Origin of the sequence: Trueperella sp. HMSC08H06, from assembly GCF_001808465.1 — a bacterium.
Taxonomy (GTDB): domain Bacteria; phylum Actinomycetota; class Actinomycetes; order Actinomycetales; family Actinomycetaceae; genus Trueperella; species Trueperella bernardiae.
The window spans coordinates 113006-170313 of the sequence record NZ_KV793341.1 but is presented as its reverse complement, the minus strand read 5'-3'; the positions used below and the strand labels follow the sequence as shown (position 1 = coordinate 170313).

General features: G+C 67.1%; 50 protein-coding genes and 1 riboswitch (2 of these 51 running past the window's edge). Of the genes, 44 read left to right on the top strand and 6 right to left on the bottom strand.

Annotated elements, in window-relative coordinates; genetic code table 11:
• The 4 genes in view from secD to HMPREF3174_RS01375 are tightly spaced (at most 56 nt apart) and all read left to right on the top strand, a layout consistent with a single transcriptional unit that may run on beyond the window.
• On the top strand, window positions 1–1548 hold the 3' portion of the coding sequence (gene secD / locus HMPREF3174_RS01390; protein ID WP_068538328.1) for a protein translocase subunit SecD. It extends 285 nt beyond the left edge of the window; only the last 1548 of its 1833 coding nucleotides appear in the window; the start codon falls outside the window, past its left edge; the stop codon is at window positions 1546–1548.
• Window positions 1548–2636, top strand: coding sequence for a protein translocase subunit SecF (gene secF / locus HMPREF3174_RS01385; protein ID WP_062612394.1), 1089 nt, complete (start codon window positions 1548–1550; stop codon window positions 2634–2636). Before secD ends, secF begins: the two co-directional genes overlap by 1 nt.
• A complete protein-coding gene (locus tag HMPREF3174_RS01380) occupies window positions 2633–3187 on the top strand; it encodes an adenine phosphoribosyltransferase (RefSeq protein ID WP_062612397.1) in 555 nt (184 codons plus the stop codon). Before secF ends, HMPREF3174_RS01380 begins: the two co-directional genes overlap by 4 nt.
• Window positions 3188–3243: 56 nt before the next feature.
• Entirely contained in the window at window positions 3244–5541 is a 2298-nt protein-coding gene (locus HMPREF3174_RS01375) for a RelA/SpoT family protein (RefSeq protein ID WP_068538327.1), read from the top strand.
• Here HMPREF3174_RS01375 and HMPREF3174_RS01370 read toward each other — a convergent pair.
• Complete coding sequence (locus HMPREF3174_RS01370) at window positions 5492–6001, bottom strand: hypothetical protein (RefSeq protein ID WP_062612401.1); 510 nt, start codon at window positions 5999–6001, stop codon at window positions 5492–5494. The genes HMPREF3174_RS01375 and HMPREF3174_RS01370 overlap by 50 nt on opposite strands.
• Before the next feature lie 106 nt (window positions 6002–6107).
• Window positions 6108–7469, bottom strand: coding sequence for a DUF349 domain-containing protein (locus HMPREF3174_RS01365; protein ID WP_244899204.1), 1362 nt, complete (start codon window positions 7467–7469; stop codon window positions 6108–6110).
• A 141-nt stretch (window positions 7470–7610) separates the two neighbouring features.
• Here HMPREF3174_RS01365 and HMPREF3174_RS01360 point away from each other — a divergent pair, with 141 nt between their 5' ends.
• The 4 genes from HMPREF3174_RS01360 (at window position 7611) to HMPREF3174_RS01345 (ending at window position 13005) form a co-directional block, all read left to right on the top strand.
• Window positions 7611–8330, top strand: coding sequence for an MBL fold metallo-hydrolase (locus HMPREF3174_RS01360; protein WP_062612403.1), 720 nt, complete (start codon window positions 7611–7613; stop codon window positions 8328–8330).
• A gap of 70 nt (window positions 8331–8400) precedes the next feature.
• Window positions 8401–9720, top strand: a complete 1320-nt coding sequence (gene hisS, locus HMPREF3174_RS01355; RefSeq protein WP_070447478.1) for a histidine--tRNA ligase — start codon at window positions 8401–8403, stop codon at window positions 9718–9720.
• The gene (locus tag HMPREF3174_RS01350) at window positions 9713–11449 is read left to right on the top strand and encodes a dynamin family protein (RefSeq protein WP_068538324.1); all 1737 of its coding nucleotides are present in this window, start codon (window positions 9713–9715) and stop codon (window positions 11447–11449) included. Before hisS ends, HMPREF3174_RS01350 begins: the two co-directional genes overlap by 8 nt.
• Entirely contained in the window at window positions 11446–13005 is a 1560-nt protein-coding gene (locus HMPREF3174_RS01345; protein ID WP_070447475.1) for a dynamin family protein, read from the top strand. The genes HMPREF3174_RS01350 and HMPREF3174_RS01345 overlap by 4 nt, the downstream gene beginning before the upstream one ends.
• On the opposite strand, the gene HMPREF3174_RS01340 is transcribed toward HMPREF3174_RS01345, so the two are convergent.
• Complete coding sequence (locus tag HMPREF3174_RS01340) at window positions 13002–14732, bottom strand: DEAD/DEAH box helicase (protein WP_083297639.1); 1731 nt, start codon at window positions 14730–14732, stop codon at window positions 13002–13004. The genes HMPREF3174_RS01345 and HMPREF3174_RS01340 overlap by 4 nt on opposite strands.
• 70 nt (window positions 14733–14802) lie before the next feature.
• Entirely contained in the window at window positions 14803–16203 is a 1401-nt protein-coding gene (locus HMPREF3174_RS01335) for an MFS transporter (RefSeq protein ID WP_070447472.1), read from the bottom strand.
• 157 nt (window positions 16204–16360) lie between these two features.
• On the opposite strand from HMPREF3174_RS01335, the gene aspS reads away from it, so the two are divergent.
• Genes aspS through HMPREF3174_RS01320 form a run of 3 tightly spaced genes read left to right on the top strand, consistent with a single transcriptional unit; the run spans window position 16361 to window position 20046 of the window.
• Window positions 16361–18175, top strand: a complete 1815-nt coding sequence (gene aspS, locus HMPREF3174_RS01330) for an aspartate--tRNA ligase (protein ID WP_062612412.1) — start codon at window positions 16361–16363, stop codon at window positions 18173–18175.
• A complete protein-coding gene (locus tag HMPREF3174_RS01325; protein ID WP_070445135.1) occupies window positions 18176–18919 on the top strand; it encodes a GNAT family N-acetyltransferase in 744 nt (247 codons plus the stop codon).
• Window positions 18916–20046 (top strand): hypothetical protein, encoded by a 1131-nt coding sequence (locus tag HMPREF3174_RS01320; RefSeq protein WP_143601926.1) that lies wholly within the window; start codon window positions 18916–18918, stop codon window positions 20044–20046. Before HMPREF3174_RS01325 ends, HMPREF3174_RS01320 begins: the two co-directional genes overlap by 4 nt.
• Here HMPREF3174_RS01320 and HMPREF3174_RS01315 read toward each other — a convergent pair.
• On the bottom strand, window positions 20030–22519 hold the full coding sequence (locus HMPREF3174_RS01315; protein ID WP_070447468.1) for an MMPL family transporter: 2490 nt from the start codon (window positions 22517–22519) through the stop codon (window positions 20030–20032). The genes HMPREF3174_RS01320 and HMPREF3174_RS01315 overlap by 17 nt on opposite strands.
• Before the next feature lie 118 nt (window positions 22520–22637).
• Between HMPREF3174_RS01315 and HMPREF3174_RS01310 the strand changes: the two genes are divergently transcribed.
• From HMPREF3174_RS01310 to hisG, 29 genes are all read left to right on the top strand, one after another.
• A complete protein-coding gene (locus HMPREF3174_RS01310) occupies window positions 22638–23972 on the top strand; it encodes a replication-associated recombination protein A (protein WP_062612419.1) in 1335 nt (444 codons plus the stop codon).
• Window positions 23973–24094: 122 nt separating this feature from the next.
• Window positions 24095–24715 (top strand): 30S ribosomal protein S4, encoded by a 621-nt coding sequence (gene rpsD, locus HMPREF3174_RS01305; protein WP_062612421.1) that lies wholly within the window; start codon window positions 24095–24097, stop codon window positions 24713–24715.
• Window positions 24716–24778: 63 nt separating this feature from the next.
• Window positions 24779–25138 (top strand): DUF948 domain-containing protein, encoded by a 360-nt coding sequence (locus HMPREF3174_RS01300; RefSeq protein WP_062612422.1) that lies wholly within the window; start codon window positions 24779–24781, stop codon window positions 25136–25138.
• 57 nt (window positions 25139–25195) lie between these two features.
• On the top strand, window positions 25196–27862 hold the full coding sequence (gene alaS / locus HMPREF3174_RS01295; protein WP_070447465.1) for an alanine--tRNA ligase: 2667 nt from the start codon (window positions 25196–25198) through the stop codon (window positions 27860–27862).
• Window positions 27863–27865: 3 nt separating this feature from the next.
• Window positions 27866–28324 carry a Holliday junction resolvase RuvX gene (ruvX, locus tag HMPREF3174_RS01290; protein ID WP_062612426.1) on the top strand — a complete coding sequence of 153 codons (459 nt, stop codon included), beginning with the start codon at window positions 27866–27868 and terminating at the stop codon, window positions 28322–28324.
• Between the two features lies 1 nt (window position 28325).
• Window positions 28326–29477: an endolytic transglycosylase MltG gene (gene mltG / locus HMPREF3174_RS01285; protein ID WP_148132139.1), complete on the top strand. Its 1152-nt coding sequence runs from the start codon at window positions 28326–28328 to the stop codon at window positions 29475–29477.
• Entirely contained in the window at window positions 29474–30142 is a 669-nt protein-coding gene (locus tag HMPREF3174_RS01280) for a hypothetical protein (RefSeq protein ID WP_068538317.1), read from the top strand. The genes mltG and HMPREF3174_RS01280 overlap by 4 nt, the downstream gene beginning before the upstream one ends.
• A 77-nt stretch (window positions 30143–30219) precedes the next feature.
• The gene (locus HMPREF3174_RS01275; RefSeq protein WP_062612430.1) at window positions 30220–30774 is read left to right on the top strand and encodes a prepilin peptidase; all 555 of its coding nucleotides are present in this window, start codon (window positions 30220–30222) and stop codon (window positions 30772–30774) included.
• 43 nt (window positions 30775–30817) lie between these two features.
• Complete coding sequence (gene aroC / locus HMPREF3174_RS01270; protein ID WP_068538315.1) at window positions 30818–32029, top strand: chorismate synthase; 1212 nt, start codon at window positions 30818–30820, stop codon at window positions 32027–32029.
• Window positions 32029–33579, top strand: coding sequence for a 3-dehydroquinate synthase (gene aroB, locus HMPREF3174_RS01265; protein ID WP_070447462.1), 1551 nt, complete (start codon window positions 32029–32031; stop codon window positions 33577–33579). The genes aroC and aroB overlap by 1 nt, the downstream gene beginning before the upstream one ends.
• Window positions 33576–34106, top strand: coding sequence for a hypothetical protein (locus HMPREF3174_RS01260; RefSeq protein ID WP_068538313.1), 531 nt, complete (start codon window positions 33576–33578; stop codon window positions 34104–34106). The genes aroB and HMPREF3174_RS01260 overlap by 4 nt, the downstream gene beginning before the upstream one ends.
• An 81-nt stretch (window positions 34107–34187) precedes the next feature.
• Window positions 34188–36080 (top strand): heavy metal translocating P-type ATPase, encoded by a 1893-nt coding sequence (locus HMPREF3174_RS01255; RefSeq protein WP_068538312.1) that lies wholly within the window; start codon window positions 34188–34190, stop codon window positions 36078–36080.
• 89 nt (window positions 36081–36169) lie between these two features.
• Window positions 36170–36727, top strand: coding sequence for an elongation factor P (gene efp / locus HMPREF3174_RS01250; protein WP_062612438.1), 558 nt, complete (start codon window positions 36170–36172; stop codon window positions 36725–36727).
• A 56-nt stretch (window positions 36728–36783) separates the two neighbouring features.
• Window positions 36784–37224, top strand: coding sequence for a transcription antitermination protein NusB (locus HMPREF3174_RS01245; protein WP_062612440.1), 441 nt, complete (start codon window positions 36784–36786; stop codon window positions 37222–37224).
• A gap of 55 nt (window positions 37225–37279) precedes the next feature.
• Entirely contained in the window at window positions 37280–37669 is a 390-nt protein-coding gene (locus HMPREF3174_RS01240; RefSeq protein WP_062612442.1) for a carbamoyl-phosphate synthase domain-containing protein, read from the top strand.
• Window positions 37669–40935 (top strand): carbamoyl-phosphate synthase large subunit, encoded by a 3267-nt coding sequence (carB, locus tag HMPREF3174_RS01235; protein ID WP_070447459.1) that lies wholly within the window; start codon window positions 37669–37671, stop codon window positions 40933–40935. The genes HMPREF3174_RS01240 and carB overlap by 1 nt, the downstream gene beginning before the upstream one ends.
• A gap of 173 nt (window positions 40936–41108) precedes the next feature.
• A complete protein-coding gene (mihF, locus tag HMPREF3174_RS01230; protein ID WP_062612445.1) occupies window positions 41109–41420 on the top strand; it encodes an integration host factor, actinobacterial type in 312 nt (103 codons plus the stop codon).
• Between the two features lie 62 nt (window positions 41421–41482).
• A complete protein-coding gene (gmk, locus tag HMPREF3174_RS01225; protein ID WP_062612447.1) occupies window positions 41483–42034 on the top strand; it encodes a guanylate kinase in 552 nt (183 codons plus the stop codon).
• 51 nt (window positions 42035–42085) lie between these two features.
• Window positions 42086–42352, top strand: a complete 267-nt coding sequence (gene rpoZ, locus HMPREF3174_RS01220) for a DNA-directed RNA polymerase subunit omega (RefSeq protein WP_062612449.1) — start codon at window positions 42086–42088, stop codon at window positions 42350–42352.
• Complete coding sequence (gene coaBC, locus HMPREF3174_RS01215; RefSeq protein WP_246783045.1) at window positions 42342–43607, top strand: bifunctional phosphopantothenoylcysteine decarboxylase/phosphopantothenate--cysteine ligase CoaBC; 1266 nt, start codon at window positions 42342–42344, stop codon at window positions 43605–43607. Before rpoZ ends, coaBC begins: the two co-directional genes overlap by 11 nt.
• On the top strand, window positions 43604–44788 hold the full coding sequence (gene metK / locus HMPREF3174_RS01210) for a methionine adenosyltransferase (protein ID WP_062612451.1): 1185 nt from the start codon (window positions 43604–43606) through the stop codon (window positions 44786–44788). Before coaBC ends, metK begins: the two co-directional genes overlap by 4 nt.
• Before the next feature lie 30 nt (window positions 44789–44818).
• Window positions 44819–46909, top strand: a complete 2091-nt coding sequence (locus HMPREF3174_RS01205) for a primosomal protein N' family DNA-binding protein (RefSeq protein WP_070447453.1) — start codon at window positions 44819–44821, stop codon at window positions 46907–46909.
• A 143-nt stretch (window positions 46910–47052) separates the two neighbouring features.
• Entirely contained in the window at window positions 47053–47964 is a 912-nt protein-coding gene (fmt, locus tag HMPREF3174_RS01200) for a methionyl-tRNA formyltransferase (RefSeq protein ID WP_062612455.1), read from the top strand.
• A complete protein-coding gene (locus HMPREF3174_RS01195; RefSeq protein WP_062612457.1) occupies window positions 47961–49370 on the top strand; it encodes a transcription antitermination factor NusB in 1410 nt (469 codons plus the stop codon). The genes fmt and HMPREF3174_RS01195 overlap by 4 nt, the downstream gene beginning before the upstream one ends.
• 20 nt (window positions 49371–49390) lie before the next feature.
• Window positions 49391–50053, top strand: coding sequence for a ribulose-phosphate 3-epimerase (rpe, locus tag HMPREF3174_RS01190; protein ID WP_062612460.1), 663 nt, complete (start codon window positions 49391–49393; stop codon window positions 50051–50053).
• Between the two features lie 21 nt (window positions 50054–50074).
• A riboswitch (FMN riboswitch) is annotated at window positions 50075–50199 on the top strand.
• 67 nt (window positions 50200–50266) lie between these two features.
• Window positions 50267–51037, top strand: coding sequence for an ABC transporter permease (locus tag HMPREF3174_RS01185; RefSeq protein WP_062612461.1), 771 nt, complete (start codon window positions 50267–50269; stop codon window positions 51035–51037).
• Window positions 51034–52047, top strand: a complete 1014-nt coding sequence (locus HMPREF3174_RS01180) for an ABC transporter substrate-binding protein (protein WP_062612463.1) — start codon at window positions 51034–51036, stop codon at window positions 52045–52047. The genes HMPREF3174_RS01185 and HMPREF3174_RS01180 overlap by 4 nt, the downstream gene beginning before the upstream one ends.
• 33 nt (window positions 52048–52080) lie before the next feature.
• Window positions 52081–52344: a phosphoribosyl-ATP diphosphatase gene (locus HMPREF3174_RS01175; protein ID WP_062612465.1), complete on the top strand. Its 264-nt coding sequence runs from the start codon at window positions 52081–52083 to the stop codon at window positions 52342–52344.
• Between the two features lie 7 nt (window positions 52345–52351).
• Window positions 52352–53197 carry an ATP phosphoribosyltransferase gene (hisG, locus tag HMPREF3174_RS01170; protein WP_068538305.1) on the top strand — a complete coding sequence of 282 codons (846 nt, stop codon included), beginning with the start codon at window positions 52352–52354 and terminating at the stop codon, window positions 53195–53197.
• A 17-nt stretch (window positions 53198–53214) separates the two neighbouring features.
• Here the strand turns inward: hisG and HMPREF3174_RS01165 are convergent, their stop codons facing one another.
• Complete coding sequence (locus HMPREF3174_RS01165) at window positions 53215–54312, bottom strand: DUF3866 family protein (protein ID WP_070447450.1); 1098 nt, start codon at window positions 54310–54312, stop codon at window positions 53215–53217.
• Window positions 54313–54344: 32 nt separating this feature from the next.
• Between HMPREF3174_RS01165 and HMPREF3174_RS01160 the strand changes: the two genes are divergently transcribed.
• The 4 genes in view from HMPREF3174_RS01160 to HMPREF3174_RS01145 are tightly spaced (each overlapping or abutting the next) and all read left to right on the top strand, a layout consistent with a single transcriptional unit that may run on beyond the window.
• Window positions 54345–55253 (top strand): helix-turn-helix transcriptional regulator, encoded by a 909-nt coding sequence (locus HMPREF3174_RS01160; protein WP_068538304.1) that lies wholly within the window; start codon window positions 54345–54347, stop codon window positions 55251–55253.
• Window positions 55246–56205: a helix-turn-helix transcriptional regulator gene (locus HMPREF3174_RS01155; RefSeq protein ID WP_062612472.1), complete on the top strand. Its 960-nt coding sequence runs from the start codon at window positions 55246–55248 to the stop codon at window positions 56203–56205. The genes HMPREF3174_RS01160 and HMPREF3174_RS01155 overlap by 8 nt, the downstream gene beginning before the upstream one ends.
• A complete protein-coding gene (locus tag HMPREF3174_RS01150; protein WP_062612474.1) occupies window positions 56184–56549 on the top strand; it encodes a hypothetical protein in 366 nt (121 codons plus the stop codon). Before HMPREF3174_RS01155 ends, HMPREF3174_RS01150 begins: the two co-directional genes overlap by 22 nt.
• On the top strand, window positions 56546–57308 hold the 5' portion of the coding sequence (locus HMPREF3174_RS01145) for a diacylglycerol/lipid kinase family protein (RefSeq protein WP_070445155.1). 137 nt of this gene lie beyond the right edge of the window; the window shows 763 of its 900 coding nt (coding positions 1–763); its start codon is at window positions 56546–56548; its stop codon lies beyond the right edge, outside the window. Before HMPREF3174_RS01150 ends, HMPREF3174_RS01145 begins: the two co-directional genes overlap by 4 nt.

The following is a 57308-nucleotide window of genomic DNA, read 5'->3' as shown; positions in this document are numbered from 1 at the left end:
ACGGCCCAGGGCGGTTCGAACATCATCGTCGCTCTGCCGGGCACGCCGTCGAAGGAGACGCTCGACCTGGTGCGCACGTCGGCCGTGCTGCGCATGCGCCCGGTGCTGTCGATCCTGAACCCCGCGCCGATGGATGCCCAGTCGGTCGTCGCCGCGCTGGGGGAGAATGCGGGCGATCTTGACCCGGCCACGATGGACGCGGCCGCGGTCGATGAGGCGATCCGAAAGCTCGCCGACGTCGACGGCGATGGGGAGCTGTCGGCCGAGCCGGCGCAGACGCCGGAAAACGCCTCGGATACGAACTGGATCACCGAGCAGGTGATGTACGACGCGTACACGCTCGATTGCACGGTTCCCGATTCGCGCCCGGCGGAAAAGACGGATAGCCCGGACACCGCGATCGTTGCCTGCGAGCCGGATACGACCACCAAGTACATCCTTGGCCCCTCGGAGCTGGACGGCACGCAGCTTGACAGCGCGTCGTCGTCGCCGGCCACGAACCAGCAGGGCCAGCCCACGGGCGGCTGGGCAGTCAACATGTCCTTCAATTCCGAGGGCGGGAAGATCTTTGGCGATGTCACCACGCGCCTGTCTGAGCTCAAGGAGCCGCGCAATTCGTTCGCGTCCGTACTCGATGGCCGCGTCATTTCCTCGGCCCGCGTGTCCTACCCGATCACGGGCGGCCAGGCGCAGATTACCGGCCGCTTCACGGCGGACGAGGCCGGGGCACTGGCGAACCAGCTGAAGTTCGGCTCGCTGCCGTTGCAGTTCAACGTCCAGTCCGAGGAACAGATCTCCGCGACCCTTGGCGCCGAGCAGCTGAGCTCGGGCCTCATCGCCGGCCTGGTGGGCCTGGTCCTCATCGTCATCTACATGATCTGGCAGTACCATGCCCTGGGCGTGGTGGCGATTGGCTCGATCCTCACCTCCACGGGCCTGTCCTACCTCATCATCAGCCTGCTGTCGTGGACGATGGGTTATCGCCTGTCGATGGCGGGAGTGCTCGGTATCATCATTTCGATCGGCGTGACGGCGGATTCGTTCATCGTCTATTTCGAGCGCATCCGTGACGAGATCCGTGACGGCCGATCCGTGGCCAGCGCGGTTCAGCACGGCTGGAACCGTGCCCAGCGTACGATCATCATCTCTGACCTGGTCAACCTCACCGCTTCGGTGGTGCTCTTCCTTCTCACGGTTGGTTCGGTGCGCGGCTTCGCCTTCACACTCGGCGTGACCACGGTGCTTGACCTCGTGGTGGTCATGATGTTCACCTACCCGATCATGACCCTGATTTCGCGCACCGCGTTCTTCGGGAAAGGCAAGCGCGGCTCGGGCATGGACACGAAGAAGCTTGAGTCAACTCCGCGCTACCGTGGGCGCACGGTGCCCGAGCGCAAGCAGAACAAGCCCAAGGATGCGATGGTGGCCGCCGACGGCGCCGTCATCCACGACTACGAGATGCCCGACGCCCGTTTCACCGGCGAATCGCTTGCCCAGCAGCGTGCTCGCCAGAGGCGAGAGGCGCGCCGGAAGGAAGGAGACCAGTAATGTCGATGTACTCCTTTGGTAACGGCCTGTACACGGGCAAGCGTTCCTACAACATCGTGGGGCAGCGCAAGCTGTGGTTTAGCATCGCGATCGTCGCCGTCCTTCTCTCGCTGGCGTCGTTTGCGATCCGCGAGCCGAACCTCGGTATCGAGTTCCGCGGGGGCTCCCAGTTCACGGTCTCGGGCACGGCCACCCTCGATCACCAGCCGGCGTACGACGTCGTCGGCAAGGTGTCGACGTCGGTGCCGCGCGTGTCCGATGTTGGCCAGGAGGCCATCCGTGTCCAGACTGAGTCGCTGGACGACACGAAAACCCAGGAGGTGCGCGCCGGCCTGGCCGAAGCCTACGACGTGCCGGAAGCGGACGTGACGTCTACGTACATCGGCCCTTCGTGGGGCCAGGACATCCTGGCCCAGGCGATCCGAGCCATGGTGATCTTCATGGTGCTGATCTCGGTGGTCCTCATCATCTACTTCAAGTCTTGGACCATCGCGGTCGGCGCGATCGGCGCGCTCTTGCACGACTTCGTAGTCACGCTCGGGATCTACTGGATCTTAGGCTTCGAAATCGCGCCCGCCACGATCATCGGCTTGCTGACGATCATGGGCTACTCGCTCTACGATACCGTGGTGGTGTTCGACAAGGTGCGTGAGAACACGGCCGAGCTCGAGCACCAGACGCAGATGACGTACGCGGAGGAAGCGAATCTGGCGATCAACCAGACCCTCATCCGTTCGCTCAACACCTCGGTCACCGGCTGGCTGCCTGTCATCTCGGTGCTGATCGTCGGTGTGTGGTGGCTGGGCGCGGAGACGCTGCGCGACCTGGCGCTGGTCATGTTCGTGGGCATGGTGCTCTCGGCCCTGTCCTCGGTGTTCCTGGCGGCTCCGCTGGCGGTGTGGCTGGCTGAGCGTGATCCGAAGATCAAGGCACACACCGCCCGCGTCACTGCGCGGCGCGAGGAGATTGGCGTCGAGAGAACTGACAATGAGAAGGAAAGTGCGGGTACCGTGGTAACCGAGCGTGTTTCCGGCGGCCATAAGGGCCAGCGGTCCCAGCCGAAGCGAAAGAAAAGGAATAAGCGATGAGCACTGAGGCTATCTTCCCTCAAGACTCCGTAGCACTTGTCAAGTCCCACGTGCGCGAGGTGGAGGACTTCCCGGCGCGTGGTGTCCTCTTCCGTGACATCACGCCCCTGATTGCCGACGGCGAAGCGTTCGCCTCCCTCATCAAGATCCTGGCCGATCGTTACCGCGGCAAGTGCGACGCGGTGGCGGGCCTCGAATCGCGTGGCTTCATCCTCGGCGCCCCGCTCGCTCACGAGCTCGGGATCGGCATGCTGACCGTGCGTAAGGCCGGGCGTCTGCCGGGCCCCGTCGTCGGCGTGAATTACGACCTGGAGTATGGGTCGGCTCGCATGGAACTGCAGCCCTTCACGGTGAAGGACGGCATGCGCGTGCTCGTTATCGACGACGTGCTCGCCACCGGTGGCACGGCGGGCGCGGCCTTCCACCTCATCGAGAAGGCGGGCGGCAAGCCTGCTGGCCTGTGCGTGCTGCTCGAGCTGGCTGACCTCGGCGGGCGTGAGTACCTGGCCGAGCGCTACGACTACCCGGTGGAGTCGGTCATCAGCTACTAGGCCTGCGCCCATGTGGGGCTTCGTCATTGCTGATCACGGTGACGTATAATCCCCACATGGATGCAAAGGTCAACGAAGAGGAACCGCGGGTACGCTCGCGGCTTTCCTGGCTCGGGCGCAAGAGCGATACGCCCACCCTGCTCGAGCCACTCATGCGCGCTATCGGCAACCGCAAGCTGGATAAGGCGCGCATTATTCGTGCCTTTGAAACCGCCGAGCGCGCTCACGCTGGCCAGATGCGAAAGTCGGGTGAACCTTACATCACCCACCCGGTGGCAGTGTCCACGATCTTGGCCGAGCTAGGGATGGATGAGGACACGCTGGTGGCCGCGCTCCTGCATGACACGGTGGAGGACACGAGCTACTCGCTCAAGCAGCTCACGCGCGACTTCGGCTGCACGGTGGCGTTGCTGGTGGACGGGGTCACGAAACTCGACAAGGTCGAATACGGCGAAGCCGCCCAGGCGGAGACCGTGCGCAAGATGGTCATCGCGATGGCGAAGGACATCCGCGTGCTGCTTATCAAGCTGGGCGATCGGCTCCACAACGCGCGCACGTGGAAGTATGTGAGCCCGGGCTCGGCGCAGAAGAAGGCGCGTGAGACCTTGGAGATCTACGCCCCGCTTGCCCACCGTCTGGGTATGAACTCGATCAAGTGGGAGCTGGAGGACCGCTCGTTTAAGGAGCTCTACCCGGCTGTCTACTCCGAGATCGAGCGAATGGTCCAGGACCGGGCGCCGGAGCGCGAACGCTACATCTCGCAAATGAAGGCCGAGTTGGAGCGGGAGCTGGGCAAGGCCAAGCTCCGCTGCACGATCTCGGGCCGGCCCAAGCACTACTACTCGATCTATCAGAAGATGATCCTGCGCGGGCGCGATTTCGAGGACATCTACGACCTCATCGGCGTGCGCGTGCTGGTGGAGGAGATCCAGGACTGCTACACGGCCCTCGGCATCGCCAACTCGCTCTACGTCCCCGTCCAGGGGCGCATCAAGGACTACATCGCTTCCCCGAAGTTCAACCTCTACCAGTCGATCCACACCACCGTGATCGGGCCGGGCGGCAAGACGGTGGAGATCCAGATCCGCACGTATGAGATGCACAAGCGCGCCGAGTTCGGTGTCGCCGCTCATTGGCGTTACAAGGAGAACCCGAACGCGGAGAAGGCGGATACGAGCGCGCAGGCGGACACGCAGCTGGAGTGGCTGCGCCAGCTGGTGGATTGGCAGCGCGAGACGGCGGACCCGAAGGAGTTCCTCGACTCGCTGCGCTTCGAGATGTCGGGCAGCCAGGTCTACGTCTTCACCCCGATGGGCGAGGTCATGGAGTTGCCCACGGGTTCGACTCCGGTAGACTTTGCCTACGCCGTCCACACCGAGGTCGGTCACCGCACGGTGGGGGCGAAGGTTAATGACAAGCTGGTCACCCTCGATCACCGGCTCGAATCTGGCGACACGGTAGAGATCATTACCTCTCGCTCAGAGGACTACGGGCCGTCCCAGGACTGGCAGGAGTTCGTGGCCACCCCGCGGGCGCGGTCGAAGATCAAGGCGTGGTTTACGAAGTCGCGCCGCGAGGAGACCGTGGAGCAGGGCAAGGACAAGCTGGCCCGCGCGATCCGCCGCAAGAACGAGCCGGTCCAGCGCCTCATGTCACACGAGACGCTCAAGGCCGTGGCGCAGGACCTGTCCAAGCGAGACGTCACCGAGCTGTATGCCAGCATCGGGGAGGGCACGATCTCTCCGGAGACCGTGGTGCGTCGCCTCATTTCTTCCCAGGGTGGCACCGCCGGCGTGGAGGAGACGATGGCCGAGGCGGTCACTCCCACGCGCATCCAGCACCAGCAGATTGGGTCGGCGTCGTCGGCGGTCATCGTCTCAGATATCGAGGACACGGACGTGCTGGTCAAGCTCGCCAAGTGTTGTATGCCGGTACCGCCGGACGAGATCGTCGGCTTCATCACGCGCGGCAGTGGCATCTCGGTGCATCGCAAGGACTGCACGAACATGCGTTCGCTCAAGCGTGAGCCGGAGCGTTTCATTGACATCGCGTGGGCCGACGACGCCGACTCGAACGTCTTCCTCGTCCAGGTCCAGATCGAGGCGCTCGACCGCAAGGGCCTGCTGGCGGACGTCACGCGTGCGCTATCAGAGCACGACATCAACATGCTCACCGGCTCGATGAACACCTCCAACGAGCGAGTGGCCCGGCTCAACTTCACCTTCGAGATGGCGGACCCGCGCCACCTGCAGCAGGTGCTGACCGAGCTACGCAAGATCGAGGGCGTGCACGCCGCCTACCGGCTTACGGGCTCGGCGAGAGAGGCTGTCCGAGCTCACGGGGGAGCTGAGTAAGGATCTCGCGCACGCGCGTGATGCCGTGAGTGGAGAGCTGGTAGGCCCGCTGTTCGATGGCCGCCACACTGGTGCCGGCGCGCACGAGCAGGCACAGGAGTTCGACGGAGTCTTCGCGGTTGGCCATGAGGTCGATCGCGGTGCGCTCGAGTGTGGTGACGAACTTGCCGCCCACTTCGGTCAGGTCCGTGCCCGGGATCGACGACGCCGGCACGGCGTCCACCTGCTCTTGGAGCTGGGGCGTGTGCCAGCCGGTGTGGATGAAGAGGGCTGATTCGCGCACGAAGGCCTTGCCCGGCTTGCGCATGGCAAGGAGCTGGGCGCGTGATTCGGGCGTCTTGCACAGGTCGACCCCGACGTAGCCGATGTCGCCGATGTCGATCATGAGGCCGGCGCCGGCGAGGGTGCGCGCCTCGTGGTGCTCGGCGAGTGACTGAGGTTGATAGATGTGGAGCGTCATGGGGTGATTCCATCACGTCGCGCGAGGGACGCTGCGCGTCTTCCCACACCTGTGGACAAAGAAAACGCCGCCGGAAAAACCGGCGGCGCCTTCCACGTCATTCGGCCTAGTCGCCTTGGACCGCGCTCAGCCATGCCTTGCGGGCGGCGAGGGCGTCCTCGTACTCCTTGACCTTCTTCTCATCCCCTGCCTCGCGGGCCTGGGCGATCTGGGTCTCGAGCTCGTCGATGAGGTGCTGGAGCTGTTCAGCCATGCCGGCGGAGCGCTCGTCCTTCTCCGGGTCGGAGTTCTTCCACTGCTCGGATTCGGCGTCGCGGATCTGGGTCTCGATGTCACGCATGCGGCCCTCAGTGCGCTGCATGTCAGCACGCGGCACGCGGCCGATGGCGTCCCAGCGCTCGCCGATCGCGCGGATCTGCGCCTTGGCGTAGTCGATGTCGGTCACCGGCAGGAGCTTCTCGGCCTCGGCCAGTAGCTCGAGCTTGCGGTCGCGGTTGGCGGCGAACTCCTCGTCGATCTCGGCGTTGTAGGCGTTTCGGGCCTCGTAGAAGCGGTTCTGGGCGGCGCTGAAGCGCTCCCACAGCGCGTCGTCTTCACGCTTGTTCATGCGGCCTGCGCGCTTCCACTCGTTCATGAGCTCGCGGAACTGGCCCGAGGTAGGGCCCCAATCGGTGGAGTCCGCGATCGCCTCGGCGCGTGCGATGAGGGCCTCCTTGCGCGCGGTGATCGCCTTACGCTCCGAATCGCGTTGCGAGAAGAACTGGCGGCGGTGGCGGTCAAAGGTGGTGCGTGCCGAGGAGAAGCGCTTCCACAGCTCTTCTTCCGTGGTGCGGTCAATGCGCGGGGAGTGGCGCTGGGCGTACTTCCACTGCTCGAGCAGGTTGGTCAGCTCCGCGCGCGAATTCTTCCAGTGCGTGTTCGCCGGGTCCTGCGCGGCGACCGCCTCGGCCGCCTCGACGATCGCGGTGCGCTCGGCAACGGAGGCCTTCTTCGCCTCTTCGCGCTCGGCCTTGACCTGGGCGCGGCGCTCTTCGGCGGCGCCCTCAAGGCTTTCCACGCGCTTGCGCAGCGCTTCGACGTCGCCGACGACGGCGGGCTCGCGCAGCTGCTCGGTCAGCGCCTTGATGGAAGCTGAAATTTCCTCGGGGGAAATGTTGGCCAGGCGGGCCTCGAGCAGGCTTACCTCGTTTTCCAGGTCGAGGTAGCGGCGCACGTACAGGCCGAGGGCGTCCTTATCGGAGCCATCGATCGTGTACTGGCCGACGATGCGTTCGGCGTCGTTACCGGAGGAGCGCAGCCACACGTTGCCTTCGTCATCCACGCGGCCCCACTTGGCGGCCGCCGCTGCCGCCGCGTCGTCGACCTCGGGAACCGGGGCTGCCACCTGCGGCTTCGGGCGGGGCGCCGGGATCGGCGTTTCCTGCGGTGCCTCGGTTGTGTTCATGGACTCGTTCGTGGACTCGGTCATGAGATTCTCCTCAGTAGACGGGGTTGGCGGTGCCACACCGTTCGCGTATGTCGTGGAACAGTCTACGCGGTTTATAGTCCATTTTTCGCATTCTGGTTATCTTAGATGCGCTCAAAGTTAGCTTAACGGTAGCGTGAAGACATGTACTTCCTTCGTAACAGTGACACGTTCCTTCAGGCCAACACCTACATCCTCGCCGCGCAGTCCTCCGCGCTCGTGGTCGACCCGGGCGCCGGCTCGCACGCCTGGGTGCCCGGCGCGCTCGAGAAGCGCGGGCTGAGCCTGGGTGCCGTTCTGCTCACTCACGGCCACCCGGATCACGTGTGGGACGTGGCGACGGTCGCGGGATCGGCTCCGGTCTACATCCCGGGCCCGGACATGTACCGGATGGACGACCCGGCCGCCTACCTGCCGGTCGATCCGTCCCGCGCCCTGGCCCTTTCGCGCATGGGCGCCCAGCCCTGGGTCAAGCCCGAGGGCCTGCGTGAGCTACCGGCCGAGGCGTTTTCGGGGCCCTTCGAGATCGTGCCGGGAATCTCGATCCGCGCGCTGCCGGCGCCCGGCCACTCCGAGGGCTCCACGGTCTTCCTCCTCGAAGGCAATCCCGCCCCGGACCGCGAGGGCGCGATGATGTCCACCGGCCAGGTCGAGCCGATCATGCTGGCCGGTGACGTGCTGTTCAACGGGGGAGTGGGTCGCACGGACCTGCCGGGCGGTGACGAGCAGAAGATGGCCGCCAGCCTGCGCCTGCTGGTCCAGGTGATCAAGCCCGAGACCGCAGTCTTCCCCGGCCACGGCCCGTCCACCACGATGTTCCACGAGGTGCGCCACAACCCCTACCTGCACGCGGCGATGAGCTAAATTAGCGCTGATTCGGTGTTGGGGCGCGGCTGATTCTTAGTTCGGGGCCGAAAGATGGAAGAATAGGCCCATGGCTAAAATTGCACCTCTGTCTGGTTTTCCCGAATGGCTCCCCTCCGGTCGCATCGTCGAACAGCACATGATCGACGTCCTGCGCTCCACGTTTGAGCTGCACGGGTTCTCCGGCATCGAGACCCGCGCGGTGGAGCCGGTGGAGCGCCTGCTGTCGAAGGGCGAGACGTCGAAGGAGATCTACCTCCTGCGCCGCCTGCAGGATCAGGGCGCGGACTCCGAGCTCGGGTTGCACTTTGACCTCACGGTCCCGCTGTCGCGCTACGTGCTGGAAAACGCCGGGCACCTTGACTTCCCCTTCCGCCGCTACCAGATCCAGAAGGTCTGGCGTGGCGAGCGCCCCCAGGACGGGCGTTTCCGCGAGTTTTTACAGGCCGACGTCGACGTGGTTGGGCAGGACACGCTGGCCTTCCACCACGAAATCGAGCTGCCGCTAGTCATAGTAGACGCCCTGTCCAAGCTCCCGATCCCGCGGGTGAAGATCCTCGCCTCGAACCGCAAGGTCGCCCAGGGCTTCTACCAGGCGATCGGGCTGGAAGACGTGGAGGAGACCCTGCGCATCCTTGACAAACTCGACAAGGTGGGGCCGAAGGTCGTGGCTGAGATGCTGGGCGAGATTGGCGCGAGCGAGGACCAGGCGCGCCTGGCGCTCGAACTCGCGGGCATTCGTGGCGACGACGCCGGCGTGGCCGATCGCGTCCTCGCCCTCGGCTGCCGATCCGAGCTACTGGACGAGGGTCTCGAAGAGCTGGTGGCCTTGCTCGAGGGAGCGAATGACCTGATCCCGGGCTCGGTGAGCGCGGACCTGAAGATCGCCCGCGGCCTGGACTACTACACGGGCTCGGTCTACGAATCGGTGCTCGAGGGGCACGAGGACCTGGGCTCGGTATGCTCGGGTGGCCGCTACGATTCGCTGGTCTCGGACGGCAAGAAGACCTACCCGGGGGTGGGCCTGTCGATCGGCGTCTCGCGCATCCTCGCCCGCGTCATCGGCCGGGAACTGGTCACGCCCACGCGCAAGGTGCCCACCGCCGTGCTCGTGGCGGTCAACGACGAGGGCGAGCGCCGCCACGCCGAAAAGACGGCTCAGCAGCTTCGGGGGCGCGGGGTCGCGGCCGAGGTCTCGCCGAACTCGGCGAAGTTCGGCAAGCAGATTCGCTACGCCGATCGACGCGGCATCCCCTTCGTGTGGTTCTCCACCGACGACGGCGAGCAGGTCAAGGACATCCGCTCCGGCGAGCAGGTGGTTGCTGACGCCGCGCAGTGGGTCCCGCCGGCCAGCGACCTTACCCCCGAGCTTCGGGGGAGCGATGAATGACTTTCCCCAGCTGCCCTCGCGGGTAGCGGCCGAAGTGCGTCCGTTCCGCGAGAGCCTCGACGCACTCGTTTTTCCGTTGGCAATGGCGGGGAGCGAGGATAGCCTGTCGCTGTATGCGGATGCGATCAACCAGCTCGATGACTACGTCATCCCGCGCTACGAGACGCTCGAGGCCCCGCTGCTGGCCGTCTTCGGAGGTTCCACGGGCGCCGGAAAGTCCACCCTCATCAATTCGATGCTGGGTGAAGAGGTGGCACTGGCCTCCGCGATCCGGCCCACGACGCGCCGGCCGCTCCTGTTGCATCACCCCGAAGACGCACACTGGTTTACGGATCAGCGCATCTTCCCCCACCTGGCCCGCGTCATCTCGCACGGCCCCGCGGACCTCGATTCTGCGGGCGAGGCGGGCGACGAGCTCGAGATCCGTGCCACTGACCTGATCCCGCGCGGGATGGCGCTCCTTGATTCGCCGGATATTGACTCGGTGGTGGTGGAAAACCGCCACCTCGCGGCGCAGTTCCTGGCCGCCGCCGACCTGTGGGTTTTCGTCACCACCGCCGCCCGATATGCGGATGCGATCCCGTGGGCGATGCTCGATGAGGCGGCCGAGCGCAACGTCGTCGTCGGTATCGTGCTCAACCGCGTGCCACCGGGGACGGGGGCGCAGGTGCGCCCGGACCTGGACCGGATGCTCGGCGAGCGCGGGCTCGACCACGCGCCGCTTTTCGTCCTGTCCGAACAGAAGCTGCAGGACGGGATGGTTGCCGCCGCCGACGTCGCTCCGATCCGTGGGTGGCTCGAGGGCCTGGCCTCCGATGCGCAGGTGCGGGCCTCGGTGGCGCGTCAGACCCTGACGGGCACGGTGGACAAGCTCCTTCACACCGCCTCTGACATCCTGGCCGGCTACGACGAGCAGCTCGCGGGCGCGGATTCCCTGCGCTGGGACATCAACGCGGCCTTTGACCGCGCGGAGGACGCGCTGCGCCGCCAGGCCTCGGACGGCTCGTTGCTGCGCGGCGAGGTGCTCTCGCGCTGGCAGGACGTGGTGGGCACCGGCGAATGGGCCCGAAAGCTTGAGAAGGGCGTGTCCTCGCTGCGCGACCGCATCACGGGCTTCTTCAAGGCGAGCGTGGATACCTCCACCGTGGAGGAGGCGCTCGAGGACAACGTGCTGGCACTGCTCCTTGCCGAGGCCGACGCTGCTAACGCCCACATCAGGGACGCGTGGCGCGCCGGGATCGCCGGGCCGCTGGTGGAACGCGCGAAGGAGCGCCTACGCGGGGAGGCGGAGCGGCGGGAGGCCGCCGAGCGGCTCGTGCGCGAATGGCAGGCCGCCCTCATCGCGCTCATCCGTAATGAGGGCGAGTCCAAGCGGCTGACGGCCCGGGCGCTCGCCTTCTCAATCAACGCCGTGGGGGTTGCCCTCATCATCGTCGTCTTCGCCTCCACCGGGGGGCTGATCGGCGGGGAGATCGCTGTGGCGGGCGGCACCGCTGTCGTGGCACAGCGCGTGCTCGAAGCTGTTTTCGGCGACGAGGCCGTGCGCCGGATGGCAAAGGAGGCGCGCGAGGACCTGGACGCGCGCGTGCGGGAGTTCCTCGGGGCGGACCGAGCGGCATGGCAGGGTGTCATCGACGAGCTGGGCCTCAGCCGCCAGATCCGCGACGACTATGCGCGCCAGCTTCGGGCTTTAACCGAGGCGAAGATTGCCGACGGGAGGAACCTATGAGCCTGACTGAGTCGATCGGAGACCTCCACGCGGCTGTCGAGATCGCGCAGGCGAAGGTCCCTGGCGCGGTGGGCGAGGCCGCGCTGGTGCTCGACCGCGCAGTTCAACGCCGGTCGTTGACCACCGACGCCACCGTCATCTCGGTTGCCGGCCCCACGGGGGCGGGCAAGTCCTCGCTGGTCAACGCGATCGTGGGGCGCCCGGTGACGCGCGCGAGCGCGATCCGGCCCACCACCGCCCAGCCCGTGGCCGTCACGAATACGCCGGCCGCCGAGATCCTCGACTGGCTCGGCATCACCGAGCGCCACGAAGCCCCGCTTACCGACGCGGGCGCGGCCGTGCTCATCGATCTTCCCGACGTCGATTCCACAAACTTCGATCACCGCGAAGCGGCCCACCGGCTGACCGAGCTGGTCGACGTCGTCGTGTGGGTGCTCGACCCGCAAAAGTACGCCGACGCCGTGGTCCACGAAGACTACCTGGCCGAGCTCGCCGAGCACGCGGCCACAACGATTGTGGTGCTCAACCAGGTCGATAGGCTGGACGAGGCCACGCTCGCCGACGTCCTGGCCGACACTCGCCGCCTCCTGCGCGCCGACGGGCTCGAGGTCCCGGTGCTCCCGGTGTCCGCGACGACGGGCCGGGGCGTGGACGCGCTACGGGCAAGGATTGACGACATCGTGGCCGAGCGCGCGGCGGCGGAGAAAAAGCTCGCGGCGGACATCCGCACCGAGTCGCGCAACATGCTCGGGCGCATTCATGCCGACGGCGGGCGGCCCGCGACAACGGCCGCCGACGTCCCCTTCGAACCTGTTGCCTCGGCGCTCGCCGTGGCGGCGGGCTCGCGCGTGGTGGCGAAGGCATCAGCTGACTCCTACGAGCGGCGGGCGAGGCAGGCCACCGGCTGGCCCGTCACGCGCTGGCTGGCCCGGCGCGGGATCGATCCGCTCAAGCGCCTGCGCCTCGACACGGGCGGGGTCTTGGACGTGGCAGCGTACGTTTCGCCGTCGCAGGCGGCGGTGGCCCGCGGCAAAATCCGCGAATATGTGGAAGTCTCGACAGCACACATGCCCGCCGCGTGGGCACACCAGACCCGCGAGGAGTTGGGCGAGCGCGCCGAGCGGCTCATCGGCGGACTCGACACCGCGCTCTCCGGGGTGGACGTCGAAGCCCGCCGTCGGCCCGCGTGGTGGCTGCTCATGAATCTGTTGCAGTGGCTGGCGCTGGCGGCCGCGATCGCCGGCGGCGTGTGGCTGCTCGGGCTCGCGTTCGCTGATTCGCTCCAGCTGCGCCTCAGCGAGCCGCCCGGGTGGGGGATCTTCCCGCTACCCACGCTCATGCTCGCCGGCGGGCTTCTTGCCGGCTGGCTCCTGGCCGCAATCGGGCGGGTGCTCGCCGGGCACGGAGCTCGCCGCATGCGCCAGCGCGTAGGTGCGCGCATCGACGTCGCCTTCGCAGACAAGGCCCGCGCCGAGCTTGCCGTGCTGGACGAGGAGCGCTCGGCCTACGCCCATCTCCAGGAACTCCTGGGCGGGCTGACGAAGTCGAGCGCCTAGCGGAAGTGGCGCGGCCGGCGCTGAGCGCGGTCCCGGCCGCGCATACCCGGGCCGGAGTCCTTGGAGATGTTGAGGTCACGCCCGGACACGCGCGCCTTGGCGATACGGCGCTGGGTGTCGCGGTCGATCTCGCGGTCGATCTGGACGAGCGAGAACGTGGGGTAGATGTCGATTCGGCCCAGCTGGGATCCGTTGAGGCCGCCCTCGTTCGTGAGCGCACCCACGATCGCGCCGGGGGAGACGCCGTCGCGGCGCCCAACCTCCACGCGGTACATCGTGCCTTCGCCCTCGAAGGTCTTCGGCTTGTTCTTCCGGCCCTCGCGACCCTGGCGTGCCGGGCGCTCTTTGCGATCCTTGCGCCCCTTCCGGTCCTCGCCTTCGAAGCGGGCGGTGAGGCGCTCGGGCTCGTCGTCGGACTGCGGGCCCGGGTCGCGCACTCCGATTGCCAGCAGCGCGGCGATGAGGTCCTCCGGAGAAAGCGGGTGCTCGGCGTCTACCTGCTCGGCACGGAACTCGGCAATGACGTCGCGGTAGACCGACAGGCGGCCCACTTCGTAGCGATCCTTGGCCTCGGCCATGAGCCGGCGGGCGCGCAGACCGGACACCTCGGCCGGGGTGGGCAGCTCTACCTGCTCCATGTGAGCGCCGGTGATGTGCTCGATGCGACGCAGGCGGCTACGCTCCTTGGGCGTGACGAAGGTCAGCGACGTGCCCTCGCGCCCGGCGCGCCCAGTGCGGCCGATGCGGTGGACGTAGGTGTCGACCTCGCGCGGCACGTCGAAGTTGACCACCAACCCGATGCGCTCCACGTCGAGCCCGCGGGCGGCGACGTCGGTGGCTACCAGCACGTCGAGCGTGCCGGTGCGCAGGCGATCGACAAGCTTCTCCCGGTCGCGCTGCTGCACGTCACCGGAGAGGGTTGCGGCTTGCACGCCGCGGGTGGATAGCTCGATGGCGAGTTCCTCGGCAGTGGCGCGGGTGCGGACGAAGACGAGGGCGGCGTCGGCCGGCGTCGTGGCAAGCACGCGGGCAAGAGCGCCGATCTTGTGGCGCGAGGGCACCACCGCATAGGTCTGGTGGATCGTCTCGATCGTGGATGCCGGGGGAGCCACCGTGACCTCCACTGGGTCAGTCATGTGTGTCTCGGCCACGCGGCGGATCGGCGTGGGCATCGTGGCCGAGAACAGCGCCGTGATGCGCTCCTCGGGCAGCCCGGAGGCGATCTTCTCCACGTCCTCGGCAAAGCCCATGCGCAGCATCTCATCGGCCTCGTCGAGAACGAAGTAGCGAACGGAATCGAGCTTGAGCGCGCCCTTGTCAATGAGGTCCATAACGCGCCCCGGCGTGCCGACCACCACCTGCGCTCCGTCCTTCAGCGCGCCGATCTGTGGCACGTAGGACGAGCCGCCATAGACGGCCACGACGTCCAGGTCCGTGGTAGTGGAGGCAAACTTGTCTATCGCGTCGGCGCCTTGCATGGCGAGCTCGCGCGTGGGGGCGAGCACGAGGGCCTGGACCTTGGGTAGGTCAGGATCGACATGGGTGAGCATCGGCAGGGCGAAGGCCGCCGTCTTGCCGGTGCCCGTCTGGGCCACGCCGACGACGTCGCGCCCCTTGAGGAGGGGTGGAATGGCCTCGGCCTGGATCGGGGTGGGCTGGACGTAGCCCATGTCGGAGATGGCGGACAGGATGTGTGCGGGCAGGTTGAGCCCAGAAAATGACGTCATAAGTACCTAAGAGTGCGAAAGCCAGGCCGGATAAAACGCGGCGGCGCGGCGCGAGTGCGCCGCCATCAGTCTAGTGTTCGGAGGTGGTGGCCGACAGCGACGCAGGGGTGACATCTAGCACCCGAGAGCCCACCCACACGCCCACCGCCAAGATCGCGGTCATCGTGCCGATCACCCACACGAAGGCCGCGTGGCCCTGGGGGAGGGTGAGGGCGTAGATGATGCCGCACCAGGCCACGAACAGTGCTGAGCCGAGCGTGTCGGCGATCGACAGGGAGGCCGATGTGCGCCCGTGCCGCTCGGGCGGGGTCAGTGCAAGGGCGTGGACCGTGAGAGCGGGGTAGACCAGCCCAATGCCGAAGCCGGCCACGAGCCAGCCGATGAGGGCCGTAGCTCCGGGCACCGATGCGGATGCGGCCGTGATGGTGGCCGCCGTGCCGAAGGCCTGGACGAGCGTGCCGACGACGGGCGCCGCCGCCCGGTAGCGTTCGTCCGTCACGCGCCCGCTCACCCACGAGCCGATCGCCCAGGTCACCGAGCCGAAGGTCATGATCATGCCGGCCTGGGTTGCGGACCAGCCATGGACCTCCTTAAGCATGAGCGGGAGGAAGACCTCCACCGCGATGTAGGTGCCGTTGATCGCCAGGCGCAGCAGGACGGTGGCGGGCAGGCCGCGCCGAGCACGGAACGTGGCCCGCGGCAGGAGCGGGCGGGCGAGGAACAGCACGAGGGCCGACAGACCGATGACCAGCGCGATCGCCTTTGCGTCGAATTCCTCGGCGCTGAGTCCGGAGAGTAGCTGGATGCCGAGGATCACCACGCCGGCCGTGGAGGAGAAAGCCACGGTGCGCTTGTAGCCGGAGACCGGCTGGTGTTCGTGCAGGTCCGGGAACCGGCCGAACTGCTTGAGGATGACCGGCGCGCTGAGGATGAGGAGCACGGGCACGATGCCGAAGACGAGGCGCCAGTTGAGGTGTTCGACAAAGAAGCCGGCCACCAGCGGGCCCACCAGGGAGGGCAAGACCCACGCGGCGGCGAAGGAGGAAAAGATGCGCGGCTGGCGCGCAGGCTCCACATAGTTGCCGACGAAGACGTAGAGCGGAACCACGATGAGGCCTCCGCCCAATCCCTGAATCGCACGCCCGAGCACGATGATTTCCACCGACGGCGCGAGCGTGGCCACGATCAGCCCGCCGGTGAAGAGGGCCAGGCCCGTGTACAGGGAAACTTTCGGTCCCTTCGCGTCACACCACGGCCCGGCGAAGGCGGTGGTGATGAGCTGGGTGGCGAGCGTGACGCCCGAGGCGAGAGCGTAGAGGTTGCGCCCGTCAAGGATGTCGACCACGTAGGGCATGGCAGTTGCCACGGCGAGGGCCTCGAAGGCGACCAGGCTGATGAGACTCACTGCGAGGATCACCAGCCACTGCTCAAGGCTCCGACGAATTCGCTGCTTCTTTCGTGCTTGTCTCACACCACGATCGTAAGATCCAATGTTGGAAACGGCACGCCTCGCCAGGTGTGATCTTAGCCCGCTTCGGCGTAGAGTTTTCCACGTGTTCCCCGCCCGTCTCGCGGGAGGACATCACCCGCCCGTCTCGCGGGTGAGACCACAATTGAAAGAGGTATACGTGATTCGTACCCGGATGGCAGGATCCCTGCGAAAAGAAGACATCGGCAGCACCGTCACTCTGGCGGGCTGGATCGATCGGCGTCGTGACCACGGAGGGATCGCCTTCCTTGATCTGCGTGACGCCTCTGGAATCGCCCAGGTCACGGTCCGCGAGGAGGTCGCACACGAGCTGCGCTCCGAGTTCGTGGTCAAGGTGACCGGCACCGTCATGGAGCGCCCCGAGGGCAACGCGAACGCGAACCTCGCCACGGGTGACGTCGAGGTGGAGGCCATCGAGGTCGAGATCCTCAACCCCTCCGCGCCGCTCCCGTTCCAGATCTCGGATCACGCCGAGGACGCGGGCTCTGTTAACGAGGAGACCCGCCTGAAGTTCCGCTACCTCGACCTGCGCCGCTCGTATGAGCAGAAGGCCATCCGCCTGCGCGCGAAGGTCTCCCAGGCTGCCCGCCGCGTGCTGGACGGCCACGACTTCGTGGAGATCGAGACCCCGACCCTGACGCGCTCCACGCCCGAGGGCGCGCGCGACTTCATCGTGCCGGCCCGCCTCGCGCCGGGCTCGTGGTACGCCCTGCCGCAGTCGCCCCAGCTGTTCAAGCAGCTGCTCATGGTGGCCGGCATGGAGCGCTACTACCAGATCGCCCGCTGCTACCGTGACGAAGACTTCCGCGCTGACCGCCAGCCCGAGTTCACCCAGCTCGACGTCGAGATGTCGTTCGTCAACCAGGACGACGTCATCGCGGTGGCTGAGGACGTGCTCAAGGAGATCTGGGCGCTGATTGGCTACGATCTCACGACGCCGATCCCGCGCATGCCGTACAAGGAGGCCATGGAACGCTTCGGTTCTGACAAGCCGGACTTGCGCTTTGGCCAGGAGCTCGTGGACCTCACCGAGTACTTCAAGGACACCCCGTTCCGCGTATTCCAAAACGAATACGTGGGCGCAGTCGTCATGCCCGGTGGCGCCTCCCAGCCGCGCCGCACGTTCGACAAGTGGCAGGAGTGGGCGAAGGCGCGCGGCGCCAAGGGCCTGGCCTACGTCACCATCTCCGAGGACGGGACCCTGGGCGGCCCGGTGTCGAAGAACATTTCCGACGCCGAGCGCGAGGGCCTGGCCGAGGCCACCGGCGCCAAGCCAGGCGATTGCATCTTCTTCGCCGCCGGCAAGCCGGCCGCCTCGCGCGACCTGCTCGGGGCCGCCCGCCTCGAGATCGGCAAGCGCTGCGGCCTCATCGACGACAACGCCTGGGCGTTCGTGTGGGTGGTCGACGCGCCGCTGTTCAAGCCCACCGCCGACGCCGAGGCGGAGGGCGACGTCGCTGTTGGTGGCGGCAAGTGGACGGCGGTCCACCACGCCTTCACCTCGCCCAAGCCCGAGTGGCTCGACTCCTTCGACCAGGACCCGGGCAATGCCCTGGCCTACGCCTACGACATCGTGTGCAATGGCAACGAAATCGGCGGCGGCTCGATCCGTATCCACCGCGCCGACGTCCAGGAGCGCGTGTTCAACGTCATGGGCATCGACGAGGAGACCGCGAACAAGCAGTTCGGCTTCCTGCTCGAAGCCTTCAAGTACGGTGCCCCGCCGCACGGCGGCATCGCCTTCGGCTGGGACCGCATCGTCTCTCTGCTCGTGGGCGCGAAGTCGATTCGCGACGTCATTGCCTTCCCCAAGATCGGCAACGGCTGGGACCCGCTCACGGATGCCCCGGCGCCGATCACCGTGCAGCAGCGCAAGGAGGCCGGTGTGGACGCCAAGCCCAAGGCCAAGAAGGACGCCGACAAGGGCGAGGCCGAGAAGGCCGACGCCGAGTAGATGCTCGGAGCGTCAGCGGCTTTTTGGCGCCTGAACGCCTGGGGCGGGGAGGTCCTCGAACGCGAGGAATCTCCCGGCCTCGGCCTGGTGCTACTTGGCGGGGAGGCCGGCCCCACGCTCATCGCGTACGGTGAGCCCGGGTCGGCCATCCCGGCCCTGACCGACCTCGCAGGCCGCGGGGTTATTCCTGCGCGCACAATGATCAACCGCGAGGTCTACGGCGCGCTCGACGAGCCCCTGCGCGAGCACTTCGGCCCGAACTGGGGGCACGCCTGGGACTTCTTCTGGGCCGACCGCCCCCTCGCGCCGGTGGAGCACTGCGATTCCGTGGAGTTTTGTGCTGCGGGCAGCGCCCAGATGGACGGCGTGCGCGAGGAGATTCGCGCCGCCCTGCTTGCCTCCAACCCGATTTCCGACGCCGTGGGCGAGCTTGACCACCTCGACTGGTTCTTCCTGCGCGCCCCCGATGGCAATATCGCCACCGTTATGGGCGCAGAGAAGGTCGGGGAGGGGATAGGTTTCCACGGGCTTGGCACCGTCCCCGACTACCGGGGTAACGGGTATGGGGGAGCGACGATGGTGGGAGCCGTCAATGCTGCCCTCGAACGCGGTGCGTTCATTCGGTTTGGCGTGTGGGCCTGGAACGAGGGCGCGATGCGGCTCTATACCCGGCTCGGCATCACCCACGACGGTGCGATTATCTCCGGGCGCGCCGAGCCGTTTGAAGAACTGAGGGGCACGTGAGCGCTCGGCTGATGCGCAGCCCCCTCGGGCTCGCGGTGGTCCTCGCGCTTGCCGGCTGCTCGGTCGGCGGCGCGGACGCCCTGTGGTCGATCCCCGTGGGCGGGCTGTACAACGTGCAGTTTGCCGACCTGGGCGACGTCGTCGTCATCCCCCGCGGGCAGGCCATTGAGGGCTACGACACCTCCGGCACGCAGCTGTGGAGCGTGACGCTCGCCGACGAGGCCGAATCGTGCGTTGCTGCCGGCGCGGGCGCGATGTGCGTGGCCGGCACCCAGATCTTCGTAGGCCGCGACGGGCAGGCGGTCGCCCGGCCCGACCTAGCCTTCATCGCCCAGGCGGGGGACAAGGCCTACTACGCGCGCGGCGACGCGGACGGCGTCGTGCTCATCGAGGCCGACGCCGACGCCCCGATCGACCAGCTCGGCGGGGAAGTGCTCGCTCGCTACGAGGGGCGTACTTCTTATTTGCCGGACGGCACACCTGTCGAGCGCGCCGATTCCTATCCCGAGCCCCTCCAGCGCCTCCTCGACGTGGGCGTGCTCGACGCCGACTCCCCGTGGCTCAACCCCGCTGGAATCGCCTCGATCGCACGACCGCTGGCCGACGGCTTCGTCGTCGTCGAGGCCGGGCAGATCACCGTCAGCGACGTCGAGCCGACCGTGCTCACGCTTTTCGACTTGGACGGCAACGAGACCGCGCGCCTCGAGGCCACGCCCGCGCTGACGATGAACCTCAGCCCGCGCTGGACGCTCGCCACGCTCGAGCAGATCGTGGAGGAGGCCAACGCACTCGATACCTCCCGCGCCTTTGTGTTCGACGACGCCCGAGTGGTCGGTTTCGAGCAGGCCCTTACCGACTCCGTGGCCCCCGGCTACGCCGACGTCGAGGCGCTGATCGTGGGCGGGCAGATGCTCCGCTTCGATGCGATCCGGCCCGAAACCCTCCAGCTCTCCGTGCTCGACTACCCCTACGTGTCCGTGGCGGGCACCGGCTCGGGATCGGTGGTGGCGACATTCGACATCGTTACCGGCGAGCGCGTGATCGAGGCCAGCTGCTGGCAAAACGGCGCCGTCTACTGCGCCACGCCCACGGAGCTGTCCAAGATCGACCTCAGTGGACGATCTTGAACTTCTCGTAGACCTTCTTCAGCGGCGCGGGCGCCCACCAGTTCCACTTGCCGAGTAGCGTCATGGTGGCCGGCACGAGGAGCATGCGCACGAGGGAGGCGTCGATGATGACAATCATTGCCAGCGCCACGCCCACCTGTTTGATCGCCAGCATGTCGCCGAAGATAAAGCCGACAAACACGGCCACGATGATCGCGGCAGCCGAGGTGATGATGCGCCCGGAGCGCTGCAGGCCCATCTCAACCGCCGTGTCGTTGTCGTGACCCGCGTCCCAGTATTCCTTGATACGGGCGATGAGGAAGACCTCGTAATCCATGGCCAGGCCCAGGCCGAAGGCGATGGAGGCGGCGACCACGAAGGTCTCCAGGCCCACCGACTGCGGCAGGCCCAGCAGGCCGTGCTCGAAGACGAAGACCGTGGCGCCCATGCCGGCAAACAGTGAGAGCGTGTTGATGACAAGGGCCTTGATCGGTGCGATGACCGAGCCGGTCATGAGGAAGAGCAAGATGAGCACCGCGATCGCCACGATCGTCACCGCGATGGGCGCGCCGTCCTTGATCGAGTTCGTGAAGTCGAGCTGGAGGGCGGCCGCGCCTCCGACGTACGTGTCGTAGCCGGCGTCGTAGGCGCGCAGCTCCTTGACCGCGTTGGTGACCTCGGGGCCCACCTGGTCGGGAGCGTCCATATGGAACTTGATGAGGGTTTCGCCATCGTTCATCGCTTCGGCGGGGGCCACCCAGTCCACCCCGTCGATCTGCTCGATGCGATTGATAAGGTTGGCGGCGTCGTCCGGGCTCGTGTCGGCGATGACGGTGATGGAGGGGGCGGCGAGGATCTCGTAGTCCTGCATGCCGTCGTAGGCGCGGGCGGCGCTCGTGTGCTCGGGGATATATTCCATGAAGTTCGAGCGCATCGTGAGGTCGCGAACCGGCATCACCATGAGCACGAGGATTGCGGTGACCGTGATGAGGATCGGCCACGGGCGGCGGTGGACCCACTTCGCCAGGCGCGAGAAGGTGCCCTCGTCGGAGGCCGTGTCGCCCACCTTCTTCACGATCGTGCGGAAGACGGGCACGCCCGAGAGCCACGAGGGGCGCACGAGCCGGCGGCCGAGCAACGTAATCATGGCTGGCACCATGAGCACGGCCGTGGAGACCGCGAGGATGGTGACGATGATGCCTCCGATCGCGATCATCTTCAGCATAGGCGCCTCCATGACGGCCAGGCCGGAGATCGCGAAGGCGATGGTGAGGGCGGAGAAGGAGACGGTGCGGCCGGCCGTGGCCACCGTGGCGGCGACGGCGTCCGTGACCACTCCCGAGACATCGTCGGGAAGCGCGTGCGGGTCAAGCCCGCGCCGCTCGAGCTGCTCGGTGACCTCCTCGCGGTAGCGGGAGACGATGAGCAGGCCGTAGTCGATCGAGAGGGCCATGCCGATCACGGAGATGATGTTGAGGACGAAAGAATCGACGTTCGTGACGTGGGTCAGCACCCACAGCAACCCCATGCCCGTGGCGATCGAGGTCAGTGCGCCGATGAGTGGCATGCCGGCGGCGATCAGGCCGCCGAAGACGACCACGAGGAGGAAGAGCGCGATCGGCAGGCCCACCGCCTCGCCGGTGATGAGGTCAGACTTGACCACCTCCATGATCGCGCTCTCGAAAACGGCCGAGGAGCTGACGTCGGCGTGCGCGTCCGGGTTGACCTTCTGGATCTCTTTTTCGAAGGTGGCGGTGGCGGCGAGCACGTCGTCGGTGGGGGAGGAATCCTCCGCGGCCTCCACGCTCACCACGAAGCCGCCGTCCTTGCGCAGGGCGTCGGCCGGGTTGTCCTGCTTCGCCATCTCCTCGGCCACGGCCTGCCGCGCACCTTGCTCTATCTGGGCGGTGGCGGTCTCCCTGGCCTGTTGCTCCACCTGGGCGCTCGCCTGCGCGCGGGTCTGGGCGGCCACCTCGTCGGTGGGCGCGCCTGGGTACTGCTGGGAGAACTGGGCCACCGCCCCGTCCACGGCCTGCTGGATCTGCGGCTCGGCCTGGGCAAGGGCCTGCTGAACCGCGCGGTCGATCGTGGCCTGGTTCTGCTCGAGGGCCTGGGCGACGGCGTCGTCGGTGGCCCTCTGGATGCCCTCGGTGAACTGTTCCTCAACCGAGAGGGGGTCGACGACGTCGGTGACACCGGAAATGGAGGTCAGCTGCTCGCGGAAGTCGGCGATCTGCGTGGAGACGTCGGCGGCGTCGACGCCCTGGACCACGATAACGGAGGAATCGGGGGCCGTGTCCGCGTTCGTTTTCTGAATGACGATGTCGGATTCGGTATTCGGCACCATTGACTCCGACGACTGCATCCGCGCGAACAGGTTGCCCTGGCCGAATCCCCACAGCGCCGAGGTGGCGCCGAGGACCAGGAGAAGGACCCAACCGAGGACGAAGAAGTGTGGTCTGCGCGCGATGGCGTGGCCGATCCGATCAAACATAATCTCACCTTCCCATGTGCCTCTATTATGCCAATCTTCGCCCGCGCCAGTCACTCGAGTTCGCCGTCCGCGCTCGGGCGTGCGCAAGTTTGTCGGAGGCGGGAGATATGCTGAAGGAATGGATCTGTTTGACTCCCAATCGATGAGCGTGGACGGTACTCCGGCCGATACCTCCGCGCCGCTTGCCGTGCGCATGCGTCCGCGCACGATCGATGAGGTGGTGGGCCAAAGCCACCTGCTCGGGCCGGGCCAGCCGTTGCGTCGGCTGATCGAACCGGACCGCGGGGGCGCGCCCAGCTCGGTGTTCTTGTGGGGCCCTCCCGGAATCGGCAAGACCACCTTGGCCTACCTCGTGGCGCGCCAGGGCAATCGTCGTTTCGTGGAGATCTCGGCCGTCTCGGCCGGCGTGAAGGAAGTGCGCGCCGTCATCGCCGAGGCGCGCGACCACCTGGTCACCGACGGCACCGACACGGTCCTGTTTGTGGACGAGGTCCACCGCTTTTCCAAGACCCAGCAGGACGCGCTGCTGCCGGCGGTGGAAAACGGCTGGGTGATCCTTATCGGCGCCACCACCGAAAACCCCTCGTTTTCCGTCATCTCCCCGCTGCTCTCGCGTTCACTCCTGCTTACCCTCCACCCGCTTACCGACGCCGACATCGAGACCCTCGTGCGCCGCGCGCTGACCGACGAGCGCGGGTACGGCGGCAAGGTACGGGCTGAGGATGAGGCGGTGGCCGAGATCGTCCGGCTCGCCGGCAACGACGGGCGGCGCTCGCTCACCATCCTCGAGGCCGCCGTGGTGGGGGACCACCTCACGCTTGCCGACGTCGAAGCGGCGGTTGACGTCTACGCCGTGCGTTACGATCGCGGCGGCGACCAGCACTATGATGTGATCTCGGCCTTCATCAAGTCGATCCGCGGATCGGACGTGGACGCGGCCATCCACTACCTGGCGCGCATGCTCGAGGCGGGGGAGGACCCGCGCTTCGTGGCCCGACGCCTCATGATCTCCGCGGCTGAGGACGTGGGGATGGCAGACCCGTCGGCTTTGCAGACTGCCACGGCCGCGGCGCAGTCCGTGGCGCTCGTGGGCATGCCGGAAGCACGCATCATCCTGGCCGAGGCGGTGGTCCACCTCGCCACCGCACCGAAGTCCAACCGCGCCTACCTGGCGATCAACAAGGCGATCGCTGACGTGCGGGCGGGCAAGATCGGCGCGGTGCCCGTCCACCTGCGCGACCAGTCGGTCAAGGCCTCGAAGGTTGCGGCGCAGTCCACGGGCCGCAACATCCCCTACGTTTACCCGCACGACGTGCCGGACGGCGTGGCCGCCCAGCAGTACCTGCCCGACGAGCTGGTGGGCACCGCTTACTACGAGCCCCTGAATCGTGGTTACGAGGCCAATATCACGTCCCGGCTGGAGCGGATCCAGGCGATTTTGCGGGGTAAGTAGTGCTACCATGTCACGGTTGCTTCCGTTGAAGTGACACTCCCACGCGGAGTCCATCCTGGGGCCTTAGCCGTTTGTTGTTGGTCCCGTGCATTGCACGCCATGAGTAGACAGGAGAGATATTTATGGCTGGAAACCGTTCCCGTAAGTCGGTGCGTCAGTCGCGCGCCCTTGGTATTGCCCTCACCCCGAAGGCGGAGCGCCTCATGCAGCGCCGCCCGTACCGTCCGGGCGAGCACGGCCGCGGCCGCGTCAAGGAATCCGACTACTCGATTCGTCTGAAGGAGAAGCAGCGCCTGCGCGCACAGTACGGCATCCGCGAGGCCCAGCTTCGTAAGATCTGGGATGAGGCCCGCCGCATGGAGGGCATGGCCGGTGAGAACCTGGTCGAGCTCCTCGAGATGCGCCTCGACGCCCTCGTGCTTCGCGCCGGCTTCGCCCGCACGATCGCCCAGGCCCGCCAGGTGGTCGTCCACCGCCACGTCCTCGTGGACGGCAAGCTCGTGGACCGCCCGTCGTTCCGCGTCAAGCCCGGCCAGGTCATCCAGATCAAGCCGCGCTCGCAGGCCTCCCCGCAGTTCATGGTGGCGGCCCAGGGCCAGCACGCCGACGTCCTGCCCGCCGTCCCCGAGTACCTCTCGGTTGACCTGACCAAGCTCCGTGCCGAGCTGGTGCGCCGCCCGAAGCGTGCCGAGGTTCCGGTCACGTGTGACGTGCAGATGGTCGTCGAGCACTACTCGCGATAAGCTATCTGGACAACGCGCCGCGGTCAGCCGTGGCACGTTGTCATTTCCAGATAAGCTAGCCCCATGGCAGACATTACTCTTGGACAGATCGCCGGCGTGCTGGCGGCCCTCGGTTTCCTCGTACTCGTGTATTTCTCGATTAAGCCGTTGCGCAAGCTGTGCGATGTGCTCGATCGGATGACCGAATCGCTGCGGGAGCTCACTGAGCACACCCTCCCGGCGATTGATGAGGCGGCCCAGACCGTGGCCGAAACCAACCTGCAGGTGAAGAAGCTTGACGCGATCACCGAGGCGGCCGCCCGCACCTCCGAGGACATCTCGGCGATGACCACCTTGGTCACTTCCACCGTTGGCGCGCCCTTCCTCGCCGCGCGCAAGGGGGCGGAGAAGGTGCGCGACGCCTTCGGTCCCAAGAAGCTTTAGATTTTTCTGTTGTTGTAACGCTACCAATGTGCTCACGCGCTTTGAGATGGGAGTTCAATGCGTACTTCTGAGATTCGTCGCCGCTGGCTCGACTACTTCGCCAAGCACGACCACGAGATCGCCGAGTCGGTTCCACTCGTGTCCCCGGATCCGTCCATCCTCTTCACGATCGCCGGCATGGTGCCGTTTATCCCGTACATCGTTGGCACGGAGGAGGCACCCTTCCCGCGCGTGGCCTCGGTCCAGAAGTGCATCCGCACGAATGACATCGACAACGTGGGCCGCACCACCCGCCACGGCACGTTCTTCCAGATGTGCGGCAACTTTTCCTTCGGCGATTACTTTAAGGAAGGCGCGATCGACCTCGCCTTCGGTTTGCTGACCACGCCTGTCGACGACGGCGGCTATGGCCTGGAGAAGGACCGCCTGTGGGTGACGATCTGGGAGGAGGACGAGGTGTCCTACAACCACCTGACGCAGGTGGTGGGCCTCGATCCTAAGCACGTGGTGCGCCTCGCGCGTGAGGAGATCTTCTGGTCCACGGGCCAGCCTGGCCCGGCGGGTGGATGCGCCGAGATCCATTACGACCGCGGCCCGGACTTCGGCCCGGAGGCCGTGGGCGGCAACGTTGACCCGGGCGGCGACCGCTACCTGGAGATCTGGAACCTCGTGTTCGACGAGTTCATGCGCGGTGAGGGCACGGGCAACGACTACCCGCTGCTCGGCAAGCTCGACCAGACCGCGATCGACACGGGCGCGGGCCTGGAGCGCATCGCCTACCTGCTCCAGGGCAAGAAGAACATGTACGAGATCGACGAGGTCTACCCCGTCATCGCCGCCACCGAGGAGCTGACGGGCAAGAAGTACGGCGCGGATGAGGAAGATGACGTGCGGATGCGCATCGTGGCCGACCACGTCCGTTCCGCGCTCATGCTGATCGGCGACGGCGTCCGCCCCGGTAACGACGGGCGCGGCTACGTGCTTCGCCGCCTCATCCGCCGCGCGGTGCGCTCGGTGCGTCTGCTCGGGTTCGAGGGGATGGCGCTGCCCACCCTCCTGCCGGCGTCGATGAACGTGATGAAGGAGTCCTACCCGGAGCTGGAGCGTGACTTCGCGCGCATCTCCCAGATCGCCTACGGTGAGGAGGAGGCCTTCCGCCGCACGCTCGAATCGGGCACCCAGATTTTCAATGAGGCGGTGCGCCAGGCGAAGGCCGACAGCGCTGAGCTTCCGGGCCAGACGGCCTTTACTCTCCACGACACCTACGGCTTCCCGATCGACCTCACGCTCGAGATGGCCCACGAGGCCGGGGTCGAGGTCAACGAGGAGGGCTTCCGCGCCCTCATGCAGGAGCAGAAGGACCGCGCCCGCGCTGATGCGCTGGCGAAGAAGACCGGCCACGTGGACGCCTCGGTTTACCACAAGATCGAGGAGGAGTCCGGGGGTGCAACCCGCTTCCTCGGCTACACGGACTACGCCGCCGAGGCGAAGGTAGTGGCCATTCTCAAGGACGGCCAGCCTGTGCCGTTTGCCGAGGCGCCGGCCCAGGTCGATGTCGTGCTCGACCAGACCCCGTTCTGGGCCGAGCAGGGCGGCCAGCTGGCTGACCACGGCACGATCTCGGTGGCGGGCGGCGGACTGCTCGAAGTGGGCGACGTGCAGATGCCGATCAAGGGCTTGTTCGTCCACCGCGCCAGCCTGACCGAGGGCTCGGTGGCGCTTGACGACGCCGTCTACTGTCAGATCGACGTCGACCGCCGCGAGCAGATCGCCCGCGCTCACACCTCCACGCACATGGTGCACGAGGTGCTGCGCGAGGTGCTCGGCCCGGAGGCCACCCAGGCTGGTTCGGAGAACGCGCCCTCGCGGATGCGTTTCGACTTCCGTCACGGCTCGCAGGTTTCGGCTTCCGACCTGTCGGCGATTGAGGCCGAGGTCAACAGCAAGCTGCAGGACAACCTCGCGGTCACAGACCAGATCATGAGCCTGGATGAGGCCAAGACGCTCGGCGCGATGGCGCTCTTCGGGGAGAAGTACGGCAAGGAGGTCCGGGTCGTCTCGATCGGGGGAGACTGGTCGCGCGAGCTGTGCGCCGGCACCCACGTGGGCGACACGGGCGAGATCGGCCTGGTCTCCATCCTGGGCGAGTCCTCGATCGGTTCGGGCGTGCGCCGCGTGGAGGCGCTGGTAGGTCGCGGGGCCTACGCCGAGGGCGCCAAGGAACGCGCGCTCGTGAGCCAGCTCAGCTCGATGACGCGCGTGCGCCCCGAGGAGTTGCCCGAGCACATCGAGTCGCTCATGGCCAAGCTACGCAAGGCGGAGAAGGACCTGGAGACTCTGCGCACCGAGAAGCTGACCGCCGGCCTCGCCGCGCTCATCGAACAGCGCCGGCAGGCGAATGGTGTCAACGCCGTCATCCACGATTTCGGCACGGACGCCGATCCAAACCAGGTGCGCCAGCTCGCCGCCCAGATCCGCGAGCGCCTGGGCGAGGCGCCCGCCGTCGTCGCGCTGACCTCGGTGTCGAAGGGCCGCCCGTCGGTGGTCATCGCCACGAACCAGGCCGCGCGCGAGCACGGCATCAAGGCCGGCAAGCTCGTGTCGGTTGCCGCGAAGATCCTCGGAGGAGGAGGCGGCGGAAAGGACGACATGGCGCAGGGCGGCGGCCAGGATCCGGCCAAGATCAAGGAAGCGCTCAGCGCCATCTTCGGTCAGATCGGCTAGGCCGTGAGGGTAGGTGTTCGATTCGGGGTCGACGTCGGTGCCGCGCGCATCGGCGTCGCCCGAAGCGACTCGGCGGGCATCCTCGCCACGCCCGTGACCACGCTGCGTAGCGGCAAGGGCGACGTCGACGCGGTGGCGAAGATGGTCCGCGAGGCCGACGCGCTCGAAGTGATCGTGGGCCTGCCGCTCAACATGGACGGTACGGAGGGTGCATCGGCGAAGAAGGCGCGCTCGTGGGCGCGCCGGCTCTCGCGGCGGATCGCGCCGGTGGCGGTGCGGATGCTGGACGAGCGGCTGAGCACGGTGCAGGCGCACCGCCAGTTGCACGAGGCCGGGCGTAAGGAGATCACCCATCGGCGTGTTGTGGATCAGGCGGCAGCGGTTATCATTTTGGAAAACGCGCTGGAACAGGAACGCATGAGCGGTCGTGTACCGGAGCTGGTGCAGACTGCGGAGGAATAACGTGTCACAGCTTTTTGAGAAACTCCCTGATTCGCAGGGTAAGAATAAGGCGGGTTTGCGCGCCACGCAGCGGCGCAAGCGGGGCCTGCGCACGGCCGTGGTCACGTTCGTCGCGGTTGTTCTGCTTGTCATGTCGGCCGTTGTGGCTCTGCCGCACGTGCAGTCGCTGCTATCGCTTGATCGGCCGAGCGCCCAAGACTACGAGGGCGAGGGGAGTGGTGAGGTCATCGTGACCATTCCCGAGGGCTCGACCGGCCGGGATATTGCCGCGATCCTCGTGGAGGCCGACGTCGTCGCCTCCGAGCGCGCGTTTGTAGACGCGTTCCAGGCCGATCGCCGTGCGTCGTCGATCCAGGCTGGCTCGTACCGGATGAAGTCGAAGATGTCGGTGGTGGCGGCGCTTGCCAGCCTGCTCGACCCGGGTTCGCGGGCCGAGCTGAACGTGACGATCCCGGAGGGCTTTACCCTCCAGCAGGTGACGGACCGCCTGGTCAACGTCATGGGCTACGACGCGGCGGAGATCGAGGCCGCGCTGGCCGACCCCGAGGGGCTGGGCCTGACCGCGGAGGCGAACGGCAACGTGGAGGGCTGGCTCTCGCCAGTCACCTACTCGTTCGCCCCGGATACGACGGCGAAGGAAGCGCTGTCCACGATGGTGTCCAAGCGCGTGAGTGAGTTGCGCTCCTCGGGGATCCCGCAGGAGAAGTGGGCGCGTACGATCATCGTGGCCTCGATCGTGGAGCGCGAGGTCAATTGGCCGGACTACTACGCCCAGGTGGCCCGCGTCATCGAGAACCGCTTGAACGATTCGGGCCAGGTGAATGGCAGGCTCCAGATGGATTCGACCGTGCTGTATGGCGTGGGCAAGTCCGGCGGCGTGCCCAGCCGCGAGGACCTTGCGCACGACAACCCGTACAACACCTACCTCCACGCGGGCCTTCCGCCCACCGCGATCTCCAACCCGTCCATCGAGGTCATCGAGGCCTCGGCGAACCCGCCGGCGGGGGATTGGCTCTACTTCGTGACCGTCAACCTGGATACGGGCGAGACGAAGTTCGCCTCCAGCCTCGATGAGCACAACGCCAATGTCGAAGAGCTCCGCCAGTGGGTGTCCGATCACCCGGATGCCGCCCAGTCCGAGAGCGACAATTGATCGGGGTAATCGGGCTCGACCCGGCACCGTTTCGGCTTGCCGGTGAGGTGGCCGAGCTCGGCGCCGTCAACCTCGACTTTCCCGGCGCCGGCTTCGCCTTCGAGATCGACGCCGCCCCTGACTTGAGGGAGGAGTGCGACGTCGTGGACGGACTCGCGTCCCGCGTGGGCGCGATCGACACGCTCGCCTTCCAGCCGATGGGCGCCTCCCGGATGGCGGTGGGCTTCGCCGCGCTGCCGGGCGCGCTTGGGCGGACGCTCGATGCCCATCTCGGAGTGCATTCCGGCGGCGGCACGCGCCGGGCAGTCATCGTGGGCTCGGGCGCGGCGGCGGCATGCTCGGTGGCGGCCCTCGTCCAGCACCGCTACCAGGTCCTCATCGCGGCGGATGCCCCTGGAGTGGCAGTGAGCGCCGCGCACAAGATGAACGTCGACGTCGAGCTCGTGCGGCCCGCAGCGCTTGCGGACGAGATCGACCTGCTGGTCCAGACAGTGGCTGAGCGGCCCGAGGTGGCTCCGCGCGTGGTGGTGGACCTGGCCGGTGTGTGGGCGGAAGCAGACTGCCGGGTGATCGGTGCAGCGGAGGTCACAGCGCGCCAGCGACAGGACCAAATCCGGGTGCTGACGGGCAAGAACGTTGAGCAGGCCGAGATCCTCGCCCTGTAATCAAGGGCGGGATACCAGCGGCGCCGGGCCTGTGGAGAACTTCGCGGCTGATGTGCGCGAATCGCTAGCCTGAGGGCATGCATCCGCTCCTTTACGATTCCATGACGAACCGCCAGGCCGCGCTCGTGGTGGTGGCGAGCGCGCTCGCCTCCGCCTGGACGGCAGGGCTTGCCTGGGCCTGGCAGGGGCAGTGGTGGCTGCCGGCCGTCTGCGCCGCGCTGTTCTACCCGCCGCTCGCCATCAACGCTGTGATCGACGCCCGTCACCACGTGTTGCTGAAGAACTGGACGCACCTGGCGGGCGCGATCGCCGTCCTAGCCTTCGTGGCGGCGGGAGCGCCGTGGCGGGGCCTGGCGGTCGGCGCGGCGGTGGCGGTGCCGATGTTCGCGGTGTCGGTCTTTTCGCGCGGGCGGCTCATGGGCATGGGGGACGCGCGGCTCATCGTGGCGCTCAGCCTGTTCAATTCGATCTGGAACCCGCTCGGCGCCTTGTACATGATCTGCGCCAGCTTCGTTCTGCACGTGCTCTACGTGCTCGCCCGCTCGCTGTTTGCTCGCGTGACGCTGCGCTCCCGCCACGCGCTCGGGCCTTGGCTCGTGGCTGGGTCCTTCCTTACGTTTGCCATCGCGTGAGCGCCACGGGCACCGGGCGGCGCAAGATGGCACAATAGGGGGCATGATTCGGTGGAGTACGGCAGGTGAGTCCCATGGCCCGGCACTGGTGGCCCTCTTCGAGGGTATGCCGGCGGGCGTGCGCGTGACCAGTGAGGACATCAAGCACGCGCTGTGGCGGCGACGGCTCGGCTACGGGCGTGGCAGCAGGCAGAAATTCGAGCAGGATGAGCTGACGATCCTGTCCGGGATCCGCCACGGCGAGGCGCTTGGCTCGCCCATCGCGCTTGAGATCGGCAACTCGGAGTGGCTCAAGTGGTCCACGGTGATGAGCGCCGACCCGGTCCCGCCTGAGGCCCTCCTTATCGACGCCGGTACGGGCGACGAACGGGAGGTCTCCCGGAACAAGCCGCTCACCCGGCCGCGCCCGGGGCACGCTGACCTCGTGGGGATGAACAAGTACGGCTTCGACTCGGCACGCCCCGTTCTCGAGCGGGCCTCGGCCCGCGAGACGGCGGCCCGGGTGGCGCTCGGCGAGCTGGCAAAGCAGCTGCTGCGCCAGGCGGCGGGCGTTGAGATCGTCTCCCACGTGGTGGAGGTCGGCTCCGTGCGCGGTTCGGACCTCACGCTCCCCACGCCGGAGGATACCGCCACGCTCGACGAGTGCGACGTGCGCCAGCTGGATCCCGAACTGGCCGCCGCCTTCCGTGCCGAGGTGGACGCGGCGAAGAAGGACGCGGACACGCTGGGCGGCGTCGTCGAAGTGGTGGGCTGGGGCGTGCCTCAAGGGCTGGGCACGCACGTGCGCGGGCAGGATCGCCTGGACGCGCGGCTGGCCGGCGCGCTCATGTCGATCCAGGCGGTGAAGGGCGTGGAGATCGGCGACGGCTTTGAGACGGCCCGCCGGCGCGGGTCGGCCGCGCATGACGAGATTGTCCGCGAGGCCGGGCACCTGGCGCGGCTGACAAACCGGGCCGGCGGCATTGAGGGCGGCATGTCGAACGGCGAGCCGATCGTGGCCCGCGTGGCCTACAAGCCGATCTCGACAGTGCCGCGCGCGCTGCGCACGATCGACACCGCCACGGGCGAGGTGGCCACGGCCCTCCACCAGCGCTCCGACACCACGGCCGTGGTGCCCGGGGCCGTGATTGCGGAGGCGATGGTGGCGCTCGTGCTCGCCGAGGCGCTCGTGGAGAAGTTCGGCGGGGACTCGCTGGCCGAGATCCGGCGCAACCTGGATTCGTGGTGGACCTCGATCGACGAGGTTCGAAGGTAATGGGACCTCGCGCGATCTTCATCGGGATGCCCGGGGCGGGCAAGTCGACTGTAGGCAGGCGGGTCGCCGCCGCGCTCGGCCTCGAATTTCGCGATTCGGACGAGCTCATAGCCGAGCGCACCGGTCGCTCCGTGCCCTCGATCTTTGAGTCCGAGGGGGAGGCCGCGTTCCGCGAGATCGAGGCCGACGCGATTGAGTGGGCCAGGCACGAGTTCGAGGGCATCCTCGCGCTCGGCGGCGGGGCCGTGCTCCACGAGCGTACGCGCCGCTTGCTGGCCGACCAGCACGTCGTCCTCATCGAGGCCACCGACGAGGAGCTGACCCGGCGGGTGAGCCGTTCGCGGACCGTGCGCCCGCTGCTGCGCAAGGATCCGGCGGGCCAGATCAAGAACCTGCGCCGCCATCGCTCGACGCTCTACCATAGCGTCGCCAATTACGTTGTTTTGTCTGACGCGCGCCCGGTGGCCCGCGTCGTTGATGAGGTGGTGAATTACTTGGAGGCTCCCCACAGGCGCATTGCCGTTGCGGGTCAGGACTACGAGGTGGTGATCGGGCACGCGCTCGCCTCGGACGTGGTCAAGCTTGCGGCCACGAAGTCGCGGGCGCTGGTCGTTTACGGCGAGGACGTGTCGCGGTATGCCGAGCCGATCATCACCGAGCTGACGATCTCCGACATCCCGTCCTCGGCTTTCATCATTCCGCGGGGCGAGGAGGCGAAGACGGCCGAGGTCCTCGAGCGCGGCTGGCACGCCGCCGGGGATGCCCACCTTGGGCGCGACGGCGTGGTCATCGCGGTGGGCGGGGGAGCGACCACCGACCTGGGAGGCTTCCTCGCCGCCACGTGGCTGCGGGGCGTGGCCGTCATCCAGGTGCCCACCACGCTGCTGGGCATGGTGGACGCCGCCGTGGGCGGCAAGACGGGTATCAACTCCGCCCACGGCAAGAACCTGGTGGGCGCGTTCCACCCGCCGCTCGGCGTCTTTTGCGATGTTGATACGCTCGCCACGCTCGACGCCGGTGAACTGCGCGCTGGCATGGGTGAGGTGGCCAAGTGTGGCATGATCGCCGACACCGAGATCCTCAGCATTATTGAGGCCGGCGACGCCGAGGCGAAGCGTTTCGAGCTCATCGCCCGCAGTGTCCAGGTCAAGGCCGACATCGTCTCGGACGACCTGCGCGAGTCCGGCCAGCGCGAGTTCCTTAACTACGGCCACACGCTGGCCCACGCGATCGAGGCCTCCTCCGATTACCGGGTGCGTCACGGCGAGGCGGTGGCAATCGGTTGCGTGTTTGCCGCAGCCCTTGCCGAGGCCGCCGGGGTGGGGCCCGCGGGCCTGGCCGAGCATCACCGCAAGATCCTCGCCGCACTCGAGTTGCCCACCACGTACGCGGGCGCGAGCCGCGAGGAGTTGCTCGCGATAATGTCCTCGGACAAGAAGGTGCGCGGCGGCCAGCTCCGCTTCGTCGTCCTGCGCGAACTTGGCGTGCCCGAGATCCTCACCCCCACGCCCGAGCAGCTGGACGTCGCCTTTGCGGAGGTGGGCCTGTGAGTGCGATCTTCCTCATCGGTGCCCCGGGCACGGGCAAGTCCGCCGTCGTGGGCGAGCTCGCCAAGCTCGGCTTCACGGCCGCCGACGTCGATGCCGCGGTCGCGGCCGCGCACGGCTACTCGCTCGAGGACTTCTACGTACTGCTCGCCCCGGAGCAGCGCAAGGTGCTCGTTGCCGAGGCGCTGTCCGACTTCCTTGACGACGTCGACTCCGACCCGGCCGGCCGCTGGGCGCTGGCTATCCCCTCGGACGCGCTGGGGGACTCGCTGGATGACCCCGAGCACGTGCCTGTCCGCGAGCGCCTGCGTGTGGGCACGGTGGTCAAGCTGACGGCCGACCTGTCCACGCTCGTCACTCGCAACGGGCTCATCGGCCAGCGCTCGGCCACTCTGGTCATGCCGCGCAAGGAGTTCCGGCTTATGCTGGGCGCTCGGGACGAGGTCTACGATGCCGTCGCGGACCGCATATATGATACAACACGGCGAGATATGGCCGAGCTGGCGAAGGAGCTCGTAGGGCTGGTTTAGCAGTGCTTCGCTTAGGTTTACCTACACTAGGGCCGCCTTACCTTCGTTGTTACCGGAGTCGTTCCAGAATACGATAGGGGTATGGCCAAGAAGTTTGTCTCCCAGTATCCGCTCGTGGCAGTCATCGCCGTGGTCGCGGCTGTCGGCGTTGTGCTCACCGCGATGGGCAACGAGCCTGCCGCCAAGGTGATCGTCTCCGCGGTGGCGCTCCTCATCGCCGCTCTGCAGTTCAAGGGCATGATCGACACCCTGAGGGAGCACAGCTTTGGCATCGACATCCTCGCGGTCACGGCGATCGTCTCCACCGTGGCGGTGGGCGAGTACTGGGCCGCGCTCGTCGTGTGCCTCATGCTCACCGGCGGCGAGGCGCTCGAGGACTATGCCGAGGGCCGGGCGAGCGCGGAGCTGACGGCCCTGCTCGAAGGCGCGCCGACCGTGGCCTACCGCAAGGTGGACGGCGGGATCGAACAGATCGACGTCGATGAGGTGGCGGTGGGCGACGAGCTGGTGGTCCGCCCGCACGAGGCGGTGCCGGTGGACGCCGTGCTCCTGTCGGAGTCGGCGCTGCTGGATGAGAGTCAGCTGACGGGCGAGTCCATGCCGGTCAGACGCCGCGCGGGTGACACGCTGCTCGCGGGCTCGATGAACGACGCAGACGCGATCGAGGTCCGGGCCCGAGCTGTCGCGGCCGATTCCCAGTACCAGCGCATCGTCTCGCTCGTTACCGAGGCGCGCGAGTCCAAGGCGCCGTTCGTGCGGCTGGCCGACCGAGTGGCCCTTCCCTTCACCATCATCGCCTTCATCATCGCGGGGGCTGCGTGGGCGGCCACGGGCGACCCGATGCGTTTTGCCCAGGTGCTCGTGGTGGCCACCCCGTGCCCGCTCATCATTGCGGCGCCGGTGGCCTTCATGGCCGGCATGTCACGCGCGGCCCGCGGCGGCATGATCATCAAGAACGCCGGCACGATCGAGCAGATTGCCAAGGTCTCCTCTGTCGCCTTCGACAAGACCGGCACACTGACCAAGGGTGAGCCGGAGATCACGAACGTGGTGAGCGAGGATCCCGAACGCATGCTCCGCCTCGCCGCGAGCGCCGAGTTCTACTCCTCCCACCCGCTCGCGCAGGCGATCGTGGCGGCCGCGGATGACGTGGCCGAGCCCGAGCAGGCGCGCGATGTCCCCGCCCAGGGCGTCATTGCCCAGGTCGAGGGGCGCCAGGTCAAGGTGGGCAAGTACGGTTTCGTCATGGACACCGACGCGTCCGCGCCGGTCGAGGTCCGCCCCGGATTTACGGCGATCTTCGTCTCCGTCGACGGCGGCCTGGCCGGTCACGTCGAGCTGTCCGACCCGATCCGACCCGAGACTCCGGGCGCGCTCGAGGCGATCGGCGCCGTGGGCGTGCAGCGCACGGTCATGCTGACCGGGGACGCGGAGGACACAGCCCGGCGCGTAGCGGGCGAGCTCGCCATCGACGACGTACGGGCCGGCCTCCTGCCCGAAGACAAGGTCCGCGCGGTGACCGAAATGGGCCCCAAGCCCGTGCTCATGGTGGGCGACGGCGTCAACGACGCCCCCGTGCTCGCGGCGGCGGACGTGGGCGTGGCGATGGGCGCGCGCGGATCGGCGGCCGCGGTGGAGAGCGCCGACGTCGTCATCATGCTCGACGACCTCTCGCGGCTCGCCCGCCTCCTCCTGGTTGGTAAGCGCACGATGCGGGTGGCCTGGCAGGCCATCGCGATTGGTGTGGCCTTCTCCGTGGTCCTCATGCTTATCGGCGCCACCGGTGTCATGCCCGCCTTCGTGGGCGCCTGGATGCAGGAGCTCGTGGACCTGGCCTGCATCCTGTGGGCACTGCTGGCCGCGCGCCCGTCGCGGGCGGAACGCAAGCTAAACGGGTGCGAGTCGGCGGGCGTCGTCGTCGAGAAAAAACGGGAGGCCGCTCACGGCGCCAGACGGCCCGCCCCGGTAGCATAGCGCGCAATGCCACACGATACGGGTGCGGAAATGCGGGGCATGCACGCTAAACTTGTGTCGAGATACGGCCAAACAAAGATTGGATAAACGTGGCAACGACGAACGACCTCAAGAATGGCATGGTCCTGAAGATCGACAACCAGCTGTGGCAGGTGGTGGAGTTCCAGCACGTCAAGCCGGGCAAGGGCCCCGCCTTCGTGCGCACCAAGCTACGCAACGTCCTGTCGGGTAAGAATGTCGACAAGACGATGAACGCCGGGGTCAAGGTCGAAACGGCCACGGTTGACCGCCGCGACATGCAATACCTGTACAACGACGGGGAAGACTTCATCTTCATGGATCTCGAGACCTACGAGCAGCTGCCCGTGTCGGCGGCCGTGGTGGGGGACGCCAAGAACTACATGCTCGAGAACCAGAACGTCATCATCGCGATGCACGACGGCCAGGTCCTCTTCATCGAGCTGCCCTCCTCGGTGGTCCTCGAGATCACGTTCACCGAGCCGGGCCTGCAGGGCGACCGCTCGAACGCGGGCACCAAGCCGGCCACCCTCGAGACGGGCTACGAGATCCAGGTGCCGCTCTTCATCGAGCAGGGCACCAAGGTCAAGGTTGATACCCGCACCGGCGAGTACCTGAACCGCGCCTAATGGACAACAACTCTCGCCCCAATCCCAAGCGGAAGGGTAGGTCCCTTCAGCGGCAGATGGCACTCGACGTGCTGTTTGAGTCCGATCTTCGCGGCACGGACCTGCGCGCGCTCCTCGAGGAGCGCCGGGTCGTGTCCACCCACATGGTCCCCATCGGGGACTACGGGGTCACGATTGTCTCCACGTACGCCGATAACGCCGCCGACGTCGATTCGATGATCGAGGCGGCATCACCGAAGTGGTCGATCGAGCGCATGTCGATCGTGGATCGCTGTCTGCTCCGCGTGGGGGCCACCGAGCTCATGTTCTTAGGGGTGGACCTGCCCGTGGTGGCCTCCGAGGTCAAGTCTCTGGCCCGGGACATCTCCACGGATCGGGCGGTCCCGTTCCTCATGGGCGTGATCAATAGGATTGGCGAGATCCGCGCCGGTGAAACCGCCGGCTTGAATGACGACATCGAACAGTTGCCGGTCACGGGACATCATCCCGAACCGTAAAGGCGTTAGGACGCCGGTCATGTGGCCGGCGTCCTTTTTTATGAATGGAGGATGCATGAGCACGGCGAGGATCATCTTCGAAGATGGGACGGAGGCGCGCGGACTGGCCTACGGCGCGCGTGGGACGGTGAGTGGGCGCGTGGTCGTCTGTTCCTCGGCCACGGGCTACGAGCAGGCACTGCGTGACAGTGCGGGAGCGATCGTGCTGGTCACCACCCCGCACGTGGGCAACACGGGCCTGACGGGGGAGGGGCCGCTCACGGCGGCCGGACTCATCGCGCGAGATCCCGTCCCGCGCTCGTCGTCCGCCTTCGCGGTGGCCGAGCTGGAGGAGCGGCTGCGCGCGGACGGCGTCGTCGGCATCCGTGAGGTCGACACCCGGGCCATCATGCGCCGCGTCCGCGGCGGCACCACCACGCTCACCATCGTTTCAGAGGAGAACTAATGCCACGTCGCACCGACATCGAATCGATCCTCGTCATCGGCTCGGGCCCGATCGTCATCGGCCAGGCCTGCGAGTTTGACTACTCGGGCACGCAGGCCTGCCGCGTGCTTAAGGACGAGGGCTACCGGGTGGTGCTAGTCAACTCCAACCCGGCCACCATCATGACCGACCCGGACATGGCGGATGCCACCTACGTCGAGCCGATCACGCCCGATGTGGTGGCCCAGATCATCGCCAAGGAACGTCCCGATGCCGTGCTCGCCACCCTCGGCGGGCAGACAGCGCTCAACACCGCGATGGCGCTGGCTGACGACGGCACGTTTGCCAAGTACGGCGTGGAGTTCCTGGGCGCAGACGCGGACGCGATCCGCAAGGGCGAGGACCGCCAGGCCTTCAAGGACGTGGTGGAAGCCTGCGGCGGGGAGAGCGCCCGGTCCTATATCGCCCACACCCTCGAGGAGTGCCACGAGGCGGCCGAGAAGCTGGGCTACCCGCTCGTCGTCCGGCCGTCCTTCACCATGGGCGGGCTCGGGTCTGGCTTGGCCCACAACCAGACCGAGCTCGACCGGATCGTGGGCGGCGGCCTGCGCTATTCAGCCACCGCCGAGGTGCTGCTTGAGGAGTCGATCCTGGGCTGGAAGGAGATCGAGCTCGAGGTTATCCGCGATGCCAACGACGTGGCGATTCTCGTGTGCTCGATCGAGAACTTCGACCCGGTGGGTGTTCACACCGGCGACTCGATCACCATGGCCCCGGCGCTCACGTTGACCGACGCCGAGTACCAGGCGGTGCGCGAACTCGGCATGTCGATCATCCGCGAGGTGGGCCTGGCGGCCGGAGGCTGTAACATCCAGGTGGCGATCGAGCCGGACACCGGGCGCATGGTGGTCATTGAGATGAATCCGCGCGTCTCGCGCTCCTCGGCGCTGGCCTCCAAGGCAACTGGCGTGCCGATCGCGAAGATCACCACGAAGCTTGCGGTGGGCTATACGCTTGATGAGATCACGAACGACATGACCGGCGAACCGCTCTCGGCTGGCGACCCGGCGGTGGACTACGTGGTGGCCAAGGTGCCGCGCTTCGCATTCGAAAAATTCCCGGCGGCGGACGACACACTGACCACCACGATGAAGTCGGTGGGCGAGGCGATGGCGCTCGGGCGAAACTTCACTGAGGCGCTGCAAAAGGCGATGCGCTCGATCGACAAGAAGGGCGCCGTCTTCCACTGGGAGGGCGAGGTAGACGTGCCCGCGCTCCTTGAGGCGATTAAGCGCCCCACCCAGGACCGCATCATCCAGATCCAACAGGCGCTGCGCGGCGGGGCGAGCGTGGAGCAGATCAACGAGGCCACGGCGATCGACCCGCTCTTCCTCGACCAGATCGTGCTCATCAACGACGTCGCCCGCGAGATCACGCAGGCCGAGGCCCTCACCGCCGATGTCCTGACGAAGGCCAAGCGGCACGGTTTTTCTGACCAGCAGATCGGGGCGATCCGCGGGATCTCAGAGGCGACCGTTCGCGAAGTGCGCTGGGCCTACAACCTTCACCCGGTGTACAAGATGGTGGACACGTGCGCGGGCACGGCCGAGGCGTCGACCCCGTACATGTACTCCACTTACGAGCAGGAGTGCGAGGTCATGCCGCGCGAGAGGCCGGCCGTTATGATCCTGGGCTCGGGGCCGAACCGGATCGGCCAGGGCCTGGAGTTCGACTACTCGTGCGTGCAGGCTACGTTTGCGCTCAAAGATTACGAGACGATCATCGTCAACTGCAACCCGGAGACCGTCTCCACCGACTACGACATCTCCGATCGCCTCTACTTCGAGCCGCTCACCCTGGAGGATGTGCTCGAGGCCTACCACGCAGAGCTCAAGGCAGGCCCCATCGCCGGCGTCATCGTGCAGCTCGGTGGGCAGACCCCGCTGTCGCTGGCGCAGGACCTCAAAGCCGCGGGCCTACCGATCGTCGGCACCACGCCCGACGCGATCGACATGGCCGAGGACCGCAAGCTGTTCGGCACGGTGCTCGAATCGGGTGGCCTGCAGGCACCCGAGTACGGCACGGCGATGTCGGACCAGCAGGCGGTGGAGGTCGCCGAGGCGGTGGGCTTCCCGGTGCTCGTGCGCCCCTCCTACGTACTGGGCGGGCGCGGCATGCAGATCGTGTACTCACGCGAGGAACTGGACGAATACCTGGCCAGGCACGAGTCGGAGAAGACCGACGCTTCGCGCGCGTCCTCCCCGCTCCTTATCGACCGATTCCTCGACGACGCCACCGAGATCGACGTCGACGCCCTCTATGACGGCGACGAGCTTTTCCTCGGCGGGATCATGCAGCACATCGAGGAGGCCGGCATCCACTCCGGAGACTCGGCCTGCGTGCTGCCCACCCTCACCCTGTCCCAGGCGATGATTGACCGGATCTTCGCGGCCACGGAGGCGATTGCCCGCGGGGTCGGCGTGGTGGGCCTGGTCAACATTCAGTTTGCCATCCAGTCCGGGGTGCTCTACGTCATCGAGGCCAACCCGCGCGCCTCGCGCACGGTTCCCTTCGTCTCGAAGGCCACCGGCGTAGCGCTTGCGCCCGCGGCAACCCGTGTCATGATGGGCGAGAAAATCGCCGACCTCAAGACCGAGGGTGCGCTTCCCGACGTCGACGCCCGCGTTCTCGACCTGGTCAGCCCGATCTCGGTCAAGGAGGCCGTGCTGCCGTTCAAGCGCTTCATGACGAAGGAGGGCACGGTGGTCGACACGGTGCTCGGGCCCGAGATGCGCTCGACGGGCGAGGTCATGGGCATCGCCTCGACCTTCCCGGCGGCCTTCGCCAAGTCCCAGAGCGCGGCCTACGGCGGGCTTCCCACCGAGGGCGGGGTGTTCGTGTCGGTGTCGAACAGGGACAAGGCCACGATGATCTTCCCCGTCCTCCAGTTGGTGGACATGGGCTTTACGATCTACGCCACCAAGGGCACGTCCCACGTTCTCGACCGCTATGGGATCCCCACCAAGCCGGTGGCCAAGCTGTCGGAGACGGGCGAGGTCAACGTCGTCGACCTCATTACCTCCGGCGCCATCGACATGGTGGTTAACACCCCCAACACGCAGGGGGCGCGTGCGGACGGCTATTCCATCCGTGCGGCGACCACGGCGGCGAACCTGCCGATCATGACCACGATCTCAGAATTCTCCGCGGCCGTGCAGGCGATCAAGAACATGCGCAGCCAGAATCTAGGGATCATGTCCTTGCAGGAGCACCATGCGTCCAAATAGCGGACCCCACACGTGGCCGACATGTCCGATTTCCAACATATGGGCGGATGCGTGACGCGCTGACCTGCGGGAACGCAATTGTTATGAAACAGCTATGAAAAATACTGGAAAATCCGCCCAATTTAGCGCCGTGAACGCTATATTGGCGGTAAACCAGCACACAGGGAGGCATCATGGCGTTACCACATCTCACGGCGGAAGAGCGTCAGGCGGCTCTTGAGAAGGCGGCTGTTGCGCGCAAGAGGCGCGCGGAAATCAAGGCGCAGCTCAAGAGCGGTGAGCGGAAGCTGTCCGAGGTACTTGAGCTCGCCAAGGAGGACGCCGTGCTTGCCAAGCTCAAGGTGACGTCCTTGCTGCAGTCGCTTCCTGGGGTGGGCCCGGCTAAGTGTGAGGCCGTGATGGAGGACGCGAAGATTTCGCCGTCACGCCGCCTGGGTGGCCTTGGCAAGCACCAGGCTCACCACCTGGTTGAACTCTTCGGCTAAGCGCCGCATGAAGCGCCCCGGGCTACTTGGGCCGCCGGGGCGCTTTCTGGCACCATAGGTATATGCAGGCATTCGTTCTTACTGGTCCCACCGCTGTTGGAAAAGGCACCGTGATCGCCGAGCTGCGCAAGGAGATGCCGGATCTGTGGTTTTCGATTTCGGCCACCACGCGCGCTCCGCGCCCTGGCGAGGTTGACGGCGTCAACTATTTCTTCGTTACCCACGAGGAGTTTGACCGCCTCGTGGCCGAAGGGCAGATGCTCGAGTGGGCGGTGGTCCACGGGCTGAACAAGTACGGCACACCACGAGGGCCGGTCGATGAGGCACTCGCGCAGGGACGCACGGTCCTCCTTGAGGTCGATCTGGCGGGCGCCCGGCAGATCCGTGAATCAATGCCGGAGGCCGCCCAGATTTTCCTGGCCCCGCCGTCGTGGGAGGAGCTCGAGGCGCGGCTGCGTGGCCGTGGCACGGAGAGCGCGGAGGAACAGCGTCGTCGGCTCGAGACGGCGAAGGTCGAGCTGGCCGCGGAGGGCGAGTTCGATGAGGTAGTCGTCAACATAACAGTGGCACAGGCCACCGAGGACATACTTAAGATTATGGCGGAAGGCCGCTAGAATATAAGGCCGATGCCTTGTTTCAAGGCGCCAATTCGTGGAGAGGCAAACATGTTCGGAACCACCCCCCATCCCGAGGGCATCACGTCGCCGGCGATTGACGACCTGCTGGAGAAGGTTGATTCGAAGTACACGCTGGTGGTCTACAGCGCCGCGCGTGCTCGCCAGATCAACTCCTACCGTCAGGAGATGAAGTCGGGCGATCAGAACATCACCAACATCGGCCCGCTCGTTCCCGCTCTTCCTGAAGACAAGCCGCTGTCGGTGGCGTTACAGGAAATCGATCAGGATAAGCTCTCGCTGACCGTTGAGAACTAACGCCTCGGGAGCCTCCCTGCTGGGAGGCTCTTTTGTATCCGCCCCGCGCGTGCTGATCGGGGTGTGCGGCGGCATTGCCGCGTACAAGGTCGCTGTTGTGGTGCGGCGCCTGCGGGAGGCCGGTGTCGACGTCGTCGTTGTGCCCACGCCCGCGTCCCTCGATTTCGTGGGGGTCACCACCTGGGAGGCCCTGTCTGGCAATCCGGTTCATGTCTATACACCCGAGGGTGCGGAGCGCGTGGTGCACGTGGCCACCGGCCAGCAGGCGGACCTGGTGCTCATCGCGCCCGGCACCGCGAACACGATGGCGAAGATCGCGGCCGGCATCGCCGATAATCTGCTCAATGCCTCCGTGCTCGTAGCCACCTGCCCGGTGATGATCGCCCCGGCGATGCACACCGAGATGTGGAACAACGCGGCCACCCAGGCGAACGTTAAGACGCTCGCCGAGCGCGGGGTGGAGTTCATCGGCCCGGCGTCCGGCCGCCTCACCGGCGCTGATTCGGGCGTGGGGCGCATGGTCGAGCCCGAGGAGATTGCGGGCGCCGTCCTCACACGCCTCGGCCTGAACGACTGTCGTGGCGCAGGCGAGCTGGAGGGCACCTCGCTTGTCATTTCCGCTGGCGGGACCCGCGAGCCGATCGATCCGGTGCGCTTCATCGGCAACCACTCCACGGGCCGGATGGGAATCGAGCTGGCGAACCAGGCCGCACGGCGCGGGGCCTCCGTGTCGCTGGTGGCCGCCAACATCGAGTCCGCGATGCTGGCGCAGGTCGATTCGCGCGTCGTCATCGTGCCCGTGAGCAGTGCGCTCGAGCTGTCCGAGGCGATGGAAGCCCGCGCGGATGCCGACGTCCTCATCATGGCCGCAGCCGTGGCTGATTATCGTGTCGCCGAACGTAGCGCGACCAAGATTAAGCATGGGGACTCACTCGAGCTGAGCCTCATTGCTAATCCCGATATTCTTGCGGGCCTTGTCCGCAACCGCCGCCCGAACCAGATCATCGTAGGCTTTGCCGCGGAGACGGGTGACGACACCAACGATTACCTGGAGTTCGGCCGCCAAAAAGCGCGCAAGAAGGGCGCCGACCTCCTCGTCATCAACCGTGTGGGAGAGCGCGCCGGTTTTGGCGACGTCGACACGGCCGTGACTATCGTTGACGCCAGCGGAGCAACCGTTGGCGAAGCTGCCGGCACCAAGCGAGAGGTGGCCGCAGCGATCATGTCCACCATCCCCTCAAGGAAGAATCTGTGACGAAGCTCTTTTCATCTGAATCTGTGACCGAAGGCCACCCGGATAAGGTTTGCGACCGCATCTCTGACACCATCCTCGACGCCCTGCTTGCCAATGATCCCTCGGCGCGCGCGGCCGTGGAGACCGTGGTGACCACGGGACTGGTCGCGGTCGTTGGCGAGGTGACGACCAACGGTTACGTCGACATCCCGGCGCTCGTGCGCAACGCGATCCGCGACATCGGCTACACCTCCTCCGAGATTGGGTTTGACGCCGATTCGTGCGGCGTGCTCGTCTCCATTGACCAGCAGTCGGCGGACATCGCCGGCGGCGTGGATGCCTCGCTCGAGGCGCGCACGGACGCGGGCGCGGACCCGCTCGATCAGCAGGGCGCCGGCGACCAGGGCCTCATGTTCGGCTACGCAACGAATGAGACCGAGTCCTTCATGCCGCTGCCGATCCACCTGTCCCACCGCCTGGCCCAGCGCCTGACGGAGGTGCGCAAGCGCGGCATCGTGCCGGGCCTGCGCCCGGACGGCAAGACCCAGGTGACGGTCGATTACGACGGCGATCGCCCGGTTCGCGTCCGCACGGTGGTCGTCTCCACCCAGCATGATGCGGACGTGAGCCAGGAGTGGCTCTCGCGCGCGATCCAGGAGCACGTGGTGCTACCTGTGCTCGAGGCCGAGGCGGGCGTGGACACCTCCGAGGTGGAGGTGCTGGTTAACCCGTCGGGCCGCTTCGTTATCGGCGGCCCGCAGGGAGACGCGGGCGTGACGGGCCGCAAGATCATCGTTGACACCTATGGCGGCATGGCCCGCCACGGCGGTGGCGCTTTCTCGGGTAAGGACCCGTCGAAGGTGGATCGTTCGGCGGCCTACGCGGCGCGCTGGGTGGCGAAGAACGTGGTGGCGGCCGAGCTTGCCGACCGCTGCGAGGTGCAGATCGCCTACGCGATCGGCCGGGCCCGCCCGGTCTCGGTGCGCATCGATACGTTTGGCACAAACCACGTGGAGGAGAAGGCGATCGAGAAGGCGGTGTCGGCCGTGTTCGACCTGCGCCCGGCCGCGATCATTCGCGACCTCGATCTGCTGCGCCCGATCTATGCCGCCACCTCGGCCTACGGCCACTTCGGGCGAAACAACCCCGATTTCACGTGGGAGCGCACCGATCGTGTCGAGGAGCTGCGAGCAGCGATCTAAATTGTCGGAGGCTCATGATTCAATGAATTCATGACGAACGACGAGCTGTTTGGCCTCCCAGATTTTGGGCATCAGGAAGAGTTGCTCTCCCTGAGCCCTGTGGCACGCCGCGTCGGCGGGGTGGATCGCCCCGTAGCGCGCGTGCTACTCGACATGCCCCAGCCGCACATGGACCACCTCTTCGATTACGAGATCCCGGAGAAGATGGCGGCCGTGGAAGAAGGCGCTCGCGTGGTGGTCAATGTGGGCCAGCGCAAGGTGGACGGGTTCGTTGTCGGGCGTAGCGAGGTGACACAGGTGGCCTCGCTACGCCCGCTTGCCCGTGTGGTTTCCCCGATGCGGGTTCTCACCCCGGAGGTGCTCGAGCTCGCTCGGGCGGTCGCCGCCCGGCAGGCGGCGCCGGTGGCGGACTGCCTGCGCCTGGCCATCCCGCAGCGCCACGCCCGTGCCGAACGGGAGTTTTTCGACGAACCGCCGTCGTTCGGGGCACCGAAGGTGCTCGATGACGCGCCGTGGTCGGCCTACATCGGCGGGCCGGAGTTCGCCACCGAGGTGCGAGCCGGATCTCACCCCAGTGCGGCGGTGCAGATGCGGGCCCGGGATCGGGTCCACCACCTTCTGCCGTTCCTCTTGAGCGCCGTGCGGGAGGCGGGAGAGTCGGTGCTCATCGTGGTGCCCACCCCCACGATTGCGCGCCAGCTTGCGGCGGATGTGGAGCGGTTGGTGGGGGAGACGCCCGCGCTCATGCTGTCTCAGGACGAGCACGCCACGCGATACCGCACGTTCCTGGCGGTGCTCACGGGCCGGGCCAGGATCGTGGTGGGCACGCGCGCGGCGGCGTGGGCGCCGCTGGAGAAGCTGGGCATGGTGGTGGTCGTGGACGATCACCACTCGGCGCTACGCGAAAGGCGCAGTCCCTACGTCCATGCCCGCGAGGTGCTGGCCCTTCGCGCCAAGCTCAGCGGTGCGTCCTTCGTGTCCTTCAACTTCGGCCCGTCCCCGGAGCTGGCCGCGATGGTGCAGCGAGGGCAGGTGAGGTGGATAACCCCGGCTCTGAGCGAACACCGGGGCGGGGTGCCGCAGATCATGGCGGCGCAGGATTTCCGCACCGAGGGAATTGACCTGGCCCGGATGCCTTCGTCGGTCTTCGCGGTCACGCGCGAGGGGCTGACGCGTGGGCCGGTGCTCTTCCTCGTGCCGGAGGCAGGTTACGTGCCGGTCACGGCGTGCAACAGGTGCCGGGAGCTTGCCACCTGCCCGGTGTGCGGGGGATGGCTGGCGATCAGTCATCCGGGCGCGCCCCTGCAGTGTTCGCGCTGCTCGCAGGTGGTGCGCCAGTTCCGGTGCGCCTCGTGCGGGGGCGGGCAGGTGCGCGCCGCGCGGATCGGATCGCAGCGCACGGCCCAAGAAGTCGGGCGGGCGTTCCGGGGCACCCCGGTCCACGTGGCGGGGGTTGGCCAGTCGGCCGGGCTTGACGGGTCGGCGCGCATCGTCGTCTCCACTCCCGGCGTGGTGCCGGACGTGGAGGGCGGGTATGCGGCCGCCGTCGTGCTTGACTCGGGCTACCTGTTACGCTCCAACCGCCTGGACGCGGAAGTCCATTTCCTGCGCACAATCGCCCACGCCGCCGCCCACACCCGGGCACGCAGTGAGGGCGGGAAGATGCTCGTGGTGGGGGACGTGCCCACGCCCCTGGTGGGAGCCCTTCACACGTGGGACATGGCGGGCTGGGCCGAGGGCGTGCTCAGTGAGCGCGGGCCGATCGCTCTGCCGCCCACGTCGTGCTGGGTGGAGGTGCGAGGGGATCACGCGGGTCTGCGTGACTTCCTCGGGCTGCTGCGTGCCGTGTCGGCGCAGGCGGAGGGCTCGCCTAGTTCCGGCGCGCCCAGGTCTGGTGGTGCGGACCTACCGGTGGATGCGCTGCTTGGCGGCGGCGCGCACGACGTCGTGCCCGGGATCGCGGTGCTTGGCCCGCAGGTGGCGGGCGATGGCCTGGTGGCCTACCTGCGCTTTCCCGAATCGGAACGCGCGGAGAAGACAGCGGCCGTGTATGCGGCCGTGCGGGAGGCCTCGGCGCGGCGGGTGGCGGGCGTGCGGGTGCGAGTGGACCCCGAACTGTAGGCCGGTGCTGGACAGGCGAGCCGGGGCGAACTGTGGAGGCGACGCCGAACAGGTGGGCCGGGGGCTGGACCGTGAGGGCAGGGCCGAACTGGCAGGGCAGCGCTGAACTGTGAGGGCACGGCCAAAGCCCGTAAGATGGACGGGTGCGTATTATCTTTGCTGGAACCCCCGATACCTCGGTTCCCTCCCTTGAACGGCTGAACGAGGACCATGAGGTCCTCGCCGTGCTCACCCGCGCCCCGGCGCCGGTGGGCCGCAAGCGCGTGCTGACGAAGTCGGCCGTGCATGACCGCGCCGAGGAGCTGGGTCTGTCCGTCCTCACCCCGGCCACGCTCAAGGACGCCCAGGTGCAGGCGCAGATCGCGGAGCTGGACCCACAGGCCGTGGCCGTCGTCGCCTACGGCCTGCTCGTGCCTCAGGAGCTACTGGACGTGCCCGAGCACGGCTGGCTCAACCTTCACTTCTCGCTGCTGCCGCGCTGGCGGGGCGCGGCGCCCGTGCAGTACGCGATCGCGCACGGGGACCGCGTGACGGGGACGGCCGTGTTCCAGATCGAGGCCGGGCTGGATACCGGGCCGGTGTACGACGTGCGCGAGCACGCGATTGCCGATTCGGACACCGCCGAATCGCTGCTGGCCGTGCTCGCCGAATCGGGTGCGCGGCAGCTGTCCGAGGTCTTCACCGCCCTCGACTCCGGCGTCGCGAGTGCCAGCCCGCAGGAGGGCGAGGCGACGCTCGCGCCGCGGCTCACGTCGAAGGATGCCCGGATTGACTGGTCGGCGCCCGCGGAGGCGGTCTCCGCCCGCACCCGCGGATGGTGGCCGGCGCCCGGCGCGTGGTCGGAGATGGCCGGCACGCGCGTCAAGCTCGGCCCGGCGGCGGTGACCGACGTCGAGGGCCTGCGCCCCGGCCAGATCGGTACCGACGGGCTGGTCGGCACGGGTACGACGGCCGTGCGGCTGTCCCGCGTGGGGCCCGCGGGCAAGGCGTGGATGGAGGCCGCAGACTGGATTCGCGGTTTGCACGGGGAGTCGAGTTTTGAGGTGGCACGATGAGTGAACGTCCTGCGGGATGGCGGCCCGGCCGCCGGCAGAGCGACGCGGCCCGCACTGCCGTGTTCGAGGTCCTGATCGACGTGGAGACGAACGGGGCGTATGCCAACATCGCCCTGCCCAAAGCGATTCGGGCCGCGCGGCTGAACAAGCAGGACGCGGCCTTTGCCACCAACCTGTGCTACGGCACGCTACGTCTGCAGGGGCGGTGGGACGCGATTCTCGCCCACTGCATGGACCGCGAGCCCGAACCCGCCGTCAAGGTGTTGGCGCGCATGGGTGTCCACCAGCTCTTCGCCCTGCGCACCCCGCCCCACGCCGCGATTAACGAAACGGTCATGCTGGCCCGCCACCACGTGGGCACGGGCGCATCGGGCTTCGTCAACGCCGTGCTGCGCCGGGCGGGCGAACGCACGCTCAAAGAGTGGCAGGACCAGCTCAAGGCCGACCACGGCAAGGTCTCCTCGGTGGGCTTCCTCGCCGACTGGTTCTCTCACCCGCGATGGATCGTGCGCGCGCTGTCCGATGCGCTTGCGGCTCACGGCCGCCCAAAGCGCGACCTCATCTCGGTGCTCAAGGCTGACAACGAGCCGGCGGGAGTGGCCCTCGTGGCCCGCGACATCTCCATCAACGCCCTGCGCTCGGACATCGGGCGTGGCCACATGAGCTCCCAGCCAGGCCACCTCGTGGACTCGGCGCTCATCCTCGAAGGCGGCGACCCCGGGCGGGTCTTTGCCGTGCGTGACGGGATCGCCGGCGTGCAGGATGAGGGCTCGCAGCTCGTGACCCGCACGTTCGCCGCGGCCCCGGTCGACGGCGAGGACGCCGCGTGGCTCGACATGTGCGCCGGACCGGGCGGGAAGACGGCCACGCTCGTGGCGCTAAACCCGTCCGTTACCGTCTTCGCCAACGAGCTCCACGAGCACCGGCTCGACCTCGTCGCCGAGAACGTAGCCCCCTGGGCCAACCGGGTTCAGCTCCGGCTGGGGGATGGCACCGACATCGGCACCGAGCAGCCTGGCCAGTTTGATCGGGTCCTCATCGACGCCCCCTGCACGGGCATCGGCGCTCTCAGGCGTCGTCCGGAGGCCCGCTGGGCGAAGGAGGCGGGCGACGCGCTTGACCTCGTGCGCCTGCAGCTGTCCCTCCTCGAGTCTGGTTGGGAGGCCGTGCGACCGGGCGGCGTCGTCGGCTACTCCACGTGCTCGCCGTACCTGCCCGAGACCACCGGGGTGGTCGAAACCTTCCTGGCCGGCCGCGACGACGTCGAGGTGCTCGACACCCGCGAGCTCGCCTCTGCTCAGGCGAAGTTCCCGATCGTGGGGGAGGGCCCCTACCTTCAGCTGTGGCCTGACCTGCACGCCTCAGACGCCATGTTTCTTGCACTCTTGCGCAAGCGGGCACACTAGGCGCCGGCTAGAATTGGCCTATGAGAATCTCCCCTTCCATCCTCAATTGCGATTTTTCTGACCTGCGCGGCGAGCTGGCCAAGATCAGCAACGCCGACTGGGCGCACGTGGACATCATGGACAACCACTTCGTGCCGAACTTGACGATGGGCGTGCCAATCGTGGAGTCGATCGTGGGGGTGACGCCGATTCCGGTGGACACCCACCTCATGATCGAAGATCCGGACCGCTGGGCGCCCGCGTTTGCGGAGGCCGGGGCGAAGTCGGTGACCTTCCACGCGGAGGCGGCGGCCGCCCCGCTGCGCCTGGCACGTGAGTTGCGGGCGATGGGCGCGCGCGCGGGCCTAGGCCTTAAGCCCGCCACGCCGATCGAGCCCTACCTTGACATCCTCGATGAGTTCGACATGATCCTCATCATGACTGTCGAACCCGGATTTGGTGGCCAGTCTTTCATCGAGTCGATGATGCCGAAGGTGGCCCGCACCCGCGAGGCGGTCAACAAGTCGGGCCTAGACGTGTGGATTCAGGTGGACGGCGGTATCTCGCGCAAGACGATCGAGATCGCGGCCGAGGCCGGTGCGGACACCTTCGTGGCAGGTTCGGCAGTCTACAAGTCGGAGGACGCCTACGCCGAGGTCGAGGCCCTGCGCGAGTTGGCGATGCGTCACACACATTCGCATTAAAGCGCCTATACTGGGCACATGCACATGCTCCGGGGTCAGTGAAAATCTGAACCGGCGGTGAAAGTCCGCGACCCGGCCAGTTTGGGCCGGTTGATGGGGTGGAATTCCCCAACCGACGGTAATAGTCCGGATGGGAGGAGCAATGAGGCGGCGCATGCCGCCTGCACGCGTACGCGCGTGCGTCCTTCCCGGCGCGTGCATGGGAAGGGACGAATGAAGCGGATGACATGGGCGGCGCCGATCACGGTCGGCGTCGTCGCGTTGCTTGTCTGGATCGCCGTGACCGAAACGGGCGTGGTCGGGCAGTGGATCCTGCCGAGCCCGCGTAAGGTCGGGGCGCGACTCGTCAGTGGGCTCGAGCAGGGCTACCTGGTGGATGCCACGGTCCAGACTCTGTATGAGGCACTGCTTGGGTGCTTTTTCGCGGCGCTGATCGGCATCCCGCTTGGCTTTGCTATCGCCCACTGGCGGACGTTGGCGGCCTCGGTTCAACCCTATTTGGCGGCCTCTCAGGCGATTCCTGCGGTGGCCATCGCTCCCATGCTCGTGATCTGGGTGGGTTACGGAACGGCTCCCATTGTTGTGCTGTGTACGATCATGGTCGTCTTCCCCATCGTCATTAACACCACGGTGGGGGTGCGAAGTATCGATCCGGACATCATCGGGGCCGCGCGCCTCGATGGGGCCGGATCGTTTCGCTTGGTGGGGATGATCCAGCTTCCCCTGGCGGCGCCGAATATCCTGGCTGGTCTGCGCAACGGCTTCACCCTGTCGATCACGGGTGCGGTTGTTGGGGAGATGGTCATCGGCGGGCGCGACGGGCTGGGCATCGTCCTTGTCGGGGCGCAGGCGCTCAACGATATCTCGGGGATGTTCGCCGCGATTGTCATCTTGGCCGCGTGCGCGATCGTGATCTACGTTCTTTTACTCATCGCAGAGTCCAGGGCCAACTGGGCCGTGGAAGGAAGACAAGGTAGAAAATGAAGAAGGTACTTGCGCTGTTTGCACTCCTGGCGCTGACGGCGTGCTCGGGCCAGCCGGTCAACGGCCCCACAGCCGCCACGGCGGACAGCCAGGCCACGCAGGAGCAGGCCGATCCGGCCGCGCTGACGATCGGGCTGACCTACATCCCCGACGTCCAGTTCGCCCCCGTCTACGTGGCGCTCGAGAAGGGCTATTTCGCCGACGAGGGCCTGGATGTCACCATCCGCCATCACGGCGCGCAGGAGTCCCTGCTTGGCGCGTTGCAGTCGGGCGAGGAGGACGTGGTTTTCGCCGGAGGCGACGAGATGATGCAGGCGCGAAGCACCGGGGTCGACGTCGTGAACTGGGCGACCATGTACCAGCGCTACCCGGTGGTCCTCATCGCAAAGACCGATTCGGGGATCACATCGCCCGCGGACCTCGCGGGCAAGTCGGTGGGCCTGCCCGGCCCCTACGGGGAAAACTACTTCGGGCTACTTGCCATGCAGAAGGCGTACGGTCTAGACGACATGCAGGTGGACTATATCGGCTACACGCAGGCGGCGGCACTGAGCTCGGGCCAGGTGGATGCCATCATCGGTTTTACGAATAACGACGCCGTCTCCATGCGTCACGCCGGCATCGACGTGGTCGAGATGCCGCTGGTGGAGGGTGACCTGCCGCTGGTTGGGGTGGGACTCGGGTCGATCAACGTAGAGCCGGAGACGATGGCGAAGGTGCTGGCCGCGATGGAGCGAGCCACTGCGGACGCGGCGGCCGACATCGAGGGCACGCTCGACATCGTCACGGGCTACGTGCCAACGCTGGCGGAGCCGGACCAGCGTGAGCTGGCCGGCAAGGTGCTGGAGGCGACCCTCAAGCTCTACACCGGCGGGGAGTCATTCGGCGCGCAGGACGAGCAGGCGTGGGAGGCGATGTCGGCATTCCTCGAGGACAACGGCCTGCTCGAGCAGCCCGTGCCTGCTACCGAGGCCTACACGCTCGACGTTCTTAAGGCACGGACGAACTGAGCTGACTGGCCTGGGCGCGGCTACAATGGAGGCGTGAAAACGTTTGAAGAGCTCTTTGAGGAACTGTCAACGAAGGCCATCGAGCGCCCTGAGGGCTCGGGGTCGGTGAAGGAACTGGACGCCGGGATTCATTTCATCGGCAAGAAGATCATCGAGGAGGCCGGCGAGGTCTGGATCGCGGCCGAGTACCAGTCGGATGAAGAGCTGGCCGAGGAGGCCTCCCAGCTGCTCTACCATCTCCAGCTCATGCTCATTGCCCGTGGCCTGACCTTGGCCGACGTCTACCGTTACCTCTAGGAGAGTCATGCTTCGCATTGCCGTGCCCAACAAGGGTTCCCTGTCCGAGCCGGCCTCGCGCATGCTTGCCGAGGCCGGCTACCGTCAGCGCCGCGAGTCGCGAGAGCTCGTGCTCGTGGATGAGGACAACGACGTCGAGTTCTTCTACATCCGCCCACGCGACGTGGCGGTGTACGTAGGAGCCGGCACCGTCGACGTCGGCATCACGGGCCGCGACCTGCTGGTCGATTCGCAGGCGAACGCGATCGAGCACCGCGGGCTGGGTTTCGCGCGCGCCACGTTCCGCTTCGCCGCTCCCGGCGGGGAGCACATAACGATCGCGGATCTGGCCGGCAAGCGAATCGCCACGTCCTACGATTCGCTGGTGAGCAGTTACCTGGCCGATCGCGGCATCGAGGCCTCCGTGGTCCACTTGGACGGCGCGGTGGAGAGCTCGGTACGGCTCGGTATTGCGGACGCGATCGCGGACGTGGTCGAGACCGGCTCCACCCTGCGCGCGGCCGGTATGAGCGTGTTCGGCGATCCGCTGTTGCGCTCGGAGGCGATCCTTATCCGAAACGCCGACCAGGAGGTCGGTCACGACTTGGAGATTCTCGACGGGCGGCTCGAGGGCGTCATCATGGCGCGCAACTACGTCCTCATGGACTACGACATTCAGCGCGACCGCCTCGAGCGCGCCGTCATGCTCACGCCCGGCTACCAGTCGCCGACGGTCTCGCCGCTTCACGACGAGGACTGGGTGGCCGTGCGCGCGATGGTGGAGCGCAAGAAGATGAACGCGGTCATGGACGATCTTCACGACGTCGGGGCGCGCGGTATCCTCGTCACCCCGATTTTGACCTCGCGCATTTAGCGCCAGGTGCCTCGTTCTCACTCCCCGGTAGCTGCGCTGCCGGGGAGTAGTCGTGTAGCGTATTCGCCCGCGGCTGCTGCTGCGAGGAAGGACAGTCGGTCTTCTTCGTACGTGCGGCCCATGGTCCGCAGGGGAGCGGGCGGGGTGCGAAGCGCGGCATCGAGGTGCTCGGCGGGGTAGGGCACGAGCTCGAGGTGATCGCGCTTGAGAGCCGCTACCTGGGACGCAAGTCGGGCGGCGACGTCGTCGGGAAGAGTGACCGTGGGGACGACGACGGCGCAGGGCACGTGCACCACGTTGGTGAGCACGGTCAGCGAGTGGTGGGAGATGCCGATGTGACGCTCGCGCGGGTCGGCCTGGGAGGCGCGCAGGGCGGCGACCGGGCGGCCGCCGAGCACGTGGGCGGCGTTGAGCGCCTCGCCGATCGAGGTGCCGGAGAAACCCCAGCGGGTGTCGGTGCCGAGGTTGCCCGGGCCCTGGGTCACAACGGCGACGTCGGCCTGCCAGACGAGGCGGGCGGCGAGGAGGGCGGTGTGGATGTTGACGGCTTCGAGCTCGCCGCCGTAGGCCTGGCCGGCCGAGATCGTGCCAAGGATGTGGCCGGCCTCGCGCAGGGCATGGGCGGTCTGGGAGAACCAGGCGGGCAGGGCGCCGCCGTCGGTCATGACGTAGGCAATTCGCGCGTCGGGCCGGCCCGCGTGGATGCCGGCAATGATGGCAGGAAGGGCGGAGTGGAGGTCTGCGGCGATGACGGGCATGCCGTCGATTGAGTCGGCCTCGCGAAGTAACGCGTGGTAGGGCGATTCTTGCTCGTCCACGCCCAGCACCATGTACTGCATCGGCGTGTAGCGCTCCTTGACCACGTGGCCGGGCCCCGAGGGTGCCACGGGTAGGCGGCCGGGGACGGCGATAATCATGACGAAGCCGCCGGTGCCAAGCCCGCGGTCGTGGGCGGCGGTGGCCACGAGCACCTCGTCTCCCACCTGCGGATCGCCGACCTGCGGGAGGTAGGCCAAGGCCCGCACAAGCCTGCCGCCGGGTAGCCGTGCGTCAAACTCGGCGGCCTCACCCCACCTCTTGCGCTCTGCCACAATCGTTGCGTGCTGCCAGTTCATGCCTGCCACTTTAGTCGAGTAACCTAGTGGGTATGAAGAATGAGCGGACTGCGACCGAACGGCGATTCTCGCTGCTGGTCGCCCTTCGCCGGAGACAGCCGACGGCGCGCCAACTCCTCTCCAGCCCCGCCTACCGCGATCTCGATGCGGCCCACGCCCAGCGCTACCTGGAGCGCGACTTGCAAGACCTGCGCGCATCCGGGTACCGGATCGACGTCGACGCCGATAACCGCTACATTTTGGTGGATCAGAACATCCTTGTGGACGGCACGGACGTGGAGATGAGCCTGCTGCGCTCGTTGCTCGGTTCGCGGGATGCCTCAGTGATGCTGGCCTCGGCGAAGTCGGCCGTGACCAAGCTGCTGTCCTGGGGAGAGACGGACACGGAGGACTTCTGGCTCGCTGCTCGCCTTCCGCATGGCGACTGCGCGTTGACGATCGCGCCGGCGATTCAGCGCCAGTGCCGCATCGCCTTCGAGTACCGTCCCACTTCGAGCCAGGTACCCACCCGCCGCGTGGTGGAGCCAATGCGCCTCGAGATCCACCTCGATGCCTTTTACCTGCGCGGCTACCAGGTCTCCAGCGAGTCGGGTAGCGGCAGCGGGATGCGCCTGTTTAAGCTCGACAGGATCGCCGGCAAGGTTGAGGTGCTGGATGAGCCGATTACCCACGACGCCGTCGACGCTTTCCTCACCACGTTTACGCCTGTCGACGCCGTCGTCCACACCATGCGCGAGCTGCCGCTTGCGTCCCAGGCGGTTCAGGTACGCGAGCTAGACGGCGGTTACGAGCTCACGCTCGAGGGCGTTGATCGCGCCCAGCTGTATGAGGAGCTCTTCTTCTACGGGCTCGACGCGCGGCTGGTCGGCCCGCCTGATCTCACGGCTGACTTCGAAGGCCGCGTGGCCCACCTGGCACGGCTCGGAGGTGGTGATGACTGACCTGTCGCTTTCGCGCAAGCTCGCGATCCTCACCTACCTCAGCCGCGGCCCCAAGACTCTCCAGCAGCTGGCCACGCACTTCCACACCTCGACCGACCGGATGTCGCGTGAGCTGCACGAGCTGTTCGTGTTCGAGATCGAGGACCGGGGCTACTATGAGAACCCGGTCGACATCGACTTTTCCGAGGAAGGCGCCGACGGCGAGGTCCGCCTCATTGACGACACGACCGGCATGGCGCCCTCGCTCTCACTGGCCGAGGTGCTCGTCATCGTGGCCCTCATCGACGACCTGGTGGCCGCCGTCGACGCCGATACCCGGCTCAACCTCCTGCGCCTGCGGGAGCGCATCGCAGTGGCGCTGGGGGAGCGGGGGTATGCCTCGGCGCTGTGGCCAGCCCCGGCGGTCAACGCGCGGAAGGTCACCGACGTGCTGACGGCGGCGATGCGGGAGACGAAGATGGTCCAGCTCGCCTACCTCAAGGCGGGCCCGGACCTGCGCGTGGTGGAGGAAAGCGTGAGGGTTGTCCCCGCCTTGATCTCCACCGGCTCGCGCCCACGGCTCGTAGCCGGCAAGAACGGCGAGCTACGCACGTACCGCCTGGACCGCATCGCGGCGGTGGACGTGCTCGAGGAGTCGTTCAAGATCTCCGAGCGTGAAGCGCTCGTGGCGGCCTTCGACGATGAGGCGGCGTTTACTGGCGAGCAGGTGACGATCCGGTGCACGTCCGCGGGCCGCTGGGTCACCGAAACCCTGCCCGTGGATTCGTTCCACGAGGTCGATGGCGGCCTGGAGATCGTGCTGACGGTTCGCTCGCTCGCCTGGCTTCGCGCCCTGCTCGTGCGGATGGGGGACGCGGTGATCGGCGTCGAACCGGAGCGGGTTGCCCGCGAGATCGCCGCGCAGGCGCGGCGCTACCTGGAGGATGGCTTATGTGGTTCTGGATCCTGCTGATTGGCCTGACCGCCCTGGCGGTCTACCTGGGATATACATTGCGGGATGTGTGGCGTTCGGCCAAGCGGCTCGGCACCCAGTTCGGCGAACTGTCGCGGGTGGCCGACGCCATGACGGCTCCCGAGCGTGAGCGCCCGCCGCTCGGAGACCTGTATGCGGACCCGGAGCGTGTGCGCGAGGCGCGCGAACAGCGCCGTCGGATCCGGGCGGAGCGGACAGAACTGCGGCGTTGTAACCTGGCAGCCGCGCGCGAGCGCTGGGACGAGCTGGACGAAACCTCCTTCGACTCGATCGGGCCCGAGGCCCGGGAGCGCGCCCGCCAGCGGGTCAAGGGGCACGCATGAAGGTGGCACTTGCTCTGAATCCGAGCTCGGGCAAGGGCCGCTCGGAGGGCTACCGGGCGGTTTTGCGTGAGGTGCTGGAGAAGTACCCGGTGGAGATGGTGTGGCTGCCGGCCGGCACGCGCGAGGAGAGTTTCGCCGCGATGCGTGAGGCGATCGACGAGGTGGATGCGCTCATCATCGTCGGTGGGGACGGCTTCATCCACAACGCCGTGAACGCGGTGGGGGATTCGGGCGTGCCGCTGGGGATCGTGGCCGCCGGATCGGGCAATGACATCGCCCGCGAGTTCGGTCTGCCCATCCACTCGGTCCACGACTCGGTCCACCAGATCGCCTCCTGCCTGCTAACGGGCCGGCACCGGGACGTCGACGTCATGGAGATTTCCTGGGAGGGCGGCAGCGAGCGGGCGCTCGCCATCGTCTCGGTGGGCATCGACGCCGACGTCAACGTGCGCACGAACCACATGTCCTGGCCGAAAGGGAACACACGCTATTTGCGTGCCCTGCCCGGCGCGATCGGTAGCTACCGGCCCTTCGGCGTGCGGCTGACCATGGACGGGCACACGTCCGAGGGGCAGATGACGCTGCTGTCGATCGCGAACACGCGCTACTTCGGGGGCGGCTTTTGCATCTCTCCGGGTGCACTGCCTGACGACGGCCTGCTCGACGTCGTCGTCACCCGTGGTTTGCGTGCGCCTGAGATCGCCGGGCTGCTCGGTCGGCTCGTGGTCTACCGGCACCTGGCCGATCCGCGCGTCCACC

Excerpts from the sequence above, each read along its gene's own strand:
- HMPREF3174_RS01160 (WP_068538304.1), top strand. The coding sequence starts at position 54,345 with ATGAAGAATGAGCGGACTGCGACCGAACGGCGATTCTCGCTGCTGGTC.
- HMPREF3174_RS01375 (WP_068538327.1), top strand. The coding sequence starts at position 3,244 with ATGGATGCAAAGGTCAACGAAGAGGAACCGCGGGTACGCTCGCGGCTT.
- HMPREF3174_RS01185 (WP_062612461.1), top strand. The coding sequence starts at position 50,267 with ATGAAGCGGATGACATGGGCGGCGCCGATCACGGTCGGCGTCGTCGCG.
- rpoZ (WP_062612449.1), top strand. The coding sequence starts at position 42,086 with ATGTTCGGAACCACCCCCCATCCCGAGGGCATCACGTCGCCGGCGATT.
- secF (WP_062612394.1), top strand. The coding sequence starts at position 1,548 with ATGTCGATGTACTCCTTTGGTAACGGCCTGTACACGGGCAAGCGTTCC.
- HMPREF3174_RS01340 (WP_083297639.1), bottom strand. The coding sequence starts at position 14,732 with ATGACGTCATTTTCTGGGCTCAACCTGCCCGCACACATCCTGTCCGCC.
- HMPREF3174_RS01380 (WP_062612397.1), top strand. The coding sequence starts at position 2,633 with ATGAGCACTGAGGCTATCTTCCCTCAAGACTCCGTAGCACTTGTCAAG.
- hisG (WP_068538305.1), top strand. The coding sequence starts at position 52,352 with ATGCTTCGCATTGCCGTGCCCAACAAGGGTTCCCTGTCCGAGCCGGCC.
- rpsD (WP_062612421.1), top strand. The coding sequence starts at position 24,095 with ATGGCTGGAAACCGTTCCCGTAAGTCGGTGCGTCAGTCGCGCGCCCTT.
- HMPREF3174_RS01370 (WP_062612401.1), bottom strand. The coding sequence starts at position 6,001 with ATGACGCTCCACATCTATCAACCTCAGTCACTCGCCGAGCACCACGAG.
- HMPREF3174_RS01300 (WP_062612422.1), top strand. The coding sequence starts at position 24,779 with ATGGCAGACATTACTCTTGGACAGATCGCCGGCGTGCTGGCGGCCCTC.
- HMPREF3174_RS01315 (WP_070447468.1), bottom strand. The coding sequence starts at position 22,519 with ATGTTTGATCGGATCGGCCACGCCATCGCGCGCAGACCACACTTCTTC.
- rpe (WP_062612460.1), top strand. The coding sequence starts at position 49,391 with ATGAGAATCTCCCCTTCCATCCTCAATTGCGATTTTTCTGACCTGCGC.
- HMPREF3174_RS01155 (WP_062612472.1), top strand. The coding sequence starts at position 55,246 with ATGACTGACCTGTCGCTTTCGCGCAAGCTCGCGATCCTCACCTACCTC.
- HMPREF3174_RS01310 (WP_062612419.1), top strand. The coding sequence starts at position 22,638 with ATGGATCTGTTTGACTCCCAATCGATGAGCGTGGACGGTACTCCGGCC.
- HMPREF3174_RS01245 (WP_062612440.1), top strand. The coding sequence starts at position 36,784 with ATGGCACTCGACGTGCTGTTTGAGTCCGATCTTCGCGGCACGGACCTG.
- aroC (WP_068538315.1), top strand. The coding sequence starts at position 30,818 with ATGATTCGGTGGAGTACGGCAGGTGAGTCCCATGGCCCGGCACTGGTG.
- alaS (WP_070447465.1), top strand. The coding sequence starts at position 25,196 with ATGCGTACTTCTGAGATTCGTCGCCGCTGGCTCGACTACTTCGCCAAG.
- gmk (WP_062612447.1), top strand. The coding sequence starts at position 41,483 with ATGCAGGCATTCGTTCTTACTGGTCCCACCGCTGTTGGAAAAGGCACC.
- HMPREF3174_RS01165 (WP_070447450.1), bottom strand. The coding sequence starts at position 54,312 with ATGAACTGGCAGCACGCAACGATTGTGGCAGAGCGCAAGAGGTGGGGT.
- HMPREF3174_RS01345 (WP_070447475.1), top strand. The coding sequence starts at position 11,446 with ATGAGCCTGACTGAGTCGATCGGAGACCTCCACGCGGCTGTCGAGATC.
- HMPREF3174_RS01180 (WP_062612463.1), top strand. The coding sequence starts at position 51,034 with ATGAAGAAGGTACTTGCGCTGTTTGCACTCCTGGCGCTGACGGCGTGC.
- HMPREF3174_RS01255 (WP_068538312.1), top strand. The coding sequence starts at position 34,188 with ATGGCCAAGAAGTTTGTCTCCCAGTATCCGCTCGTGGCAGTCATCGCC.
- HMPREF3174_RS01275 (WP_062612430.1), top strand. The coding sequence starts at position 30,220 with ATGCATCCGCTCCTTTACGATTCCATGACGAACCGCCAGGCCGCGCTC.
- HMPREF3174_RS01205 (WP_070447453.1), top strand. The coding sequence starts at position 44,819 with ATGACGAACGACGAGCTGTTTGGCCTCCCAGATTTTGGGCATCAGGAA.
- hisS (WP_070447478.1), top strand. The coding sequence starts at position 8,401 with ATGGCTAAAATTGCACCTCTGTCTGGTTTTCCCGAATGGCTCCCCTCC.
- HMPREF3174_RS01150 (WP_062612474.1), top strand. The coding sequence starts at position 56,184 with ATGTGGTTCTGGATCCTGCTGATTGGCCTGACCGCCCTGGCGGTCTAC.
- HMPREF3174_RS01365 (WP_244899204.1), bottom strand. The coding sequence starts at position 7,469 with ATGACCGAGTCCACGAACGAGTCCATGAACACAACCGAGGCACCGCAG.
- mihF (WP_062612445.1), top strand. The coding sequence starts at position 41,109 with ATGGCGTTACCACATCTCACGGCGGAAGAGCGTCAGGCGGCTCTTGAG.
- HMPREF3174_RS01195 (WP_062612457.1), top strand. The coding sequence starts at position 47,961 with ATGAGTGAACGTCCTGCGGGATGGCGGCCCGGCCGCCGGCAGAGCGAC.
- HMPREF3174_RS01360 (WP_062612403.1), top strand. The coding sequence starts at position 7,611 with ATGTACTTCCTTCGTAACAGTGACACGTTCCTTCAGGCCAACACCTAC.
- HMPREF3174_RS01240 (WP_062612442.1), top strand. The coding sequence starts at position 37,280 with ATGAGCACGGCGAGGATCATCTTCGAAGATGGGACGGAGGCGCGCGGA.
- aroB (WP_070447462.1), top strand. The coding sequence starts at position 32,029 with ATGGGACCTCGCGCGATCTTCATCGGGATGCCCGGGGCGGGCAAGTCG.
- HMPREF3174_RS01325 (WP_070445135.1), top strand. The coding sequence starts at position 18,176 with ATGCTCGGAGCGTCAGCGGCTTTTTGGCGCCTGAACGCCTGGGGCGGG.
- carB (WP_070447459.1), top strand. The coding sequence starts at position 37,669 with ATGCCACGTCGCACCGACATCGAATCGATCCTCGTCATCGGCTCGGGC.
- HMPREF3174_RS01350 (WP_068538324.1), top strand. The coding sequence starts at position 9,713 with ATGAATGACTTTCCCCAGCTGCCCTCGCGGGTAGCGGCCGAAGTGCGT.